This window comes from Sphingobacterium sp. UBA6317 (genome assembly GCF_002440385.1).
Classification (GTDB): Bacteria; Bacteroidota; Bacteroidia; order Sphingobacteriales; family Sphingobacteriaceae; genus Sphingobacterium; species Sphingobacterium multivorum.
In genome coordinates, this window is record NZ_DJTD01000054.1 from 64,729 (window position 1) to 111,725 (window position 46,997).

Below are 46,997 nucleotides of genomic sequence, written 5' to 3' on the forward strand. Positions count from 1 at the left end.
ATGATGACAGGAAGCAGCTGATTCATAATTGTAGAACCAACAATCTTTTTTTTTGTTTGGTTAAGCGTACGATACTTGTAATTTTGTAAGCTCATACTAAAATCATCTTTCATGGACAGTGACCCTTTCAACATACCCGAAATACATTTTGAGGTATCATTTTCAGAAGCACAAGCTCATTACATCGAAGTAAAAATGAGCATCACAAAGCTCAACCAGCCTTATGTCGATCTAAAAATGCCAGTTTGGTCTCCTGGATCTTATTTAATTCGTGAATATGCTAAAAATGTAGAACGATTTCGATCATTTGACAAAACAGGAAATACGATTTCCTATCAGAAAATTTCAAAAAATACCTGGCGAATACCCACAGAATCTTTGGATCAAATCGAAGTAATCTACGCTGTATACGGTTTTGAAGTTTCTGTGCGTACCAACTTTTTCGATAGTGATCATGCTTTTATTGTGCCTACGGCAACTTTCTTTCATATCGATGGCCGTATAGACAGTCCTTCAACAGTCAGCATAGCACTAAAAGATTCTTGGGCAAGTATATCAACAGGACTCGAACAAATTGAAGAACATAAGTTTTATGCACCAAATTTTGACGTATTATACGATACGCCCATAGAAGCGGGTAACCAAGATGTCTGGAAATTCCAAGCTGCCGGTGTCGAGCATGAATGCGCCATGGTCGGAGGTGGTAGTTATGATAAAGACCGTCTGACGAAAGATATCACACGTATCGTCGAAGAGGAAACCCGCATCTGGGGTTCGAACCCCAATGAGCGATATGTCATTATTACCCACAATTACCAATCTGGAGGTGGAGGCCTAGAACATCTCAATTCAACAGTATTGGGAGCGTCGAGGAATGCGTATTTAAATGAGACAAGCTACAAAAACTATTTGAGTCTCGTTGCGCATGAATATTTTCACTTATGGAATGTCAAGCGCTTACGTCCAAAAGCATTAGGACCGTTTAATTACGATGGCGAGAACTATACCACAGGCCTCTGGATCATGGAAGGATTCACTTCGTATTATGATAATTTAATTATTAAACGCTGTGGATTTTATCATGAAAAAGAGTACCTCGCTTTGCTAGCTAACGATTTCAATATTGTACTGAACCGACCGGGTCATGCGATACAGTCTGCCGCAGCCTCAAGTTTCGATACCTGGATTAAATATTATAGGCCTGATGAAAATTCGATGAATTCAGGAATTTCCTATTACAACAAGGGGGCAATGCTGACAGCATTGTTGGATATTAAAATTATCGCTGCTACAGAAGGTCGACTAAAATTGGATGATGTTATCCGTGAGGCTTATGAGGAGTTCTACCTAAAACTTGATCGCGGATTTGAAGAAAATGAATTGAGAAGCCTTGCTGAACGCATCGCAGGCACGTCGTTAGACGACATTTTCAATGCTGCCCATCAGGACGGAGAACTGGATTATAACGATTATTTTAATCTCGTTGGTTACGAAATTGTGGATACCAATATTGATAACAACACATTGACATTCGGCATTACGACCAACAAAGTGGATGGGTTAATTTCGGTAGCAACAGTGGAAAAAGGCTCTGGTGCGTATGACGCCGGATTGAATGTAAAAGACGAACTGATTGCAATTAATAATAACAGGCTCGACGTGAAAGACAAGGAAATTGATTTCATTGTTCAACATGCCAAAGAGGGGGAAACATTAAACTTCCTGGTGGCACGAGATGGTTTAGTGCGTGAAATCCCTGTTCAGATCAGAAAGAGCAATAAAAAGATCTATGAAATCCGTCCGCTCAAAGAACAAACCTTTTTACAGGAATTGCTGGGTAAAATCTGGATGGCATAACACGAAAGTACTAGTATTAAAATTAAAAAAGAATAGCGGGGTCTCCCGCTATTCTTTTTTAAAATTTATATCTTACCGAAAAACCGATCGGATCAAATAATTTGATACTGGATTCGTTTAGAAAATCGAAATAAGGTTTTACATCCAATGAGATCTGAAATGGAGCTTGGGGAATATTATATTCAATACCAACAATACCGTCGATACTTAAATTGAGTTGTGAGTCAAACGAATGACGTTGACCATCTATAATTTTATCTTTCTCTTTATAAGAGCCTACGCTACCACCGAAACCATAATACCAATTGAATCCTCCAGTCAATGGTTTATAGATTTCATATAAACCAACAACGCGGAAACGGCGGAAATCAGAATTGCTCTGAATGCTCATGATAGCCTCCAATGCATGGTCCGAGTTAAGCGTATGACGATATGTAATTCCCTGAGCAGACCCAAAACGTCCACCAATAGCACCCTTATTGTCCAACTGAGCCATAGCTCTATTGGATAATGCTCCAAACATCAGCATTCCACCGACAGCCAAAAATATTTTTCTCATAAAAATCGTACGCTTTTTTGCTTTACATTTTTTTCAAACATAGATAAATTGCTTTTTATATGCAATATATTGCAGTGCACATAAAAACTATTTACCAGAACTTCCCCTATGAAGGACCTTTTCAATAGGGTAAATATCCACTACAGCTATAACGAAACAATGTTTAATTTGTTATGACAATAATCCCGAATTATCCAACTTTATTTCTGTATATTTAGATCAATACAGCATGTAGTAGTAACCAAATAAACTCAAGTGATATGGGCAGAATTTTTGACTTTATAACCTTATATAAAGAAAAATACGCAAAGGACATCATGGTGGCAGGTCGAGATGGAAACGGCCAGTGGAAAACGTATTCTACCAAAGAGTACACCGACGCGATTGACACCTTAAGCAGGGCGTTACTTAAACTAGGCCTCAAAAAAGGTGATCGGGTCGGAATCATGTCCGGCAACCGTCCCGAATGGAATTTAGTTGATTTTGCCTGCAATCAAATCGGTCTCGCAACTGTTCCCCTCTATCCCACATTATCTGCACAGGATCTTTCATTTATCGTGAATGACTCGGATGTCAATGTACTCTTTGTCAGCAACAGCGAATTGACAGACCGTATTGAACAAGCGATCAGGGAGCACGGTATACACCCACAACTGTATACTTTTGATGCCATTGAAAATTATACCCAGCTAAAAACATTCATCGAAACAGCAAAAGATGACTCAACTGATCTAGCTCCGCTTCGTGATGCAGTCACAGAAGATGATCTGCTAACCTTAATTTACACTTCAGGTACCACAGGACGTCCTAAAGGCGTATACTTGTCCCACAAAAATGTATACAGCAACGTCTTGGCCTGCAATCATCTCATCCGATCAGATTTCAAAACGGCGCTAAGCTTTCTTCCGCTATGCCATATCTTTGAACGCATGGTAGTATATATGTACTATTCGAAAGGAATCCAGATCTATTTTTCGGAAACCTTAGACAATGTCGTTGCCGATATCAACGATGTCAAACCGGATGTCTTCACCACAGTACCGCGTGTACTGGAAAAAGTATACGATAAGATTATTGAAAAAGGGAAAGCCTTAACGGGATTAAAAAAGAAAATTTTCTTCTGGGCTGTTGATCTCGGACTGAAATTTCAAGAACCTGAACGAAATGGACCGCTTTACAATCTCAAACTTGCGATTGCTAGAAAACTCATATTTTCCAAATGGCAAGAAGCTCTTGGCGGAAATATTAAAATTATCGTGTCAGGTGGCGCTGCCCTTCAAGAACGTTTAGCGCGTGTATTCTGGGCTGCTGGACTTAAAGTGCTCGAAGGTTATGGGTTAACTGAAACCTCCCCCGTAATTGCGGTAAACTCGTACTTACCCAATGGATTGAAATTTGGGACGGTAGGGAAACCCCTCAAAAACTTAGAAGTTAAAATTGCTTCAGATGGCGAAATCCTTGTCAAAGGTCCTAGTATCACGACTGGCTATTATAAAAATGAAGAAGCCACGAAAGAGGCTTTTGACGATCATGGATTCTTCAAAACAGGCGACATCGGAGAAATAACATCCGATGGTTTCCTTAAAATCACCGATCGAAAAAAGGAAATGTTTAAGACGGCAGGTGGTAAATATATTGCCCCCCAATCCATTGAAAACAAACTCATGGAATCTACATTAATCGGACAAGTCATGGTTTTCGGAGAAAATAGAAAATTTCCTGGAGCCTTGATTGTTCCTGCATTTGATGTGCTGTCAAAATGGGCAAGCCAAAAAGGTATTTCCAGTGGTTCAAACGAAGAAATCATCAAAAATCCAGAAGTAATCCAAAAATATCAGGAAGAAATTAACCGATTATCTACTAACTTTGGGCATTGGGAAATTGTCAAGAAATTTATTCTTCTTCCAAAGGAATGGACAATCAACGACGGTCAATTGACGCCAAAATTGAGTTTAAAACGAAAAATTATTTTAAAAGAGAACGAAGCTGTAATCGACAAATTGTATCAGGAACAAAACCAAGAATAGCAATTTGCACGATTATTGGGGCTGATCATCTTATTATGAAGCACGTTACACTACGAGATTTATTTACACTCGCCTACTGGAAAAACATTTGGCATGTCTTAGTTGATGCCTTTAATGGATTCAATGATGACAAATGTATGAAGAAGAGTGCTTCATTGGCTTACTATACCGTCTTCTCCATCGGCCCACTTCTTATGATTGTGATCTGGTGTATCGGCTTCTTCTACGGAGAACATCTTCAGAGTGGATCTTCGGCGCAGGATCAGGTGTTGGAGGAAGTCATGGTTCTTTTTGGACAGGATGTAACAACGCAGATCCAGTCCTATCTTCAAAAGATAACTTTCGAGAATAAATCCAATATGGGGATCACGATAGGTATTGTTACATTGATTCTCTCCTCTACGACCTTATTCGTTGATATACAAGACTCCATAAACAATATCTGGAAAGTAAAACCGAAACCCAAAAAAGGCTGGTTAAAATTAATCATCAATAGATTGATTTCTTTTTCCATCGTGATCGCCTTGGGCTTTTTACTAATTGCTTCACTCATGATCAATGGAGTTATCGTTGCCGTGACCAATTTAGTTATGACCTATTTTCCCTTTATTCCCATTGCGCTTATCTCGTGGGTAAATACAGGCATCACTTTCTCGGTCATTGTCATTTTATTTGGCTTTATCTTTTCTTTCCTTCCCGATGCCAAAGTAAAATTCAGAGACATGCTCGGGGGAGCCATTTTTACAGGTTTACTTTTCATGTTAGGCCGGTACGGCATTTCAATCTATCTGAATCTCTCTTCCACAGCCAGCTTTTATGGAGCCGCAGGATCGATAATTGTCATGTTATTATGGATCTACTATTCGGCTGCGATATTGTATTTTGGGGCAGAATTCACCAAGTTTTATGCCATTAAATTTGGCGCGGGCATTGTGCCTTCCACATTTGCGGTAGCGGTTGAACAGACGGAAAAAGTTAAAAAAACAGGAAGCGACGCCGAAGCACATGTTGGAGACACCATTCAGGTCTTAAAACAATAAATTTATTTTTTGTCTTTTTTACCACTGATGGAACCGTCTATACCGATGACGTCAATGACTTTGTCTCCAATCTGCGTGATATCGGATTTTAACCCGATCATGACGGTAAAAATATTAACAGGCCTATCCTGTATCTTCCTAAAATTATGGAGATAACCAAGCTCGAGCCCTAAAAAGAAGCCATTAAATTTGTAATCTGCGCCAGCCCCCAATTTACTGGAAAAATTCAGATGATTTTTATTCTCCATCTTGACGAGCTTTTGATCTGCCAGCACACGCGCTCTCGGCTCACTCGCCAGACCAACGCCAGGCCCAGCAAAACCATAGATATTCAGTCTACGCATCTGTTTCCTAATCCCGCCCGAGAATGAAAAAGTATAGAAATTCGTATTGGCATCTTCTATGCGGTATTCGAAATCGGGATCAATTAAGGGTTGTTTGTACTTAAATGAAAGTGTATAAAGCGTGGGGGATACAAAAAACATAGAATTTTTCAGGGATATATCTAAACCAATACTACCCGAAAACTTTGGCGAAAGTATATCTTTGGTTTTCCCGATCGGAAAACCCATTCCGGTTGTACCCCAATAGTAAACTTTTCGATAATGTATCGTATCAACGCCGCCCTGAGCCCGTATAGAGCTCCAACACAAAGAAAGAAGGAGAAAAGTAAAAAAGAATTGTTTCATTTAAATGCGTTCAATATTGAATAACAACAATATTAAACGCATTTTGTTCAAAAAATCGTCCGACTATAGATAACTTTTTGATTGCGGCCCTTGGTTGAACAACAAATCGATAATACTCAAATCTGGGTAAAATCCATTTTTATCAGAGAAAACCTGATAATATTCTTTTGGATCAGGCCATATACTTTCTTTTTTGGGATGTATAAGGTTGCGGAAATCGATCGCTTCTAACGGCTCGGCCACATACGCTTCTGTAAACCCTATTGTTCGTTTAAGTTTGATTGATTTTAGAATAAGCTCCAGCTGGGCCACATTAAAATCGACGAGATAGTCATATTTACCTTCGTAAAACCGTATAAAATCATCCTCATAATACTCAAAATATGCAGAACTCCGGTAAGCGGTCTGTATACTTAACCAGTGTAAACGTTGCCAGTTAAATTCATAACTTATCCGAATATCTTTCATGGGAACTCGTTCTTTATTGCCATGTTGAATGGGTACGATCAAATCCTGCACACCATTTGCTGAAGCAATGCGTGCCCGCGTACGATAGCTCTGCTTTTGAAAATGCTCGTATTTCTCGATGAACAAAGGAAGATTATGCTCTTGTATTGTATGAAAATAAGATATTGGTGGAAGATAACATGCCGGAAGTAATAACTGCGATTCCATAAAAACTGATGATTTTTGTTATAAGTGACGCAAAAATAACTTAAATTAAGGATATTTGTAAAGAACACTGGGAATTTTAGCTATAGCATGAAACAAAAAGCGTTAAACGCATTAATCTATATCATCTCTCTTCTCCCCTATTGGTTTCTATATTTGATCTCCGATGGGCTTTATTACATACTCTACTATATGATTGGATATAGGAAGAATATTGTATTTCAAAACTTAAAGAATGCTTTTCCAGAAAAAACGGATAAAGAACGCCTGGTTATCGCCAAAAAGTTTTACCGTTTTTTCCCGGATCTCCTTGTCGAATCGATCAAATTGAAAACGATTACGGCTGAGGAAGTCAAGAAAAAGATGACTTTGGAAGATGTAGAAGAATTGACGAGACACCTCGAGGCAGGCAAAAACGTAATCGGGGTGACTTCACATTATGCCAATTGGGAGCTTGGTATTCACCGTTTGAGTTTAATCACAAACTTCCCTACACTGATAGTATACAAACCACTCAACAACAAAGACATTGACACGGTGTACAATGACATGCGGGGACGGTTTGGCGCCGAAATGGTACCAATGAAACAAATACTCCGTCATATCGTCAAGTTGAAGGGCCAGCCCAATATCAGTATACTCGTTGCGGATCAAACACCGCTGTATTCGGATTCCGATTATTTTATTAATTGGCTAAATCAGGAAACATTGGTCTATACAGGAGCCGAAAGACTTTCTAGAATAAGTAAAGCACCTGTGGTCTATTGTTATATCGGAAGAAAGCCCAAAAGAGGGCAGTATTTCTGTAAATTCGTTACTTTAATCGAAGATCCAAATGGCTTTGGCGAGCATGAAATTACCGATATACACAATCAATTTGCTGAACAGCTTATTCGTGAAAACCCAGAATATTGGTTATGGTCACATAATCGCTGGAAAAGAAAACGTAGAAAATGAGTAAATTACCCAAAGTAGCTGTCGTTATCCTCAATTGGAATGGTCGATTTTTCCTGGAAAAATTTTTGCCATCCGTATATAATAGTTCGTATCCGAATGTCGAATTTGTCATTGGAGACAATGCCTCCGATGATGATTCAATTTCATTTGTGAAACAGTACTATCCGACGATTACTATACTTGAAAATGATAAAAACTATGGCTTCGCAGGAGGTTATAACAAAATACTGCAGCGTGTAGATGCTGATTACTATGTACTCCTGAATTCGGATGTCGAAGTGAGCCAAAACTGGATTGAACCCGTGATTGAATACTTGGAAAGAAACCCTTCCCTGGCAGCAGCACAGCCCAAAATACGTTCATTTCATGACAAGCAGAATTTTGAACATGCCGGAGCCGCCGGTGGCTATCTGGATTACTTTGGCTTTCCATTCTGCAAAGGGAGAATCCTACATGAAGTAGAAGATGATGCGGGACAGTACGATAAGGAATCTGAGATCTTTTGGGCATCTGGAGCTGCGCTTTTTATTCGCTCAAAAGCCTGGAAGGAAGCAGATGGCCTTGATGAAGATTTCTTTGCTCATATGGAGGAAATCGACCTGTGTTGGCGATTAAAGAAAATGGGCTACGGCATAGGTTATTGCCCTAAATCTGTTGTTTATCATGTTGGTGGAGGAACCCTCAATGCAAGTAATCCCAAAAAGACTTACCTCAATTTTAGGAATAATATGGTCATGCTGCAAAAAAACCTTCCGTTAGGCAAAGCCATATGGATTATTTTCATCAGGCTTTGGTTTGACTTTGCTGCCCTTGCTAAGTTTCTGATCGACAGAAAACCTAAGGATGCTTGGGCAATCAGTCGTGCGCATCAGTATTTCTTCTTGAATATTTTCAAAAATGCTAAAAAACGAAAAAAATACAAGGCGAAAGAAAATACAAAAGGGCATTACAGAAAATCAATTATCATTGATTTCTACACAAATAACAAACATAAATTTTCACAGCTAAATCCAGAGGATTTTAAATAGCATATTATTTTCCCAAAACACAAAATGCAGAAAACCGCATTTTAAAAATAAAGCAGTCATTACAACAAGATTCTTTATTTATTTTATTTAAACGTACTTTTTATTTGTAATTTTGCAAAATGTTGGTGATGGATATTGAAAAAAAGATAAAAGACTTAACGGCAGAGCTCAACCATTATAACTATCAATACTATGTATTGGCGAACAGTGTTATTTCGGACTACGACTTCGACCTCAAATTAAAGGAACTCGAAGCGCTGGAAGCTCAATATCCCAACTTTGCCGACCCCAACTCCCCTACACAGCGTATTGGTGGAGACATTACCTCCCGATTTCAAACGGAAAAACACCGCTGGCCAATGCTTTCATTGGGCAACACATACAATCAGGAGGAATTACTTGACTTCGACCAGCGTATCCGCAAAATCATCGGCGATCAGTTCGAGTATGTTTGTGAATTAAAATTTGACGGTTTATCCATCAGCTTGACTTATGAAAATGGCTTACTAAGTAAAGCTGTTACACGCGGGGATGGTACACAAGGCGATGTTGTCACCAACAACGTTAAAACGATTCGTTCTATCCCGATCAAACTCAAAGAAGGAGATTATCCAGATCAATTCGAAATACGAGGTGAAATATTTATGCATAAATCAGCTTTTCTCCGCCTGAATAAGGAACGAGCCGATAATGAGGAGCAAACCTATGCCAACCCAAGAAATTTCGCTTCTGGAACCATCAAACTCCAAGATTCTGCTGAAGTTGCCAAGCGCCCATTGGACTGTTTCCTTTACTTTTTGTACTGCGACAACAGAACAAATCTATTTCACGATCATTGGAATAGCTTAAACCATGTCAAAGACTGGGGATTCCACGTCAGCGAGCATAGCAGAAAATGCAGCACATTAACCGATGTTTTTGCATTTATTGACTATTGGGATGTCGAACGTCACAACCTAGGATATGAAATTGATGGAATCGTTATTAAAGTAAATGATTACGCACAACAGGAAGAGCTTGGCTTTACGGCCAAAAATCCACGTTGGGCAATATCCTACAAATTCAAAGCCGAGCGTGTAGAAACCATTCTTAACTCGATTAGTTATCAAGTTGGACGTACCGGCGCTGTTACACCTGTTGCCAATCTTCAACCTGTACAGCTGGCAGGCACAACCGTAAAACGCGCTTCCTTACACAATGCAAATGAAATCGCACGTCTCGACCTACACGAAGATGACACTGTTTTTGTGGAAAAAGGGGGCGAAATTATCCCTAAAATAATTGGGGTAAACCTCGACAAAAGGTTATCGGGATCGACAAGTTTTGTCTACCCGACTTCCTGTCCGGAATGTGGCACAGTACTTATACGGCAAGAAGGGGAAGCAGTACACTACTGCCCGAATGAAACTGGATGTCCGCCGCAAATTGTTGGCAAAATGCAACATTTTATCGGACGAAAAATGATGGATATCGAAGGAATGGGAGATGAGACCGTGGATACTTTCTTCAAGAAAGGTTTGCTACACAACATCGTTGACATCTATGGCCTGAAAGACCATCAAGATGACCTACAACAACTGGAACGTTTCGGTCAAAAATCAATCGATAACATGCTCAATGGCATTGAAAAATCCAAAGAAAAACCCTTTGAAAAAGTTTTGTTTTCGCTTGGAATACGTCATGTCGGCGAGACAATTGCAAAAAAATTGGCGCAGCATTTCAAAAATATTGATGCGCTAGCCCAAGCCTCAACAGAAGAAATCGAAGGAGTACAAGATATTGGACGCCGTATCGCGGAGAGCGTCAAAGAATACTTAGACAATCCAATTCATCAACAACAGATTGTTGCACTGCGGAATTATGGCTTAAATTTCGAAATTGAGGAAAAGGAGATTATCCTGGCGAGCAATTCACTTGAAGGGAAAACTTTTCTGATTTCCGGTGTATTTGCAGAACATTCACGTGAAGAGCTGGCAGCTGTAATTGAAAGCAATGGCGGAAAGATGTTATCTTCCATTTCTGCCAAACTAAGCTATCTCGTGGCAGGAGATAAAATGGGACCGTCCAAACTAGCGAAGGCTGAAAAATTGGGTATCCCGATGATTAATGATCAAGAACTATTTGAACTCATTAATCCCAAGTAAGTTTTTTTAATTAAATTTATATAAATACAAAAACAAGATGAACGAGCTTCACGGCGCAGGAGTAGCATTAGTCACTCCTTTTAACTCAGATGAATCTGTTGATTTCGAAGCATTAGGTCAGCTAATTGACTTGCAAATCAACGAAGGTATGGATTATTTGGTTTCTTTAGGTACAACTGGAGAAGTTGCCACTTTAACCAATGATGAACGAAAGCGCATCTGGGATTTTACTGTCAAGCGCGTGAACGGTAGACTACCCTTGGTTGCTGGAATTGGTGGAAATAATACAGCCGAAATTGTGGAGCAAATTAAAAACTTTGATCCAACAGGTTTTTGCGCAATTCTATCGGTATCTCCTTACTACAATAAACCAACACAAGAAGGCATTTACCAGCATTATAAGGCTGTTGCAAGCGCCTCTCCACTTCCGGTTATTTTATACAATGTACCTGGACGTACGGGTAGCAATATAATAGCACAGACAACATTGCGACTGGCTAATGATTTTTCGAATATCGTAGCCATCAAAGAAGCTTCCGGCAATTTTGCACAATTCAGCGAAATTCTACGGGATAAACCAGCAGAATTTCTATTGATTTCCGGAGACGATCCGGTTACCTTGCCGATGATGTCGCTTGGCGCTGCTGGTATCATTTCAGTGATCGGAAATGCGTTACCGAAAAAGGTAGCCACATTAGCGAAGTTATGTGCTGAAGGCAATTATGCCGAAGCTAGATCAATCCACAATGAACTTCTTAACATCACAGATCTATGTTTTATTGAAGGAAACCCAGCTGGTGTAAAATACATTCTGCAGGAATTGGGGATTGGAAAAGATCAATTAAGGCTTCCTTTAGTGCCTGTTAGCGAAAAAATCCAGGCAGCTATCAAAGAAGAATTAAAGAAATTGAACTAAGATATAGTCGAATTCGTTTGAGAAAAAGTTTAGATTCCAGGAAAGGGTCTAAACTTTTTTATTTCAAAGCATTGCAACATAACAATATAATAACTACCTTTGCACTTCCACAAAAGTGGAATTTTAAATAACAAAATTAATTAACAAAATGCAACAGTACGAATCTGTAATCGTTCTTACCCCGTTGCTTTCTGATGATGCTGCGAAAGAAGTAATCGCAAAATTCAAAAACATCTTAACAGAAGGCGGAGCCGAGATTGTCGCTGAAGACAATTGGGGTTTGAAAAAATTAGCGTATCCAATCCAGAAAAAAACTACTGGATTTTATCACTTAACTGAATTCAAGGCTCCAGGTGAATTAATCAATAAATTAGAGGTTGAATACAAACGTGATGAGCGCATTATGCGTTTCTTGACTGTAAGCTTAGACAAACATGCCAAAGCATACAACGAGAAAAAACGTAGCGGTGCATTCAACAAAAAAGCTGAAACTAAAACTGAGGAGGGCGCAAACTAATGGCTAACGAAAATATCCAATACGTAACTGCTCCTAAAGTAGAGGACAACCGTAAAAAATACTGTCGTTTCAAAAAGAATGGTATCAAATATATCGATTATAAAGATGCTAACTTCTTGATGAAATTTGTAAATGATCAAGGTAAAATCTTACCTCGTCGTTTAACTGGTACATCTTTGAAATTTCAACGTAAAGTAGCTCAAGCTGTTAAACGTGCTCGTCACATCGGCTTATTACCTTACTTAGCTGATGCAATTAAATAAGGAGGACGATAGAGAATGGAAGTAATTTTAAAACAAGATATCAAAGGCTTAGGTGAGCAAAACGATATCGTTAATGTAAAACCAGGTTTCGGTCGTAACTACTTAATCCCGCAAGGATTTGCTATCCAAGCGACTGAATCTGCAAAGAAAGTTTTAGCTGAGAATATCAAACAAGCTCAGTTCAAACAAGAAAAAATCAAAAAAGACGCTACTGAATTAGCAGGTAAATTGGAAGCTATCAAACTTTCAATTGGTGCTAAAGCAGGTGAATCTGGTAAAATCTTTGGTAAAGTAAACAGCATCCAAATTGCTGATGCGTTGAAAGCAAAAGGTTTTGATGTAGATCGTCGTCGTATCACTTTCGAAGTTGAACCTAAAGAATTAGGTGAATACATCGCTAACTTAAACTTACACAAAGAAGTGAAAGTTCAAGTTCCTTTCGAAGTAATTGCTGAATAATTCAGTTTATTTAGTCAATAATATAAAGCGGCTATCCTTTCGGATAGCCGCTTTTGTTTTACCCCTACTTTACCCCCAAAAAAAACTCGCGTTACGGAGAGCAACGCGAGGCATAATCTAGGGTATTTGAAAGGGAAAATCTTTATCAATCTCTATTTTTTTCAAAAAAACAACTCTTAAACTATCGAATCATAAAAAAACTATCAAAATCAAGAAAATCGGAACAAATTATTTTCGAAACTCAATTTCAATACTCAAAAGAAGCAAAAAATATTCATTTTTACAAATTAAATTCATTTTTTTTCTAAAAAAAACACAAATAACTTAAAAAAACAAAAATATCAATAGAAAAATCAGTAAAACTCAAAAAAAACATGAAATAACAAATGTATAAAATCAAGAAAACACTATAAAAAAAATAAAATCAGTATAAAAACAAACAAAAAATTGTAAAAACAAGATAAAAACATTAAAAAATTAAAAAAAAATAGCCTGAAACACAATGTTTCAGGCTATTTTTTTTAATTTTTTCGCTAAATTATGCTAATTGTTTTTCCAATTTCTCGTTCAATACTGATTTTGGAACAGCCCCAATTTGTTTATCAACGATTTCTCCATTTTTAAAGAACAATAAAGCTGGAATATTACGAATGCCATAACGAACAGAAATCTCTGGATTTTCATCTACATTCACTTTTCCTACAACAGCTTTACCTTCATAATCCTTAGCCAATTCTTCAACCACAGGACCTACCATACGGCAAGGACCACACCACTCTGCCCAAAAATCGATTAATACTGGTTTGTCTGCTTTTAAGACAACTTCTTCAAAGTTGCTATCTGTAATTTCTAATGCCATAATCTTTTAATTTTATAAACCGAAGTTATATCTATAATACTATTTAATTGCTAAAATCAATAAAACAAAGATAGTAACTACTACCAATGTATTTGTAATCTTAATTACACAAATTCTAATCCAAACTAATTCAATCGGTAATTTATCCCTTCAAACTTATCTATACAGTCCAAAAATTCATTTGTTAGGTTTATTTTCAGACTTTTAGCTGGCATTTCGACAGATATTTCATCTTGGGGATCCCAGATTTTAAACTTTAATTGACAATTTGGCACAACTCCCTCGATCTCATTTTGCGCCAGTATATCCTTGATACCATCAAGAAATGCTTCGTTCAACTTAGGTAAAGGAATATTGATCGTAAAACTCTTCGCCATCTTCTCACGAAGATCCGAAAGCAACTGCACACTGCGTAGCTCAAAGCCCCAATTTCCAACCTGTCTGAAACGCTCCTGTACCAAACCCCGCAATTGCACAAAATATCCCTCTTGCAAATATCCCTTCAACTTGACATATTCTTCACCGAAAACTGCCATATCATAAGAATCACTATAATCCTCGATGATAAATGACGCAAAAGGCTTACCCGTCTTCGTCAATCGATGGTTTGCCGATGCGATAATACCACCAATCACCAATTCTTTGTTCTTGATCCGATTAAACTCAAGCAAAGTCTCTTCATCGACCTCTGCCGCCTTAACCTTATTGATCAAGGCCAAATCTGACACCGAATTCTGACAAAAATGTTCAATCTCAAACCGGTAGGTATCCAAGGGGTGACTGGTCAGATAAATACCGATAACATCTTTTTCATATTTAAGCTTTTCAATCAATCCCCATTGCGGACATGGCGCCAAAACCGGCTCAGGCAATTCTGCAGCCCCTCCTACACCAAACAAGCTCGCTTGGGCCGAACTTTCATTTTCCTTAAAGCGCTGGCCAAATCGGATCGCCTTTTCCATTCCTGTTGAATTTTCATCCGAATGAAAATATTGTGCACGGTGCGTATTCTCAAAACTATCAAAGCCTCCAGCATAAGCCAGACTCTCAAAAGCTTTCTTGTTGACCGCACGAAGATCGATTCGTTTAGCCATATCAAAAACAGATTTATACAATCCTGATTGCCGTGTTTGCACGATAGCGTCTACCGCTCCTGCCCCAACACCTTTCACCGCACCTATTCCAAAACGAATAGCTCCAGATTCATTTACCGTAAACTTATAATAGGATTCATTCACATCTGGCCCCAATACCTGCAAGCCCATTCGTTTACATTCCTCCATAAAGAATGTCACCTGCTTGATATCATTCATGTTATTGGAAAGTACCGCAGCCATGTATTCCGCAGGAAAATGCGCTTTTAAATAAGCGGTCTGATAAGCAACCCAAGCATAACAGGTCGAGTGGGATTTATTAAATGCATAACTCGCAAAAGCTTCCCAGTCGGTCCAAATCTTCTCCAGAACTTTTGCATTATGCCCTTTCTCCTCTGCCTGCGAAACAAACTTCGGCTTCATCTTATCGAGTACAGCCTTTTGCTTCTTACCCATAGCCTTACGCAAGACATCGGCATCACCTTTTGAAAATCCCGCAAGCTTCTGGGACAAGAGCATAACCTGCTCCTGGTAGACTGTAATACCGTAGGTTTCCTTGAGGTATTCCTCACAAGCATCCAAATCGTAAACAATGGGGTCTATACCGTGCTTACGCTTAATAAAACTTGGAATATATTCGATTGGTCCCGGACGATAGAGTGCATTCATCGCAATCAAATCGGCAAATACTGTCGGCTTAAGGTCGCGCATGTATTTCTGCATTCCAGGAGATTCATACTGGAACACCCCTATGGTTTCTCCACGCTGAAAGAGCTCATACGTAAGCTCATCGTCGATCGGAAACTGATCCGGATCCAGCACAATACCATGACTTAATTTGACATTTTCTACCGTATCTTTAATCAGTGTCAGTGTCTTTAAACCCAAAAAGTCCATTTTCAGCAAACCGGCACTTTCAACAACGTGGTTATCGAACTGCGTCACATAAAGATCAGAGTCTTTTGCCAAAGAAACAGGAACGAAATTAGTAATATCGTCTGGTGTAATAATAACACCACAGGCATGGATACCTGTATTTCGTACAGAACCCTCCAAAACCCGGGCCTGTCTGATCGTTTCCGCTTCCAATCCAGCACCATCCGCAATAGATTTCAATCTATTGACGGCTTCAATTTCCTCAGTCCTTAGCTTTTCCTTTAAACCGGCATCATCTAAAGTAAAAATCTTGGATAATTTAAGGTTCGGAATCAGCTTGGCAATTTCATTGGCATCACCCAAAGGTAAGTCCAATACACGCGCTGTATCTTTGATGGATGACTTTGCTGCCATTGTACCATAGGTAATAATCTGGGCAACTTGACTAGCACCATATTTATTGATTACATATTGCATGACACGTCCACGTCCCTCGTCATCAAAATCGATATCAATATCAGGCATGGACACACGGTCGGGATTTAAGAAACGCTCAAAAAGCAAGTCATATTTAATCGGATCGATATTGGTAATTCCCAAACAATAAGCTACTGCCGAACCAGCAGCAGATCCCCGTCCCGGCCCCACGGAAACTCCCATATCCCGGGCCGCCGCAATAAAATCCTGAACAATCAAAAAGTAACCTGGATACCCCGTTTTCTCAATGGTAGCCAACTCAAAGTCAAGACGTTCGCGAATATCATCTGTTATTTCCTCATAACGCTTCTCAGCCCCCACATAACAAAGATGCGCCAGGTATTTATTTTCACCACGTTTTCCCCCATCTTCCAGATCGGCTTCCACTTGAAATTCCTCAGGAATATCAAATTTAGGTAAGAGGACATCGCGGTTTAACTTAAATATCTCTACCTTATCGACAATCTCCTGAATATTTAGAATCGCTTCGGGCAAATCTTTAAAAAGGGCCTTCATTTCATCTGAAGATTTGAAATAATATTCCTGATTGGGTAAACCAAAACGGAATCCACGTCCCCTACCTTTTGGAGTCGATAGCTTTTCACCATCTTTCACACAGAGCAAAATATCATGCGCATGTGCATCGCCTTTCTTCTCGTAATATGTATTATTGGTCGCAACAACTTTGACCTGATATTTGCGGGAAAATTTAAGCAAGGTTTGATTCACACGATCCTCATCTTCCTGACCATGACGCATTAATTCCAGGTAAAAATCATCCCCAAATTGTTCTTTCCACCACAGCAAAGCCTCTTCGGCCTGACTCTCACCTATATTCAGTATTTTATTCGGCACCTCGCCTTGTAGGTTACCTGACAAAGCGATAACATCTTCCTTGTATTGAAGAATAAGATCTTTATCAATCCGCGGCACATAATAGAAGCCCGCGGTATAAGCAAAAGAAGCCAGTTTAGCCAAATTATGGTACCCCCGTTTATTTTTCGCCAATAACACAATCTGATAACCATTATCCTTCCTCGACTTATCTTTGTGGTTTTCACAAACAAAAAATTCACAACCAACAATTGGCTTTAAAAGCTGACCAGTAGGCTCCTCTCCATTCTCAACTGCCTCCGCATTTTGCGCTTCAACTTCTTTATTATGACTTATAACACGAGAGACAAACTCAAAAGCCCCCATCATATTTCCGTGGTCCGTTAATGCAACAGCAGGCATATTATCCTTCACCGCTGCCGAAACTAACTTATCGTACGACATCGTCGACTGCAGGATCGAAAACTGAGAGTGGTTATGTAAATGGGCAAATTTGGCATCCTTTAAAGCTGCTAACGCGTCCGCATCAACAACAACCTTGACTTCATCTGGCTGAGACCGTTTTCTAATTTCATCAGAAGCTGCTTTTAGGTTGATATGTTTCAGTCCAACAGTGGGTATAGGCCCCGGATTGTTGGCTTTAAAATCGACAAAGTAGCCCGTATCGACCTGAAGTTCTTCGGCAGTGAATACCTCTCTTCTTACAAGCTCCAGAAAACAACGTGTTGTCGCTTCAACGTCGGCTGTTGCATTATGTGCCTCAGCAAATGGCACTCCAAATAAATAGGAATGCAACTCAGTCAAATTGGGTAGTTTAAAGCGTCCACCACGACCGCCTGGAATTTTCAGAAGTTCAGCTGTTACTTCCGTACAGGTATCCAATACAGGCATATTAGCCATATTGGACGTAACACCATAACGGTAAAATTCACAGCCCATGATATTCAAATCAAAACCAATATTTTGTCCAACAACAAACTTGGCTTTATTCAATGCCACATTGAATTTCTCTAAGACCTCCTGGAGCGGCAATCCCTGCTCTTCTGCCAATGCAGTCGATATGCCGTGTATTTTTTCAGAGTCATAGGGTATATCAAATCCATCTGGCTTAATCAAGAAATCGTGATGTTCGACCAAATTTCCCATCTCATCATGAATCTGCCAAGCCAATTGAATACAGCGAGGCCAATTGTCCGTATCGGTAATTGGTGCGTCCCAACGCTTAGGCAAACCCGTCGTTTCCGTATCGAAAATAATATACATAAAATTCTAACCCTCTTTAATACAACACATTAAATGCAAGACAATTTACATTTTTTTGAACTTGAAATTTACGAAATTATTAGAGAAGATTATGTCAGATTTTTGCGAAAATCCACTAAAGAAAATCTAGCGCCACACGATACCGCCTACCGGTTCCGCTTCAACAAGAAATAACATCATAAACTCCTCAATCTTCTTTTTTTTATGTGTATCCCATGAGTAAATATCAAACCAAATCGTAAAGCCCCCGGCCTCTTTTTTTCGTATATATTGAAGGAGCCAAGTTTATATCAAATTAACAACACATTGAATACGTATCTAATAGGGACTTTATAGGGACCTCATAGGGACCTCATTCGGATGAAGCCCTATAATCTACCTATTAAGTCCCTTTTATTTCAGGTTTTATTTCCTTTTAATTACAAATTTGACATTCACCTTTCTTCCACCAATGTGGTAAAATTCTCATGGTCTGTAGGAGATAAAACGCCTCAGATTTAATATTGTAATAGTTACACTATCCTAAGTATTTAGTATATTTGGTTTTGACCCAAAAATCCATGATTAAAGCGATCTTTTTTGACATCGATGGAACTTTGCTAAGTTTCAAAACACATCAGGTTCCCGAATCTACTCTACAGGCATTTCAATTATTAAAAGAAAAAAACATCAAGGTATTTGTTTCAACAGGACGATCCTACAATCAGCTGGGACATATTCGTTACCTCGATTTTGATGGATATATCACCTTCAATGGCGGGTATTGCGTCACAAAGGAACAGGAAGTCATTTATAAAAATAACATCCCTCAAAAAGACATTCGCTCCTTATTGGATTATGCTAAAAAGCGTGAGGACCTGACTTTTTCATTTATGTCCGAAAAGGAAATTTCCTTAAACCAGGTTACACCTGAGGTACAACGAATGTACGAACAGGTCAATGTGCCGACACCACCTATTCGGGATTACGAAAAGGATTTTGATCTGGACTCCGTTATGCAGGTCAATGTTTTCATCAATCCTGAAGAAGAAGCTGAATTCATGGAAAATGTGATGCCAAATTCAGTTGCTTCGAGATGGACGCCCATTTTTGCGGATGTCAATCCGATGGGGCAAAGCAAAAAAATTGGAATAGATGTTTTTTTAGATCATTTCAACTTTACCTTGGAAGAAACTATGTCATTTGGCGATGGCGGAAATGATATTACCATGCTAGCGCACACCCATATTGGAATTGCTATGGGTAATGCAAATCCCGAGGTAAAGGAAATTGCAGATTATATAACAGACAGTGTTGATGAAAATGGTATCTGGAATGCATTAAAACACTTCAATATCATCTAAAGTTGGATAGTTAAAGTTATTCGAGAAGTATTGCTGTTGCTATTCATCAGCAAATTATGTTTTTCCGGAAAAAGATAGTCCAATCGCTGTCTAAAATCACGTATCAGTGTACTGCTAAATTGACTTTCCAGATAATGGTTCACACGATAGCTAACTTCAAGCATAATCAACTTGGATGAGCCCGATAATCGGATCCGTACAGGATGAGAAGACATCGTATTATAACCATTCTCAACAGCATGCTGTACCACAGGAAAAAGAATGAGCGGCGGCAAGATCATCTCCTCCTGAGACTGAAGCTTATTTTCCCATTTGACTGTAAAACCTGCCGGAAGAAAACGTTCAGCCAATTGCAAATATTGGTTCAACAAGCTAAGCTCCACCTGCATCGACTCCAATCGGTCAACATGAAGCTTAAGCAACTGCTCTTGGAAAGCAAAAAAGTCGGCTGGATCTATTTTGTTACTTTGTATTAGGTGATCGATCAAAAAACTGTCCAGCTGACTGTTCCTAAAAGACAACCTATCTGCCAGTGCCAAAAGCGCTTCATTTCTTACACTCTTTTTACCCAAAAACCGATTGATTATACTTGACATTTCTTAAATTGCTGTAGATTAGAAACACAAAAATAAGGAAACATTATGTCAAATATTGCAATAGTTATTGAAGAAAGAGCCGCTGACATAGGCAATTTCTTAGTTGGGCGACTTCTTCCTTTCAGGCAGAAACGTATGGTCGGCCCTTTTATCTTCATCGACCACATGGGACCTGATAACATTGCCGAACCGCACTTTATGGATATTGCACCACATCCGCATATCGGGTTATCCACATTGACTTATCTATTCGAAGGTAGCATTATGCACCGGGACAGCTTAGGAAATGCCGTTGAGATCAAACCTGGAGCAGTCAATTGGATGACGGCAGGTAAGGGTGTCACACACTCCGAAAGAACCCCCGAACAACTGCGATCGACGCCGCACGACCTCCATGGACTGCAGATTTGGGTGGCCCTACCAAAAGAACTCGAAAAAATGGAGCCTAATTTTGTTCACATAGAAGAACCGCAACTTCCACATTGGACCGAAGATGGCGTATCCTATCGCTTAATTGCAGGAGAAATTAAAGATCACCGTTCCGAGGTCCCCGTATACAGCCCATTATACCTTATTGAAATCAAAGCGGAAAAAGATGCAACTATTAAACTAGGTGATCATCTATATGGCGAAAGTGGATTATATATCCTGCATGGGACTGTTCATGCGGAAGGTCAGGAATTCGGTCCAAAGCAGATTTTAGTTGCCAAAGATGCGAAACTATGTGAATTCAAAATGGAGGCTGGAACCTCGGTCTACATTTTTGGTGGCGAACCTTTTCCTGAACAACGCTATATCGACTGGAACTTCGTCGCTTCGGACATTGAAACATTAAAAATAGCGCGCGAAAAATGGGAAAAACATGAATTTCCAAAGGTTCCTGGAGATGACGGCTATATTCCAATCCCGCCAGTAAATCCAACTTTAGGGCAGAAAAAAGCTTAGCAGCACTATTTCTTCATTTAAACTTGGCAATCGCAAACGTATCTGCCGTACGGGATTACAATTGGAAGGACAAAACAGACGAAAACAAAAAGGCTGGAAATTGTGGACAATTTCCAGCCTTTTTATTGAATAAATCTTAAAGTCAACTGTTGCAAAGAAGTACTAATGGGCTATCCCGCTCACACCACCGGATACAACCAATTTCATGGCATCTGTTGGCGACATATCTAATTTTTTCACCTTGTCTGCACTGATAATGACAACCTGTCCCGCAAAAGAATATGAATATGGAAAATACACCATAACCTCTTCTTCAAGCCCAATGCTTTTTAAATCATGTTGCGTTAAGAAACCTATCTTCTTCAGACCAAACTCATTCACCGTTACCAAGACAGGTTCATTAAATTTCTTTGCATCACCAACAAAGGCCTCTGTAAAATCTTTAATCGAAGAATATAATGTATTTAAAAGTGGAATCCGCTGGATCTGATGATTAATCCACACTTTAATTGGATCTGTAACAAAATTTGTAAAAATAAGCCCTGCCAAAACCAACACCAAAATAACGGTCAGAATACCTATTCCCGGAATATACAAGGGATGCCCTCTATCATCTTCCAAAAAATGTTCAGTTAGATTCAATGCCGAATCAACTGATGCAACAATCCAAACTATTAAAAAAATAGCACCAGCTAGAGGAACCACCACCAGGATACCTCTTATCAAATAATTAATAAAGCCTCTAATTAATTTGCTAAACATGAATTGAAAATCAAATATTATTCAAAAATGCAGAATATCCTTTATTATTCATAAAAATATACTCTTTTTACGCGTTGGGAAATACTGGTCAGCAGTTCATAAGGGATCGTTCCTATAGCCTTCGCTGCTGACTTTATATCAGGGTACACGATAACTTCATCTTCCTCTCCAACTTCCACATCCGTTACATCCAGCATACACATATCCATACAGATATCACCAATAGTAGAGACTAAAAAACCGTTAACCAACATTTTACCGACACCATTACCAAAACGCCTATCGTAACCGTCCGCATAACCAATTTTAATCGTGGCGATCTTACTATCTCTATACAGAACACCGTGCCTATTATAACCTACGGTCTCACTTGCCGGGAGGTATTTAATTTGCGTCACATTAGTTTTCAAGGTACTCGCCTCCCTAATGGGTAAATCATGCCGCTCAATATCGATACCATAGAGACCGATCCCCAATCGTACCATATCAAAATACGCATTCGGCCACAGTTCAATACCCGAGGTTGCTGCAATATGACGTAGAAAGGAATATCCTAGACCACTTTCTAGACGTTTCGTAAAGTCATCCAGCAGATCAATTTGTCGCTGTGTAAATTCCCGGTCCTTTTCATTTCCTGCAGACGCTAAATGGGAAAAGGCAGATTTAACCTCTAAAACCGCTTCCGTACGCAACACAGCTATTAAACGATTGACCTCGTCAGGCATAAAACCCAACCGATGCATGCCAGTATCTATCTTAATATGAATCGGAAAGGAAGTTATCTGTTTCGTTTTCAGAAAATTCAAGAAGGAAAACAATATTCTAAAGCTATAAATCTCCGGTTCAAGGTTGTACTGAACGATGGACTCAAAAGAACTTTCATCCGGACTCATTACCACAATAGGCAATGTGATTCCTGCACCGCGCAAATCCACCCCCTCATCCGCAAAAGCGACCGTCAGATAATCCACCCGATTAAATTGCAAAAGATTTGCTATCTCGAAACTTCCACTGCCGTAAGAGAAAGCTTTGACCATCGTCATCAGCTTAACATGCTTCGGTAACAACTGGCGGTATACATTTAGATTGTTTTCCAGTGCATTCAAATTGATTTCAAGCACTGTATCATGTGATTTTGCGACCAAAAGCTGACTGATACGTTCAAAATGAAACTCCCGTCCTCCTTTCAGTAATACCGTCGCATTTTCAAAAGAAAGCGACCTTATATCGGCCAAAAAAGCAGCAGTATCGCTATATGAAATGGAAGGCACATCAAATTGTGCAGCCAATTTAGGCAACACTTCACCTATCAATATCAATTTATCCAAACGATACTCACTAAGCAAACGTCTCAGCTTGGACAAGCTTTTTTCATCTTCGATAGTAACACCGGGAATATCCGATAATATCAACATCTTGAACGGATGCTGGCCCTGTTGATTTAAAAACTCCAGGGCTATTTGTAGTGCATCCAGATCATTACTATACGAGTCATCGATAATGGAGCTATTCTTTTTTCCTTTTTTTAACTCAAGACGCATCGCCACAGGCTGCAACTCTTTAATCCTCGATGCGATCACTTCATTTTCATAACCAAAACGTAGCATCACCGCTACACAATTTATGGCATTCTCAACATTTCCTTTATCCACAAACGGTACTTCAACAGCAAAGGTGCGCCCGGTATAATAGAAGGTTACCATAGTAAATCGGTCGTTGACCTGTTTGATGGAATACACCTCCAAAGAAAGCCCCTCATCAAGCCCCCAGGAAAATTTTCGTGGCCGATAAGGCAATTGAACATTTTCAAGGTAAGTATTCGGAAAAATCATGGTTTCAACATGTTTAAACAACTCGAGCTTTTCATAAATCTTTTCCTCCTTCGATTTAAAACCGGCTTTATGTGCCACACCAATGTTGGTCAATAGTCCTATGGTTGGTTTTATCATCTGCTCAAGGCGCTGCATTTCTCCTTTCTCTGAAATTCCTGCTTCGATCAGCGCAAGATTATACTGATCGGATAGTCCCCATAACGAAAGTGCCACACCGAGCTGAGAGTTATAACTCTTGGGACTTCTATAGATCTTATATTCAGGAGACATCAGCTGAAAAAGCCATTCTTTCACTATCGTTTTACCATTGCTACCAGTGATTCCAATGACCGGGTAATCGAATTTCTGCCGATGAAAAGTTGCCAGTTCCTGCATAGCGACCAAGCTATCCGCTACCCAAAGAATGTTAGCCTCCAAAAACTCCATTTCCTGTGCACTATCGATTTGAAGCACAAAATTACGAACTCCCTTATCATAAGCTTCTCTAATATAACGGTGGCCATCTCTATTCTTCTGAAGTGCAAAAAAAATCCCGTTGTCCGCTTGGACAATTTTACGGCTGTCGTAAAATAAATGCTGGACAAAAGAATTGGGATCCGTGATAAATGTGCGATTGGGATGTAAAATCTGGGCGATTTCCGATATTTTGTACATTCTCCTGATATTTTTGATTGTGTCAAAACTGAACATTTTTTTAGTTATTTCATATTATTTTTGAAATTTTGACAATATGTTTGACGAGGAAAAAAGAAATAAGAAGATATTAACGCAGCATCAGGCACAGTTGAAAGCGGAAAGCTATTGCGTCTATCAAGAACGCGCACAGCAAGAAGTACGCGATAAGCTCTACAGCTGGGGACTACACGAAGTAGAAGTCGAAAATATTTTGGCCAATTTGATCGCCGATAATTTTTTAAATGAAGAACGCTTTGCTATTGCCTACTGTAACGGAAAGCTCCGCATGAAAGGCTGGGGCAAAGTAAAAATCAAGCAGGCACTCAAGGCAAAACGGGTATCCGAGCAATTGATAAAAATTGCATTTAAGCAAATCGATCTCGATGAATATGAACAAATCTTAAATCACATCATTGACAAAAAACTCCGTGAAATTAGTGGCAAGGACCGCTATGCAGTTAAAAACAAAGTTTATCAGTTTGCACTATACCGCGGATTTGAGAGTGATTTAATTTTTTCTATACTGAATTCAAAGGAGTTATAAAAAACACAGAAAGAAAGTAAATAAATATTTTGCAATATTGAATTTTCGCTCTATATTTGCATCACCAAAAAGGAACGCAAGGTTCTTTTGAAAATTGAAATAAAATTCCAATGCGAAAATAGCTCAGCTGGTAGAGCACAACCTTGCCAAGGTTGGGGTCGCGAGTTCGAATCTCGTTTTTCGCTCACCTGCCTAGGTGGTGGAACTGGTAGACACGCAGGACTTAAAATCCTGTTCCCGTTAAGGGAGTGCGGGTTCGATTCCCGCCCTAGGTACAAGAAAGCTCATCTAACGATGGGCTTTTCTTGTTTATATGCGTCTGTAACCTAGAATAACCCTATCAAATTCACTCCCCCCTTCAATCTTTTATAAATTTGCTCGCGAAGCTCATCAGTCGATGGACATTTTTATTTTATCGCCATAAAAATAAGAGAAAGCCATAGGCCAAACTTAACAGTATAAGTTTCAACATGCCTATTTTATAGTTGAATAAAAGAAAAAGTGAAAATAGCACCCATACCAAAGCCATCGGCTCAATGGCATACCAAGAACTAACCCCACCTGGAAATAGAATTCCTAGTCCTAAATAACAGGCTAAATTAACGATTACACCAACGACCGATGCTGTTACTAAAGACAGAATAAATTGTATACATGCATTTTTTTGGGTCCGTTCGATCAGTGGTGCCCCAACAAAAATCAGGGCAAAGTTTGGCAAAAAGGTAAAATATGCTGTAGCGATCAAACCTAGTGCTGCCATAGAATAGGACTGATGGAAATGATTGAAGCCGGCCATGAAACCAACATAGGCCAAAACGACCACTAAAGGCCCCGGGGTTGTCTCTGCAAGCGCAAATCCATCTATCATCTGGCTTTTGGAAAGCCAAAACAATTTCTCTGTCACAAGGGCCGCAACATAGGGAATGATTGTATAAGAACCTCCAATCGTCAAATAAGCAGACTTTGTAAACAAAAAGGAAAGTGTCTTCCAAAATTCCGTATCGATAGTAAAAAATAGTAAAATGGACAGCGGAATCAACCATAGTAAGAAAAACAGCAGAACCTGAAGAGAAATACGACGGTAAGATATAGGGGGTAGTTTTTCGAGCGTATTGATATAATAAACTGATTCGAGCTGCTTATCTTCCTTTTCATGATGGGCATTTATTTTGGAAGTTTTTGACAAGATTGCATAGCATAGTACACCGAAAGCGATCACGCCCACAATAATCCAGGGCATTGGAACCCCAGCAAAATACGAGAGCAGAAAGGCAGCCAATGCGACCAAATAATGCCATATGCTGACAAGAGATTTCTGCCCCACTCGAAAGGTTGCAAATATAATGATCGCTAGAACGGCAGGTTTTAAAACCGAAAATAAAGCAATAAGCAATGCGGAGTTACCATAGTGCGCATATAGTGCACTGAGTCCAAATATAATGAGAAGTGAAGGAACAATAAAAAATAGTCCGGCCAACACACCTCCTTTTAAGCCGTGCAACTTCCATCCATCGTCAATTGGTGCGCCTCAGGTCCTGGCAATAACATACAGGCATTGAGTGCCTGAAAAAACTTCCTGTTGCTTACCCATCTTTTCTTTTCGACCAAAAAATCGTGCATAATGGTCACATGACCAGTTGTTCCACCAAAACTTATCCAACCTAACACAAACCAAAACCACATGGCTTCCCGAAAAATTGGCTTTTGTCTATGATCTTCTTCTTCTAAATTCATCTTTTTCAACGCTATTTCCCCTAGACTCGTACCTTATCGAAAACAATCTCCACAGCGCGAGCCTCCTACCGATATCTCCTATTTAAAATATCTCGTTTGGGGAGACGGTATACAACGATTTAAAACCGCGATATAACTGCATAAAAAAAGCGGGATATCTTAAATACCACGCTTTTTTATATTAAGAATTGGTCTGATAAACTATTTTTTATCTAAAATAGTAACTTCCACTCTTCTATTTTTTTGGCGTCCTTCCGGAGTTTTATTATCGCCAACTGGATTTGACTGACCGAAACCTTTTGCCGTGATGCGTGATTCAGCAACACCTGAATCTACTAAGAACTTCTTAACAGACGCTGCTCTTTTATCGGAAAGCCACTGATTATACTCAACAGTACCCGTAGCATCAGTATACCCATCAACTTTGATCTTATTATTACTTTCTTTCAAGATCAACGCCAATTTACTAACTTCAGTTTTTGCCTTCTCAGATAGATAAGAAGAGTTTGTTGGAAACAATAAATCAGACGATATACTAAACTTAATCCCTTCATCAGTTCTTTTCGCATCATTAAAATCCTTCTTCACATTTTTCAAACCATCATCAGTTCCATCTTTTGTTACAACAGCACCCGGATTGACTACAATAGCTTGTTGTTTACAGGAAAATAACGATAAACTTGCACATAAGGTTAAAATCCCCAAATTAATTTTTCTAAGCATGTCGTTTCTAACGTATTTAATATCGATTTAAGCAAGTAAATATAGCGAAAAAAGTCCAATATGACATCCCTTCTACGCCATAACTAACGTAACAAATCTATTTCTTGGTATATACTTTTTCTAAAGTCTTTTTTACCTCAGGAATATTCTCATACAATTTCCAGATCATGCCTGAATTTGCATTCTCGATCATTACGGCAATCGTTGCCTGATTCCTCGCACGATAGCTTTCAGAAACATCGTTGTTTTTAATATCAATCCAGCTTCTGAAACCATATTGCGTAAATAACACATCGGCGTATTCTTCGTAAAACTTACGTAATGCTTTTAGACCGATCTCCTTTTCAAATGGGTACGCTGCAATAGCTACCGCAGGATTCACCAAATATCCCTGATACGTGTCTTCCACATTTTCCACGCCCCAAATATCTGTAAATCGTGTCCCTATGCTCATTTCATTATCTCTACGTTTATAGGCCAAAATATAATTCGACAAATATTTCTTGTAATCGACAAAGTCATCCACTTTTCCTTTCGGATCCATAATCAAAAAGGGACGATAAACGGACATCAACGATTCATTTAAACTACCGCCGGCAATATTCTTGGCGAAAATAACTTTATCGTCGGAGTAGATCGAAACACCAGCATTTCCAGCATCGCCAATTAAAGGGTTTGCACTTATTGAACGCGCTAAAGAATCATCTAATTTCATTTTGAGTTCAGGAGCCAAATCATTGGTGTCATCCCCAAAATACAATTCGTGACCTTTATGTTTGGTTGCAAATCCATTGATATAAGCTGAAATCGCTAAAGGATGGGTAGGTGAAGACATCGCCAGCAAGTAGGTCCCCAGACTCTCGTTAAATCCCCCCAAAGGCCTCGATCTAGCTGTACTGTCTACTGGAGACCACTTATTCCAAAGTACATCAGGATGCTGTGCATCCGTAAAATAGTTCCAGTTTATGCGCTCCCAGAGCTTCGTAATAGTATTCCTCAAGGCCTGTTCCTCAGGATCCTCTTTAGAAAAATATTGTCGGGCGATCAAAAGCGATTCCATAATATGGGAGGTACCGCGCAAATCGTACGTTGGAACTGAATCGCGATAATAAGGTACCCCTGAGCGGCCATCGTAAAGCGCTGTAAAGACCCCTTGATGTTGTTGTGCACTGCTCAAAAATTTCACAATCCGTGTTAACCTGACCAAAAGAGCTTGTCGCGAGATCAAATTGTTCTCTCCTGCCACAAGCAAACCCAAGATCGCATAGCCGGTTTCATTTGTTGATACAATAGCTTGTCTATTACCTCGGTCAGGTAGAAACATACCACTATTCACATCATAGTTGTCTATAAAATAATTCACATGAGCATTTCGGATAAAATTCAACATCTCTTTATCCGTCCCTTTTTTTGTTTGTACCTCCCTAACCTCAGAAAATGGAGATTCAACATAATTATAATCTACCCAAGCGATTTTGTAATAATAAGATTTATTATATTCATTAACCCTATCCAGCGACTTCTGTACATAGATGGGTAAAATTGCTATCGGCTGAAAATTGAGTTTATCTTCCGAACGGTAGATTTTCACATAGCGGATACTTGGTGTCAGCGGCAATTGCCAAACCAGCTCAACTTGTTTATCTACGGAACTGATCTTCGATAAGATAGCTGCTGATGAAAGTCTTACCTTTGGATAGTTTTTGGGCAAAAACTCAATTTGATCGATAAATAATTGATTTGTCTGCAGGGCAGTTCCGTTTTGTTCCAGAATTAAAGCCGAAACAGACTTCCCTAGTGAAATTCCTCCAAATTTATTGACTGGAATGGACACATTAAGCCAGGTATCATAAGCAAAATCATCGATATAATTTGCGATATCCACAGCATTTGTCTTCGTGTCGTTTTGTTGTAAGGTAACTTTTGGCAATTGTCCCTTTTCAGTATTGCTTTGAATAAAGAGCTTAAAAGTTAGATGATCATCCTTGGCAATTAAATAGGGAAATTTCTGTTTGTCGTTTAAAATACTTGCCTCCCACTTACCATTAGGAGAAGAAACGTACCGCAAAGAAAGCGAATTGCCTGGCGTAAAAAACAAACTATCGGAAACCGGAAGGCTATAGCTCACATTTTGGATCCATGATTCACCGGTATAATGAGCGATACTCTTCGCATAACTCCCGTTGATTACACTATTGTCAAATAAAACCTCAGGATAACTTTCTGACCGAACAAGTGTAGGTAAGATCAGTAATAAAAGAAAGTAAAAATATTTTTTCAGCATAAGTCAACATTTTTCACAGACCTACAATCAAAAACTAAGCCACCAGTACGATTATAACGCAAATGTAACAAAGGAATTCCAATGATATTATCCTCCCTAATTTTAATTTCAGAAAAAATGCGCTAAATTAGCCCTCTGAATATTTTCATAAAATAGATATATGAAAACCACGTTTGATTTTGAAAAGCCAATTGCAGACTTGCAATTGCAAATTGAAAAGGTAACTCAAGTTGCCGAAAAAACTCAAGTTGACATGAGCGCAACCGTTCGTGAGCTTGAAGAAAAGCTTGCTTCTACTGAAAAAGAAATATACGGCAATTTAACAGGCTGGCAGAACGTTCAAATGTCGCGCCATCCGGATCGCCCTCAGACTTATGATTATATAGAAGCTATCTGCGACGAATTTATCGAGTTGCATGGTGATAGAACCGTTAAGGATGATAAAGCGATCGTCGGTGGTATGGCTTCTATTGATGGTAATGCCGTTATGATCATCGGTCATCAAAAAGGTAAAAACACCAAAGAGCGTCAATATCACAATTTTGGAATGGCCAATCCTGAAGGCTACCGAAAGGCATTACGTTTAATGAAAATGGCGGAAAAGTTCAATAAACCTGTGATCACTCTAATTGATACGATGGGTGCTTATCCAGGACTTGAAGCTGAGGAACGCGGACAGGGTGAAGCGATTGCGCGCAACCTCATGGAAATGGCTGTCTTGAAAGTTCCGATCATCTGCGTTGTTATTGGTGAAGGAGCTTCAGGTGGAGCTTTGGGTATTGGTGTTGGAAATAGAGTTTACATGATGGAACATACCTGGTATTCGGTCATATCACCTGAATCTTGTTCTTCCATCCTATGGAGAAGCTGGGATCACAAAGAAAAAGCCGCTGAGGCATTAAAATTGACTTCAGAAGACATGTTGGGCAACGGATTGATTGATGGTATTATCCCTGAACCGCTAGGTGGTGCTCACCAGGATCCTGCGGCAGCAGCGGCTAATCTAAAAAGCCAGTTGTTGAAAGATCTTGCCGAATTGACGGCTAAAGATAGCGATACATTAGTTACTGAAAGAATTGATAAGTTTAGCAAAATGGGTGTGGTAACTGAATAATGTTATCCATACAACCCCTACAGCATAAAAAAAGTCAGCAATTAGCTGACTTTTTTTATGACCATTCTAGCTTAAAAATACGCTTCCTTGCTCCAAAAAACCTCCGCTATACTAATCCTTCCTATCCCCAAGTGTTTTAAAAGGCCTTTTAAACAAAAAATAATTCAGTAATTTTTAAATAGTTACAATTTTTATCAACAAAAAAGATAAAAACATTTTGCACAAATAACTTATTTTTCTACCTTTGCATCACTTTCAAAAACAGAAAGGATTCCGTAGCTCAGCTGGTAGAGCAATACACTTTTAATGTATGGGTCCTGGGTTCGAATCCCAGCGGGATCACAGAAAACAATATCAAAAACTACTAAAACCCTGCAAATCAAATGATTTGCAGGGTTTTTGCTTTTTAGGGCTATCAGTATATTCACCATTTCGCATAAAACAAGTGCGTCATTAGGTGCGTCGTTCTTTATAGATTCCACAACTCCCCTAACAAACAATAACTATTTGAATATCAAAATATTCAAATTTTAAACATCTTGATTGAAACATACTGCAAGGCTATTTTTGTATCACTTAATGTTATCATTATGAAAACGAACCTTAGCTTACTCTTCTTCCTGAAAAAACCTAAAAACTACAAAGATGGTAGTCCCCGCTTCATTTATTTAAGGATTACTGTGGACGGCCAGCGTGCGGAATTATCAGCTGGACGGGAAATCGAACCTCACCGATGGAACGCAAAGGCCGCAAAGGCCATCGGAACGAAAGAAGAAACAAAGATCTTAAATACTTTCCTCGACAAATTTAAGTCCGAAGTCAGTGCCGTACATACTAAAATGGTTGCCCAAGGCGCAGAAATAACAGCCGAAAGAATAAAACTAAGGTATCTTGGGAAAGACGCCCCCTCTCCTACACATACAATTCTAGATGCCATCAAAGAGCACAACCTCAAGATGGAAGCTCTTATAGGTAACGATTATGCAACAGGCACTTTGAAAAGATTCCAAGTGCTTGAAAGACATCTCCGGGGATACATACAGCATCAGTACAAAAACAATGATCTTGACGTTAAGAAGATTGACAAAGCATTTATCGCCAATTTTGATTTTTACCTGCGCAATGAAAAGAAAAACGCGAACAATACCGCCGTTAAGTACTTAAAGAACTTTGGAAAGATCGTCAGGATATGTTTAGACAATAAATGGCTGGAAAGCGATCCGTTTGCGGGCCATAGATTCAAATCCAAGCCAGTGAAGAGAGATTACCTCACCGCCGAAGAATTACAGCGTATAGCGGACAGAGAATTCAAGACAGACCGCTTAATACAGGTTCGCGATTTCTTCCTTTTCAGCTGCTACACCGGACTGTCATACGTCGATGTAAAGAACCTCAGGCCATCCGATATCGTCATCGGTGTGGATGGTGGGCGATGGATCAACATCCATAGGCAAAAGACAGATATCAGGGTTCCTATTCCGCTGCTCCCCGTTGCAGAGACCATACTCGACAGGTACAAGGATCACCCTGTATACGCCGAAAAATGTTTATGCCTGCCCATAGCGAGCAACCAGAAGATGAACGAATACCTTGTCGAAGTCGCCGAGCTTTCGGGGGTAAAGAAAACATTGGGCAACAGGATCGCCAAACGCACTTTCGCAACCACGGTAACCCTTAGCAATGGCGTGCCGATCGAAAGTGTATCCAAGATGCTCGGCCACACCAACCTACGGACAACACAGCTTTACGCCCATTTACTCGACCAAAAGATCGCCCACGACATGGCGCCGTTAAAAGAACTGTTTGCAGGTGCTGGCGTCGCCGTGGATGCAATGACCGATAGGAACCTACAGGCTATCCTACAGCTCGTGCATTCCGAAGTTTCCGATCAGGAGATCCTGACCGTGATCAAGGTCTTAAGGGTAAAACTAAAGATAGCTATATAAAGCTGGCCATCCTTCTATTATTTTCAGACAAGATAGATACCAAGTCCAAAGGCCGTCTCCGGCCTTTGGCTTCTTTTAGTTAGATCGGAACCTAGTACCCCAAATGGAATCCATGCGGTCAATGATTATAGGAATTTACAGGAAAGCAGGGAACTGTACGAAAGACTAAATGAGATAAAAAACCGGCCCGATATAAGTCTGGGAAAGAAAACGGGGCGTGTGCTCCATTTATCGCTCTCATTGGTTCGTTGCCTTTAGTCAGCCCAACGTATAAGGACGGCCAAGGCTAAGGGCGGTGTATCTCCGTAAGCAAAAAAGAACTATAGAATCGGCCACAAAAGTGGGCCGATCTGAGAATAAATCGTATATTAGTTATTCATCATTTCAGAACTAGAGCAAATAGCACCAATTTCCTAATATCACTAGGCATGAAAAAATTAAGATCGTTATTACTTATCATTTTTATAGGGTTGGGGATCGCCAATGCCCAATCAAACAATAAAAATAAATACGTTATAGACCTCCCAACGACCAGCCGGGACACGACCTTTGAGAACCTATTGCATCTTCTTGTTGCAAGCGATTACTTTGTCGTCTCAGCGGATAAAAGCTCGGGGTTTATACAATGTAAGACCGTGAAGGACGACAGCAAAGTTTTTACAAGCCTAAAAGTAGATATTCTTGAGTACAATCTACTGATACGGGAAAACAAAGATAAAGGTACACGTATATATATCCAGGCCAACCTTAAGCAAAAAACTCGAACAGTTAGCGTGAATAACGACGGAGTTTACAATGATGATATCGGTGTCACTAAAAAGCCGAAACATTACGAACCTTTTATCGAATTCCTTGAATCCAATCTGAAATAAAATCCGATGGCTTTAAGTTCAAAATTTCCGCTGTAACCATTCCGAGCTCCGCAATTCAGACCTTTAAAGTTAATCTAACAGAACGGGAGACTGACTCATCCCTTAAACAGCCAAGAGCGGGAACGGCCACGTCCATGTGCGGTGGGGTTCCGCAGGCCACAAATGCGAGGGGGGCAAAACCAACGGGCTGCGAGGCACGAAGCTGCCTGTTGGACCATGGCGGGACGTTGTGGTGTCCGAGGATGGCGAGGTAAGCCTCTACGGCCGACTTCCATCAGTTTTCTAGTAGCCAAACCTCAGCATCAAACATATCCAAGAAACCTGTCTACCCTTTTCTTACCTGAGCCCCCCGATTTTGTCATCCGAAAACTTCATCGCAACTCTATCCCGTTTGTCCTCAGGGCAGAAGCTGATCATCCCTTTTTCTTCATGCAAGAGAACACCTGCCTGACGAATAGCACTGTACACTTCTTCACGACCACTCTGGTAACAGATAGACACCGAAATATGCCTATCCTTTGGGATACAGTCCCATTTTTTGATCGTAAATCCTTCCCAGCGGCTCATTTCACCTACAAAGACCACCAAAGGCACATCTTTATAGACGCGGATTTTACGGGTCCACATCTTAGCTTCTTTGAAATCCTGGTCTGCCACATACCCCATTGTATCACGGGGATGCTGATTGTAGCCTGCGTATCTGGTTCCTACATATACAAAGTCTCCGGGTGAGACCATAGACTTCACTTTGTGCAGGTCATGTGAATAGACCTCCATTCTTCCGGCATTGAGCATGGTCTTCATGTTACCCGTATCAGTCCGGATTAAAAAATCAGCTCGCGTGACCGTTACTTTGCCTTTTTCCGTACCGATAATCAAAGGTGTGCTTTTATACCGGTTATTAGCATCAACATAAGCCTCTCCTTTGATATGTACTACTGTTGAATCTCCTTTTCGGAGCGGATAGCTCAACTGCGACTGCGCATTCATCCGTATCCTGGTGCCGTCTTCCAGTTCAACGACGCATTGCTGCCGTGGAGCTGTATAAATATCCAGACTTTCTAGATTAGATATATGACTGTTTTGCACCTGTTCTCTTTGGATGCGCAGCAGCCCTTCCCGGGTGCGGCTGACGGCCAGATCGCCAAGCTGTACTATTGTACCAAAGGTATCCTGCCCGGCCCTTACCCATGTGGAGTCGGCAGCCAACATCAGGCAGGAGGACTCAATCAAGGGGATTTCGGCATCATCTGCGATGCCAAGACATGGGCTCTCCAGATGCAGCATAGCATCCTCTTTTTTATACGGGTAAAAGAAGTATAACAGCATACCTCCTATAAATAACAGTAGAGCCGCTGCATATCCAAATGTGCTGTGCCGCTTTATTTTTCCTTGTCTGCGGATAGCTTCGCCACGGTATTTTATTTCCTCATAATCAGGCATCCAATCGTCCAATGCATCTTGGGGCAATTGTCCTTCCAGCTCCCCTAATATCCTTACAACTATTCTATCATACTCTTCTTCGGAATAATTTGATTTCCGTTGCTCCAGATCTGCCATTTCACTGTTACTGATGCCCCCTAAAAATTGTTTCCTGATCAATTCTTCTATAGCTATTTTATCTTGGTCCATTATATTCCCATTAAGTTGTCAAACAAAAATTATTTCCAGTCCCTGAGCGCACGCCTGATTTTATTGATCGCAGTACTTGCGATATTCTTGACCCGCTGTAACGAAATACCATACATTGTTGAGATCTCTTTATTCTCAAAACCCTGCATTTTAGCATTCAGAAGTACATCTTTCTCCTTCGGCGTCAGCTGTTCGGTAGCCTTTAAGAATCGCTGATAGAGTTCCTCGTAGTCCAATGCGGTATCGGCATGCGTACTGTCCGTGAGTAGCAGCCCCTCTTCAAGAGGTGCTTTTACATCTTTATGCTCGGCACGGATGGCATTCAGGGATTGATATTTGGCAATGTTCATCATCCAGGCAAATGGTTCTTTCATCCTGGACACACGTATTCCATCCGCCCATATAGTAGCAATGGTCTCGGCAAAGACATCCTTCACCAGTTCATCGTCATCTTTGATAAATTGTCGGATACGTGTTTTGAGCTGAAGCCCATAACGTTTCATGATCTGGTTTATAGCCAAACCGGGCTCATCTGCCAGTCGCTTAAAACTATCTTCTTCCATATCTTAAATATTATATTCATCGCCATTTTTTTAAAATAACAAAAATTATCAACTGATTATCAGTCATATATAAAAAACATCAATTTTCAGGCGGTACGATTACCGCATTTATGTTAGATATAGTAAAAGGAGAAAGAATTTTTATAATCGGTAAAACTAAGATACGAAGACAAAATCAAATAAACAAATCAAATATCTAACAAACAGATAGTTACATTAAAAAGTAACCTAGCATTGTATTGATTAAATCAGGAAGTCATGAAAACAAAAGTATTCCATATCACTAGCTGCAGCACAGACATCTTTATGCTACTTTTTTGGCTGTATGCCGCTGTGGACACACTGTTGCACCTGCCCGAATTCCATGCTTCGCTTTTGGATCAGCCATTTCCCAGCTGGTGGGCGGATATGTTATTCTTGATGCTGCCGGTAGTAGAGCTGGGCATTGGGATACTATTTGCGATCAGGTTTTTCAAACGGTATAAACCGCTATTAATCAATCCTTACCTGTTGTCGATTATTTTATTAACCATCTTCACAGTCTATACTGATCTGGGTGCCAGCGGACTATATAAACAGAAGCCCTGTGGCTATGCATCCGTTTTCAGTGGGTTATCCTGGGGATGGCATCTCATCATCAATCTGGTATTGATCTTTGTGTCCATATTGGGGTGGTACTTGAATGGCCCAACTACCCCCATGGTCCGGTGTAAGCAATACGAAAAAAAGATGCTGTATGCTGTCAATTGGATCATAACAACGAAAGTTTCCACTTATTCCGTTCTGCTACGACGTGTGAAGAAAATTCGTATGCGGTTTGCACTCTTCCCGGCAGGGCCGGTGAAAGCATAAAATATGAAACGTGATGGCATCCCCGTAAAAAGAGTGCCCGAGGTATTAAAAGATTGGTGCACCTCGCTAAAGCAATGCATCGATCCTTATTAAAAAAACAGAGTTTTTTGAGGTAACCTTTTTTTGCTATTATAATAAAAGGCCACAACGATGAATATCGTAAAAAGTATCAAAAAAACAGCAATTGCCGGAGTATCGGCATTATCATTATTATTTGGAGTTGCATTAATGGTAAATGCAATGGATAAACCCGAAACTATAAAAACTGCAGATAGTTCTTGGTACGAAATTGATCCAAGTACAGGGGATATAGATCCAACTCCAATGGCAAGTTCCCCTTGTCCTTCAACGAATACGAAGGTCGATTGCGCCGTGGAGTTGTCAAATTCAACTCCGGTACCGGCTAACAGGGATGATCTTGATTACGGTGGTGGATCAACACCAACATTAAATCATACTTTTAGAAGTAATTAAAACTAAATGGGCTGCAAAAATGCAGCCCATTTTAGATTATCGAGGATTTTGAAGAAATTTATTAATGAAAATGATGTAATCAGGTATGGGAAGAACATATTTATTATCATTTGGCAGCAATGCAAAATGTTTTCCATCAATATTTCTATTTAAGGTCTGTTCAAAATCTTTTGTCAAGTTTAACCTTCTTAAATCCGACCATCTTATACCCCTAAATAAGAGCTCTTTCCTTCTTTCTTCCAGAATAATATTCAATAAATTACTATCAGCATCCAAAAACTCTTTTGCTTGTATTTCCGATTCAAATCGATGTGACAGAAGATAAAGCATAGATTGATAAGCTTTATCCTTTTGTCCTATCCTAGCTTCACATTCAGCTTTAATCAAATACATTTCATCTACAGCGATCCCTCCAAAAAACGTATTAGTTCCGTCATAAGAACCACGAAATTGAATTCTTCCAGATTTATTTGTAAAAAATAGATTTTTCCTTAAATCATTCTCGGAATAAGATGCCATCAAAGTGGTATCAATTTGATAAGATGTGTCAAATATCTCACTTCCGGATAGTGTATTATAAAATATTACTTCCGAATTATAGCGCGGGAATGGGAAATCTAAAGTTTGATCAATATTTTTAAAATCTATCAAATCACTATTTTTTTGCATACTCAGCTCAGCATATTCCAAGGCTTTCGAATATTTCCCTTGAATTAGATAAATTCTAGCTAACAATGCTTCATTAGCAGCCTTTGATGGCAATCTGCTTTGAGAATCACCTCTGGAAGGCAATAGTGGTTCTGCAGTCAGCAGATCATTAATCATTTGGTTATAGGTCTCCTCCAAATTTCCCCTTGTAAGTTTGGCATCAAGATCGGTATTAAGCCGTAATGGTAAACCATATTTAATACCGTTTTCGCCTTCCGCTTCAAAAGTACTACAAAATATTTGTGAAAGATGATATAGCCCGAATGACCGATGAAACAAAGCCATACCTTTTAGTTCATTCATTTTTTGATCTTCTTGCTGGTTGGCTGGTTTTAATTTTGGCACAGACTCCAGAATAGTATTTGCATAATAAATACGTTGGTAAGGCCAGCCCCAATCAGCAGGAACTCCACCTATCGAAGGGTCTTCATAAATCTTCTCATTCCAGCTGTATGCATTCTTTTCCCACGCATTTCTAAGAGATTTATAAATATCATTGTCAATAAAATAATCATCTGCTGAAATCTCTCCTAATATAGGCGCAGAAGTATTCATTATTACGAAATTATTGAGCAGTGCTTGGAGGTCTTCAATAGTAGAAGGTATTACTAATTGTTTATTCTGTTTAATATCAAGCCATTCCTTTCCACAGGAAAAAAGCAAAAACGATATTAAAACCAAAATAATTCTTCTATTTTTCATGTTTTTAAAAATTTACATTCACGCCTAAAGAATATACTCTAACTGGAGGAAAAAATGAAGAGGGGTAATCCGGATCGATCTTATACTTTGAAGATTTCCATAATATTCCCATATTATCAATATTTCCATAAATTTTCGCCTGCTTAATGTATTTTGAAATTAAAGGAAGGCGGTATGAAAAATTAATGTCACGTAACCTAATATGATCCCCTTTTTCAACGAAATAGCTTGAGAAACCTACAATTAGATCCCGGTTAGCATCAACACTTTTTGGAACCGATGGTATATTTGTTAACAATTCATCTCCGGGTTTAGTCCATCGCAACAGAAAATCCTGATGGCCACTCATGGAATTCAGAAAATTATAATAGTTCATAGTAGGCCTTCTAAAGTAATATCCTAATTTATATTGAACATTAAAACCTAATGTAAACTCTCTAAAAGTAAAAGTATTTCGAATAGAACCAAATATTGTGGGTGTACTTTGACCGTGGTATTTTAAATCGGACACAGTTAATTTATTTCTAAAATCAGCATAGTTTTTAGTATCATTACCATCAATGGTCACAATTGGATCTCCTGTCGTTGGATCCAATTTGTAATCAGGATAACTGAAAAGTATGTCTAATGGACGGTTTTCTATTGGTGCAGTAAAATTCCCACGAACATAGGCATCCGTTGAAACCCTACCATCCGGAAGATAATTTGTTACTTTATTTTTAACCTTACTGAATAAAAAATCCGTCTGCCAATTGAACACGGTTGAAATGATATTGGTGGACGTTACTTCAATATCAATTCCACTTGCTTTCATATCGGCATAATTTACCCTGTACATTCCTGTAACAGCCGAAGAAAAGTAAAGGGTCGGATCAATAGTTGTAAAACCAAAAAGATCCTTACAATACTTTGAATAATATTCCAAAGAACCAGTGATTCTATTTCCTTTTGTCTTAAAATCTATTCCAAAATTTGTAAGCGCTACTTTTTCCCATCGTAATAATGGATTTCCTGGGTTTGTAATTGTACCAAATGGAAACCCATTTTCAGAATCAGTACCAATGCGCATTGTAGGGAATGCAGTAACAGTTTTATCGATATTTCCATTTATACCATACGTAGTCCTCAACCGGAGATATGGCATCCCTTTGAAAGGATAAAACTTCTCATCTGATAACAGCCAACTTGCGCCGACTGACCATAGCGGTACTCCTCTTTGGTTCGTTAAAACACCAAATAAATTAGATGCATCCCATCTTGAGCTTAATGAGATTATATATTTATTATGATGATTATATGAAATATTGCCAAAATACGATAGATACCTGTCAATCGTCTCATGAATATAATTGTCCGGTGCAGGAATATACTGTGAGCCTCTAGGACGTATATTAAATCTGGAACTAAAATCCAAATTACTTTGCCCTATATTAATCTCTGGATCATATCCATAAAGGGTATTAGAACCTGACCGAGATTTTACCTGTCGAATTTCGGAACCCAACAATACGTTCAGTTGATCGTTTCCATTAATTTGCTTATTGATATTTAGTTGTGGTCGAATCGAATAAAATTGTTCTTTACTATTTGATCCGTAATTAATTCCTCCAATAGGTATAGGCCGCTCACCATTGGGCTGTGTATAGCGGTTTATCATATCTCTAGTATAATAGCTATCTTTTGAATAGTAGGTATGATCTTTTCCGTAAGTTTGTCCATACTGTCCTTTAATATCTAAATCAATTCCATGAATTATATGAAAAATTGTAGCTAGATTTAACTGATATTGGGTTAGGCTATTCGTTATATCTCTTAAACTTGGTTCATCCAACGGACGGAAACGCCAATCAAGTAAACCCAAACTTTCCTGTTGAATTTTATAGGAGGTTCGAAAATCGCGCTCAATATCCAGATTATTTCCCAACTCGTCTTTTAATCTTGCATAAGGATAAAGTTTCGTTCCAAGCCCAAGCATCCCCAAGCCATTATTTCTATTCTTAAGATCAGATATTAACAACTGTGCTGTAATATCAAGAATCCTACTGATCTTATATTGATTACGTAAATTCAACGTATATCTGTCGCTTCCATTCCCTTTTATGTCTTTGTTGTTTTTATCATACCCTAAGGATAAGTAGTAATTTCCTTCCGCATATCTTCCATCCAATGCTATGGCATATTGTTGAAAACTCCCCTTTTGATATAAATAATCATTAGCATCCTTTAATAAGTCATTTTGACTAAATTTTTCTCGAAATTTCTCTAAATCCTCCTTTGTTATCTTTCCATTTCTAAGGTCTATCCGATCCTGCACATATGGTGATAGTATATTCATATTAGCATTTTTCTCCACGGAATTATAAAACCCCCTGTCAAAAAAGGTATCTTCTAACTCTAGAAAATCTTTAGATGCAAGCCAGCTTTTTGAATAATGAAGGTCTGGCCGATCCTGTATAGAAAAAGCTGAGGTGAAGCTCACATTATTACTTGCTGTCCCATTCCTATTTCTTGTAGTAATGACGATTACACCATTGGCTGCACGGGCACCCCAAATCGAGGCGGCAGCAGCATCTTTTAAAATCGTTACGTTTTCTATATCATTCGGGTTAATTGACTGAATATCTCCTTCATAAGGGAAATTATCCAAAATGATCAAAGGCTGTGTATTTGCATACATGGTTGATAAACCTCTCACCCTTAAAGAAGGCGGATCATCGCTATTTCTGACAGATCTCCTGTCGAATGATAGACTATTGGTTACTCCCTCAAGCTTTGTTAAGATGTTACTGCTAATTTTACGACCCAACAGGTCTCTATTAATAAAAGTAAAGGAACCGGTTGCTCTTTCTTTAGGAACTTTCTGAAAACCTGTAGAAACTTCGACTTCTTGTAAGATATTCTCCGTAGGTATGAGAAAATAGACTGCATTATTTTTAACATCGGCAATCCTTAATGACTTAAATCCAACATGAGAAATCATTAGGCTGTCATTCTTAGAATTCACTTTAATTATAAAATGACCATTTTTATCAGTTTTAGTTTGTGATTTTAAACTCGATTGAGACACACTGGCATTTTCAATAGGAAGATTAGTAACATTGTTTCTTATTGTACCTGTAATCACCTGTTGTCCTTGCACTTGAATAATACTCAATAATAGGACTAATATCAACGTAATTTTCATATTCCCTCCCTATTCTTATCTTTAATAACCAGCACCTTGATCATTCTATTTTCTTTAGTAAAGAATAAGCCATATCTTTTCAAATGTTGTTCGATTGCAGGCATCCCTTTTAGAATTTTAGGCATTTGTAGCTCCACTCCTTTTTCCACTCCTGTTTCATCTAAAAAAGGAAATTGAATATCTCGATTTTGGCCTTGAATATATTTTAACATTTTAGAAATGCTTGTGAAGCTTACGATTGGTTCATTTAACTTATTTAGTTTGGGTAATTCAAATTTTCCCGTTATCCTTTTTAATACATAACAAGGTCTACTTCTAAGCTCTAATCCAGCTACTATGTTAAATTTTGCTCCAAAAAATATATTTACATCTTCTTTAATTGCCTTGAACTGTTCAGCTCTTGAAATAGGAACAGGGGTGATATTCACATAATTAAAGAGAGTCGTATCTAACGCCTTTTCAAGGGCTAAATCATGTTTATATTCTCCTGTCATTATTCCCGGATATTGTAGTTTTTCAAGTTTATCATCATCAATTTCCAGAATTGTCTTAAAATCACTTTCAACATTATATATTATTGAATCTGAATAGGCTAATTGAATTAATGCCAGAGGATCAATATTATAGATGGCAAACTCTTCCGGTTTTGTTGCAAATCCTCCTCCACCTTGTATATTGGCCTTGACCCTCGGAAAAACACCCCTAATCATAAAGTGGTTGCCTTCTTTTAATGCAGTTTCAAACCCTCGTTTTAAAAATTCATTGCGACTAATTTTATAATCTGCACCTCTATTAATGAATTTCACTTCTTCACCCTCTAAAAAATTTCGAATATTTTTCTGTGTACCATATTCTCCATTTGTAATGGAAATAATGGTATTATCTTTTATCCATATTTGATTCGGATAGGCAGCTGAGGGAAAATATTTGGATAATATCGAGTCAGAAACAACAGATGGTATAATCCATTTATTCTTTATTCTCGGAAATATTTCAAGATCTTTCTGTGGTGAAACGGGTAGCACAGCAAGATCATTTTCATTGCGTTGAATTGAATCAAGTCTGTTTAATGATCTGATACATGGGGCACAATAAGTTGTCCAGAAATCTATTACAATCAGTTTTTTCTTCCGATAATCTTTTAAAGTAAGCGTGTTTTTTGCTTGTGGATGGTTAACAACCTGTAAAGGTATATTCCATAATTCTTCCGGAATAGTATCACCGATTTGTAGTGGTGTAATCTCCTTTTGTACAGCTTCGGTTTTTTGTTTGGAGGACTGCGCGGAACATAAACTAAACATAGAAACGAAAATCGTTGTAAGGATCTTTAGGAGGTTATTCCCCTTATGGAACCTTGTTTTTAGGTCTTTTATGGTTAACAGTATAAGTGTGGGCATAATTTAGTCTTGTTTATGGTCGAAAAAATAACGGTACGACTGGACATATTTATCGCATTACGCCGGTGGCGTTTATTTTTTCGATGAAAATTGGTCTGTTTTCTAGGGTTATAAAAATAGTCGCCCCCAGCCCCTAGGAAAATTCATAATGGATTCTTGGGGACAAAGAGTGGGAATATAGGTATCTGTAGGGTTATTCAGGATGCTTAATCAGGTTTTTTAGAAAGACCTTTTTACCGGAATATTTTTTGTTCAACAGAAAAACATAAGGCTGGGGACTCCTAAACTCATTACTGAGGCTTGAGAAACAGCCCGGCCATGTATAAAAGGAGTCCCGCCCTATATGTTTTTCTTTATCGTATTTAATAAACATCGCTCTAGTTTTAGGTTTCTCAGGCCCAGCAGCGAGGATGTTTAATCAAATATAGTAAACAAATCATTAAATACAAAATATTAAGTATTTAATACTATATTTTTACGTATTCAAAAATTAAAGAATGCTATAAAACTTTAGGATTTTTGGATATGGGTGGTAAAGAAATCTTGGGGAAATATATTCAAAGAAAGTTAAGAGGGAAAGGAATCGAAGATAAAGATGTTGCAAGATCGCTAAACATCGCGCTTAGGTCTGTACCTTATATTTATAAACAGACTGAAATTTCCAGTGAGCGCTTGGCCAAAATTAGCATTTTACTAGATGAAAATATCTACTTGGATTACTATGGAGATGAAGAGCCCCTGAAATCTCTACTTAACCGAGAAACAAATAAATTAAAAGAGCTAAACGAAAAGGGCCTTGCCGTAATCGATGATAAAAATCTAATTATTGAACTTCAAAATAAACTTATCGTCGAATTAGAGGAAAAGCTAAAGAAATAGACTTAAAATTCATCATATCTAGATCCGTGTTAAAAAGATTCGATTTTCTCTTGGCAAAGTTGTTTGACCAATTCCTGCATTTTTTTCACTTTGCTTATTAATTCTTTTAAATCATCTTCTGATATCACGTAGTCCAGTTTATACCGCGCATCAATATACCCTTTTTTTAAGAGATCAAACAGATGCAGCTCGCGTTCGTTCAAAACTGGGGTACGGAACAATTGATATAAGTCGGTCGAAATGTGCTTAGCATAATTCCTCAGTTTTTGAAGATTATGTGTTTTAGGTTTATATCCTGTGTATACCAATAGTACTGCACTATAGAAACATTCAGTAGCTTGATGTAATGAGAATGCACACAATCTTAATTCTTTATCAGTCAGATAAAAATCGACTCCTTTTAAAAATCCTTGTGCTTGCGGAAACCAGATATCAAAATAGCCCTGAGCCTTTTTCTTTTCCTCTATAGGAGTTAATATTCTAGGTTCATCAAAGGTATAATTACCATCGTCAAACAGGAGAATGCCTTCGTTAATAATATCGGTAAAAAAGTATTGTCCAAAACGTAGCCCCTCGTTGATGTAATCAATATCATGTACGATAGGGCTAACTACGTTATTCACATGGTTAGATCGGTTTTCAATGTGGCTGATTATGGCATGTTCCTTCTCTTCTCCTTTTTTTATCACTACCAAAAAGTCATAGTCGCTGATATAACTGAAACGTACTCCATTTTCAACATATTCGTCCTCGACCCAATTACCATTTGCATGACTCCCGAATAAAATCACTTTAACGGGATTCGCTTCTTCCTTTATGATTTCAAGGATCTGTCTTATATCTTCTTGCTTGTTCTCCGGCAAGTGGTCGATGGTCATTTTCATAGTGTAAATATACTAAAAAGCCCTTAAACAGCATTATAGTTAGGAACTAGATGCACGGTAAACTTTACAAACATCTATTTCTATAGGCTGATGCTAAGGTTTTATAGGACTCGTTTAATATATACATAGCATCAAATCCTTTTTTTAGGGCAATTTCAAGTTTGCCGACTTTAATGGAATATTCAGTAGAGTACCTAACATCAACATAAGCGCTGTCAATCTGTTTGAGCACATCATGCTCCGGCTTGTTTTCAGCATCAAATAGGCACCCTAATCCGAAAGAACAACAATATATAGCGCTGGTGTGCAATAATTGAGTGCGATCGTAAATCACGCCCCATCAATAAGATTTCGGCGGCCATAAACGTCTGCTCTAGTTGCTGGTGGAGCATTAATGACGCTAAACTGAACTATTCTGAAGTAATGAACAGATACGGTGATGACCCGTTAAAGAATCCGGAATTTATATACCGATATATGTCAACATTGGGATAAAAATACAGCTCCCCATCTCCTTGCCAGTTTTTTTGTATATAAATGATATCCTAATTAAATAACCTTTCCGGATAAATCTCAAAAATATCAATATAGGTATATAATCAGCATGGATAAACAATCTATGGGATTCATGAATGTTACTGAATATGGATCAAGTTTTTACAGACATGCCCACCTTAAAAGAAGGCGGGCATGTTATACATCCCACATAACGGGCAATAATTCATCTATATAAAAGGGACGTATTCCCTCGATTTTCCCATTAAAAATTCTTATCCAAAAGCATATAGGAAAAGATTAAAAAGAGGATTACCGCCACACCAACTATCAATCTGGTCAATACTGCACTGACGTATTCAACACTCTTGGTCTGCTCTGGAAAAAGCGAAATCCTATATTCCTTTTTAAACGGCTTGGGCCATTCTTCCATACTATTACCGATAGTCATTAGACTATTTTTAAGAATTGATTCCAGCCGTGTCAGGTCCGGCTCAGGGGACTTTATCACTATTTCACCATATTTCTTTTCGAAATCTGTGAGCAAAGCCTGCGTCTGCGCTTCCTTGACCAATAATGCTTCATTTTTCTTGGATAGCTCTGTTTCGAGAAACTCCGTCTTTTTAATAAGGTTTTCGATTACTTCATCCATAACCGATCGTTCGGTTGCCTGTTGATTGTTCATTTTTTATCCTTTCTTTTATTTTCATCTTTTATTCTTACGTGCTTTATTTGTCCTCCTCCTATTCCGCCCATGGATTGCCTCATCATCCACATCATCGGACAAATGAGCTACCGGAGCGAAAAGGTCTCCTAATAGACCGCCGGAAAATCTCGTCGGGGACTCTGTTTTGATGGAGGCTGACATCTGTTCATCCGGAATGGACGATGAGTGTTGCGGACGGGCAAGTATTTCCCTGAGCTCATCGGCAAGGCTCCTTTTCTCTTCCTGTTTTTTCACAGGTAAGACGTCTTTTCCTTCTTTTCGGAAGATCTGTTCATTTTTGGCCAACTGCAAACTGATTTTCCCGTAACTATAATTCCTGTCAATCTCCGACCCTTTAAACTGGTATCCGCTTTTACTAAAACTGATTCCCTGCACTTCTTCTGTTCCGCTTCTGAATTTGTACAGAATGCCTATACCCTGCCCGGCAAGTAACTTCTCAAGCTCGCCCATGCTTGCTGCTTTGGGCAATAAGGCACGGATCTGATCGTGGATCTGGTACTTTGCCCTGTCAGCTCCTTTAAGGTTCTGGCGGTTCACCTTGTCTTTCCCTTTGGCGATATGGAAACCATGCTTTAGCGAAGCTGTCTCAAATTTATTGA

At 38.9% G+C, this 46,997-nt stretch carries 39 protein-coding genes, 3 tRNA genes and 1 pseudogene; 22 read left to right on the forward strand and 21 right to left on the reverse strand.

From position 1 onward, the window contains the following. Window positions 1–111: 111 nt before the first annotated feature. The gene (locus B3E92_RS18855) at window positions 112–1,857 is read left to right on the forward strand and encodes a M61 family metallopeptidase (RefSeq protein ID WP_070566040.1); all 1,746 of its coding nucleotides are present in this window, start codon (window positions 112–114) and stop codon (window positions 1,855–1,857) included. Window positions 1,858–1,915: 58 nt separating this feature from the next. On the opposite strand, the gene B3E92_RS18860 is transcribed toward B3E92_RS18855, so the two are convergent. Continuing rightward, on the reverse strand, window positions 1,916–2,416 hold the full coding sequence (locus B3E92_RS18860) for a hypothetical protein (RefSeq protein ID WP_070566042.1): 501 nt from the start codon (window positions 2,414–2,416) through the stop codon (window positions 1,916–1,918). A gap of 260 nt (window positions 2,417–2,676) precedes the next feature. Here B3E92_RS18860 and B3E92_RS18865 point away from each other — a divergent pair, with 260 nt between their 5' ends. Both B3E92_RS18865 and B3E92_RS18870 read left to right on the forward strand, forming a co-directional pair. Next, window positions 2,677–4,443, forward strand: a complete 1,767-nt coding sequence (locus B3E92_RS18865; protein ID WP_070566044.1) for an AMP-dependent synthetase/ligase — start codon at window positions 2,677–2,679, stop codon at window positions 4,441–4,443. Window positions 4,444–4,478: 35 nt separating this feature from the next. Further along, the gene (locus tag B3E92_RS18870; RefSeq protein WP_070566046.1) at window positions 4,479–5,483 is read left to right on the forward strand and encodes a YihY/virulence factor BrkB family protein; all 1,005 of its coding nucleotides are present in this window, start codon (window positions 4,479–4,481) and stop codon (window positions 5,481–5,483) included. Between the two features lie 2 nt (window positions 5,484–5,485). On the opposite strand, the gene B3E92_RS18875 is transcribed toward B3E92_RS18870, so the two are convergent. Further along, window positions 5,486–6,172 (reverse strand): hypothetical protein, encoded by a 687-nt coding sequence (locus tag B3E92_RS18875; RefSeq protein WP_070566050.1) that lies wholly within the window; start codon window positions 6,170–6,172, stop codon window positions 5,486–5,488. A gap of 63 nt (window positions 6,173–6,235) precedes the next feature. Beyond that, the gene (locus B3E92_RS18880; protein WP_070566052.1) at window positions 6,236–6,847 is read right to left on the reverse strand and encodes a WbqC family protein; all 612 of its coding nucleotides are present in this window, start codon (window positions 6,845–6,847) and stop codon (window positions 6,236–6,238) included. Window positions 6,848–6,934: 87 nt separating this feature from the next. Between B3E92_RS18880 and B3E92_RS18885 the strand changes: the two genes are divergently transcribed. The 7 genes from B3E92_RS18885 (at window position 6,935) to rplI (ending at window position 13,128) form a co-directional block, all read left to right on the forward strand. Then, window positions 6,935–7,801, forward strand: a complete 867-nt coding sequence (locus tag B3E92_RS18885; protein WP_286897895.1) for a lysophospholipid acyltransferase family protein — start codon at window positions 6,935–6,937, stop codon at window positions 7,799–7,801. After that, window positions 7,798–8,829 (forward strand): glycosyltransferase family 2 protein, encoded by a 1,032-nt coding sequence (locus B3E92_RS18890; protein ID WP_286897897.1) that lies wholly within the window; start codon window positions 7,798–7,800, stop codon window positions 8,827–8,829. Before B3E92_RS18885 ends, B3E92_RS18890 begins: the two co-directional genes overlap by 4 nt. Before the next feature lie 119 nt (window positions 8,830–8,948). After that, the gene (gene ligA / locus B3E92_RS18895; protein WP_070566058.1) at window positions 8,949–10,973 is read left to right on the forward strand and encodes an NAD-dependent DNA ligase LigA; all 2,025 of its coding nucleotides are present in this window, start codon (window positions 8,949–8,951) and stop codon (window positions 10,971–10,973) included. A gap of 37 nt (window positions 10,974–11,010) precedes the next feature. Beyond that, window positions 11,011–11,889: a 4-hydroxy-tetrahydrodipicolinate synthase gene (gene dapA, locus B3E92_RS18900; protein ID WP_286897900.1), complete on the forward strand. Its 879-nt coding sequence runs from the start codon at window positions 11,011–11,013 to the stop codon at window positions 11,887–11,889. A 148-nt stretch (window positions 11,890–12,037) separates the two neighbouring features. Then, the gene (gene rpsF, locus B3E92_RS18905) at window positions 12,038–12,406 is read left to right on the forward strand and encodes a 30S ribosomal protein S6 (RefSeq protein ID WP_046671750.1); all 369 of its coding nucleotides are present in this window, start codon (window positions 12,038–12,040) and stop codon (window positions 12,404–12,406) included. Continuing rightward, complete coding sequence (gene rpsR, locus B3E92_RS18910) at window positions 12,406–12,669, forward strand: 30S ribosomal protein S18 (protein ID WP_028071347.1); 264 nt, start codon at window positions 12,406–12,408, stop codon at window positions 12,667–12,669. Before rpsF ends, rpsR begins: the two co-directional genes overlap by 1 nt. Window positions 12,670–12,684: 15 nt before the next feature. Beyond that, the gene (rplI, locus tag B3E92_RS18915; protein ID WP_046671751.1) at window positions 12,685–13,128 is read left to right on the forward strand and encodes a 50S ribosomal protein L9; all 444 of its coding nucleotides are present in this window, start codon (window positions 12,685–12,687) and stop codon (window positions 13,126–13,128) included. 538 nt (window positions 13,129–13,666) lie between these two features. Here rplI and trxA read toward each other — a convergent pair. Together trxA and dnaE are read right to left on the reverse strand one after the other, a co-directional pair. After that, window positions 13,667–13,987, reverse strand: coding sequence for a thioredoxin (trxA, locus tag B3E92_RS18920; RefSeq protein WP_046671752.1), 321 nt, complete (start codon window positions 13,985–13,987; stop codon window positions 13,667–13,669). 125 nt (window positions 13,988–14,112) lie between these two features. Continuing rightward, the gene (gene dnaE / locus B3E92_RS18925) at window positions 14,113–18,531 is read right to left on the reverse strand and encodes a DNA polymerase III subunit alpha (protein WP_070566062.1); all 4,419 of its coding nucleotides are present in this window, start codon (window positions 18,529–18,531) and stop codon (window positions 14,113–14,115) included. A 560-nt stretch (window positions 18,532–19,091) separates the two neighbouring features. Here dnaE and B3E92_RS18930 point away from each other — a divergent pair. Next, window positions 19,092–19,874: a Cof-type HAD-IIB family hydrolase gene (locus tag B3E92_RS18930; protein ID WP_070566064.1), complete on the forward strand. Its 783-nt coding sequence runs from the start codon at window positions 19,092–19,094 to the stop codon at window positions 19,872–19,874. Here B3E92_RS18930 and B3E92_RS18935 read toward each other — a convergent pair. Then, complete coding sequence (locus tag B3E92_RS18935; protein WP_070566066.1) at window positions 19,871–20,470, reverse strand: hypothetical protein; 600 nt, start codon at window positions 20,468–20,470, stop codon at window positions 19,871–19,873. The genes B3E92_RS18930 and B3E92_RS18935 overlap by 4 nt on opposite strands. 45 nt (window positions 20,471–20,515) lie before the next feature. On the opposite strand from B3E92_RS18935, the gene B3E92_RS18940 reads away from it, so the two are divergent. After that, complete coding sequence (locus B3E92_RS18940; protein ID WP_046671756.1) at window positions 20,516–21,415, forward strand: pirin family protein; 900 nt, start codon at window positions 20,516–20,518, stop codon at window positions 21,413–21,415. Window positions 21,416–21,577: 162 nt separating this feature from the next. On the opposite strand, the gene B3E92_RS18945 is transcribed toward B3E92_RS18940, so the two are convergent. Together B3E92_RS18945 and B3E92_RS18950 are read right to left on the reverse strand one after the other, a co-directional pair. After that, on the reverse strand, window positions 21,578–22,177 hold the full coding sequence (locus B3E92_RS18945) for a DUF502 domain-containing protein (RefSeq protein WP_046671757.1): 600 nt from the start codon (window positions 22,175–22,177) through the stop codon (window positions 21,578–21,580). Between the two features lie 44 nt (window positions 22,178–22,221). Then, a complete protein-coding gene (locus B3E92_RS18950) occupies window positions 22,222–24,663 on the reverse strand; it encodes a bifunctional UDP-N-acetylmuramoyl-tripeptide:D-alanyl-D-alanine ligase/alanine racemase (RefSeq protein ID WP_070566187.1) in 2,442 nt (813 codons plus the stop codon). A gap of 76 nt (window positions 24,664–24,739) precedes the next feature. Between B3E92_RS18950 and B3E92_RS18955 the strand changes: the two genes are divergently transcribed. From B3E92_RS18955 to B3E92_RS18965, 3 genes are all read left to right on the forward strand, one after another. Continuing rightward, window positions 24,740–25,228: a regulatory protein RecX gene (locus B3E92_RS18955; protein ID WP_070566068.1), complete on the forward strand. Its 489-nt coding sequence runs from the start codon at window positions 24,740–24,742 to the stop codon at window positions 25,226–25,228. A gap of 112 nt (window positions 25,229–25,340) precedes the next feature. Further along, window positions 25,341–25,413: transfer RNA gene (locus B3E92_RS18960), tRNA-Gly, on the forward strand. Between the two features lie 5 nt (window positions 25,414–25,418). Then, window positions 25,419–25,503: transfer RNA gene (locus tag B3E92_RS18965), tRNA-Leu, on the forward strand. A gap of 137 nt (window positions 25,504–25,640) precedes the next feature. Here the strand turns inward: B3E92_RS18965 and B3E92_RS18970 are convergent. From B3E92_RS18970 to B3E92_RS18985, 4 genes are all read right to left on the reverse strand, one after another. Continuing rightward, window positions 25,641–26,705, reverse strand: a complete 1,065-nt coding sequence (locus B3E92_RS18970) for a chromate transporter (protein ID WP_254667708.1) — start codon at window positions 26,703–26,705, stop codon at window positions 25,641–25,643. Window positions 26,706–26,716: 11 nt separating this feature from the next. Continuing rightward, on the reverse strand, window positions 26,717–26,962 hold the full coding sequence (locus B3E92_RS18975) for a chromate transporter (protein ID WP_201638680.1): 246 nt from the start codon (window positions 26,960–26,962) through the stop codon (window positions 26,717–26,719). Between the two features lie 201 nt (window positions 26,963–27,163). Then, a complete protein-coding gene (locus B3E92_RS18980; protein ID WP_046671760.1) occupies window positions 27,164–27,685 on the reverse strand; it encodes an OmpA family protein in 522 nt (173 codons plus the stop codon). 97 nt (window positions 27,686–27,782) lie between these two features. Further along, window positions 27,783–29,969 carry a glucoamylase family protein gene (locus B3E92_RS18985; RefSeq protein WP_070566074.1) on the reverse strand — a complete coding sequence of 729 codons (2,187 nt, stop codon included), beginning with the start codon at window positions 29,967–29,969 and terminating at the stop codon, window positions 27,783–27,785. A 160-nt stretch (window positions 29,970–30,129) separates the two neighbouring features. On the opposite strand from B3E92_RS18985, the gene B3E92_RS18990 reads away from it, so the two are divergent. The 4 genes from B3E92_RS18990 to B3E92_RS19005 all read left to right on the forward strand — a co-directional run bounded on the left by B3E92_RS18990 (window position 30,130) and on the right by B3E92_RS19005 (window position 33,901). Next, window positions 30,130–31,083, forward strand: coding sequence for an acetyl-CoA carboxylase carboxyltransferase subunit alpha (locus B3E92_RS18990; RefSeq protein ID WP_046671762.1), 954 nt, complete (start codon window positions 30,130–30,132; stop codon window positions 31,081–31,083). Window positions 31,084–31,352: 269 nt separating this feature from the next. Then, window positions 31,353–31,425, forward strand: a tRNA-Lys gene (locus tag B3E92_RS18995). A 248-nt stretch (window positions 31,426–31,673) separates the two neighbouring features. After that, window positions 31,674–33,029, forward strand: a complete 1,356-nt coding sequence (locus B3E92_RS19000; protein ID WP_286897903.1) for a site-specific integrase — start codon at window positions 31,674–31,676, stop codon at window positions 33,027–33,029. Between the two features lie 428 nt (window positions 33,030–33,457). After that, complete coding sequence (locus tag B3E92_RS19005; protein WP_286897906.1) at window positions 33,458–33,901, forward strand: hypothetical protein; 444 nt, start codon at window positions 33,458–33,460, stop codon at window positions 33,899–33,901. Between the two features lie 95 nt (window positions 33,902–33,996). Here B3E92_RS19005 and B3E92_RS19010 read toward each other — a convergent pair whose 3' ends face one another. Genes B3E92_RS19010 through B3E92_RS19020 form a run of 3 tightly spaced genes read right to left on the reverse strand, consistent with a single transcriptional unit; the run spans window position 33,997 to window position 36,096 of the window. Further along, on the reverse strand, window positions 33,997–34,194 hold the full coding sequence (locus B3E92_RS19010; protein ID WP_286897908.1) for a hypothetical protein: 198 nt from the start codon (window positions 34,192–34,194) through the stop codon (window positions 33,997–33,999). 43 nt (window positions 34,195–34,237) lie between these two features. Next, a complete protein-coding gene (locus tag B3E92_RS19015; RefSeq protein ID WP_286897910.1) occupies window positions 34,238–35,533 on the reverse strand; it encodes a FecR domain-containing protein in 1,296 nt (431 codons plus the stop codon). A 29-nt stretch (window positions 35,534–35,562) separates the two neighbouring features. Continuing rightward, complete coding sequence (locus B3E92_RS19020) at window positions 35,563–36,096, reverse strand: RNA polymerase sigma factor (protein WP_286897912.1); 534 nt, start codon at window positions 36,094–36,096, stop codon at window positions 35,563–35,565. Between the two features lie 258 nt (window positions 36,097–36,354). Here B3E92_RS19020 and B3E92_RS19025 point away from each other — a divergent pair, with 258 nt between their 5' ends. After that, window positions 36,355–36,948: a MauE/DoxX family redox-associated membrane protein gene (locus B3E92_RS19025; RefSeq protein ID WP_286897914.1), complete on the forward strand. Its 594-nt coding sequence runs from the start codon at window positions 36,355–36,357 to the stop codon at window positions 36,946–36,948. A gap of 150 nt (window positions 36,949–37,098) precedes the next feature. Beyond that, entirely contained in the window at window positions 37,099–37,422 is a 324-nt protein-coding gene (locus B3E92_RS19030) for a hypothetical protein (protein ID WP_286897916.1), read from the forward strand. Window positions 37,423–37,458: 36 nt separating this feature from the next. On the opposite strand, the gene B3E92_RS19035 is transcribed toward B3E92_RS19030, so the two are convergent. From B3E92_RS19035 to B3E92_RS19045, 3 genes are read right to left on the reverse strand one after another with little or no spacing between them, the layout of a single operon-like run. Then, entirely contained in the window at window positions 37,459–38,832 is a 1,374-nt protein-coding gene (locus B3E92_RS19035; protein WP_286897918.1) for a RagB/SusD family nutrient uptake outer membrane protein, read from the reverse strand. Between the two features lie 4 nt (window positions 38,833–38,836). Next, the gene (locus tag B3E92_RS19040; RefSeq protein ID WP_286897920.1) at window positions 38,837–42,016 is read right to left on the reverse strand and encodes a SusC/RagA family TonB-linked outer membrane protein; all 3,180 of its coding nucleotides are present in this window, start codon (window positions 42,014–42,016) and stop codon (window positions 38,837–38,839) included. After that, window positions 42,013–43,413: a TlpA family protein disulfide reductase gene (locus B3E92_RS19045; RefSeq protein WP_286897921.1), complete on the reverse strand. Its 1,401-nt coding sequence runs from the start codon at window positions 43,411–43,413 to the stop codon at window positions 42,013–42,015. The genes B3E92_RS19040 and B3E92_RS19045 overlap by 4 nt, the downstream gene beginning before the upstream one ends. 525 nt (window positions 43,414–43,938) lie before the next feature. Here B3E92_RS19045 and B3E92_RS19050 point away from each other — a divergent pair. Further along, a complete protein-coding gene (locus B3E92_RS19050; protein WP_286897923.1) occupies window positions 43,939–44,292 on the forward strand; it encodes a hypothetical protein in 354 nt (117 codons plus the stop codon). 29 nt (window positions 44,293–44,321) lie between these two features. Here the strand turns inward: B3E92_RS19050 and B3E92_RS19055 are convergent, their stop codons facing one another. From B3E92_RS19055 to B3E92_RS19065, 3 genes and pseudogenes are all read right to left on the reverse strand, one after another. Next, window positions 44,322–45,176 carry a HEPN domain-containing protein gene (locus tag B3E92_RS19055; RefSeq protein ID WP_286897924.1) on the reverse strand — a complete coding sequence of 285 codons (855 nt, stop codon included), beginning with the start codon at window positions 45,174–45,176 and terminating at the stop codon, window positions 44,322–44,324. 760 nt (window positions 45,177–45,936) lie between these two features. After that, a complete protein-coding gene (locus B3E92_RS19060; RefSeq protein WP_286897926.1) occupies window positions 45,937–46,356 on the reverse strand; it encodes a hypothetical protein in 420 nt (139 codons plus the stop codon). Window positions 46,357–46,377: 21 nt separating this feature from the next. Next, window positions 46,378–46,997, reverse strand: a pseudogene (locus B3E92_RS19065) (hypothetical protein); the annotation flags it as partial.

Bases quoted from the DNA above. Each gene is read 5' to 3' on its own strand.
- B3E92_RS18855 (WP_070566040.1), top strand. From the start codon at position 112: ATGGACAGTGACCCTTTCAACATACCCGAAATACATTTTGAGGTATCA.
- B3E92_RS18860 (WP_070566042.1), bottom strand. From the start codon at position 2,416: ATGAGAAAAATATTTTTGGCTGTCGGTGGAATGCTGATGTTTGGAGCA.
- B3E92_RS18865 (WP_070566044.1), top strand. From the start codon at position 2,677: ATGGGCAGAATTTTTGACTTTATAACCTTATATAAAGAAAAATACGCA.
- B3E92_RS18870 (WP_070566046.1), top strand. From the start codon at position 4,479: ATGAAGCACGTTACACTACGAGATTTATTTACACTCGCCTACTGGAAA.
- B3E92_RS18875 (WP_070566050.1), bottom strand. From the start codon at position 6,172: ATGAAACAATTCTTTTTTACTTTTCTCCTTCTTTCTTTGTGTTGGAGC.
- B3E92_RS18880 (WP_070566052.1), bottom strand. From the start codon at position 6,847: ATGGAATCGCAGTTATTACTTCCGGCATGTTATCTTCCACCAATATCT.
- B3E92_RS18885 (WP_286897895.1), top strand. From the start codon at position 6,935: ATGAAACAAAAAGCGTTAAACGCATTAATCTATATCATCTCTCTTCTC.
- B3E92_RS18890 (WP_286897897.1), top strand. From the start codon at position 7,798: ATGAGTAAATTACCCAAAGTAGCTGTCGTTATCCTCAATTGGAATGGT.
- ligA (WP_070566058.1), top strand. From the start codon at position 8,949: ATGTTGGTGATGGATATTGAAAAAAAGATAAAAGACTTAACGGCAGAG.
- dapA (WP_286897900.1), top strand. From the start codon at position 11,011: ATGAACGAGCTTCACGGCGCAGGAGTAGCATTAGTCACTCCTTTTAAC.
- rpsF (WP_046671750.1), top strand. From the start codon at position 12,038: ATGCAACAGTACGAATCTGTAATCGTTCTTACCCCGTTGCTTTCTGAT.
- rpsR (WP_028071347.1), top strand. From the start codon at position 12,406: ATGGCTAACGAAAATATCCAATACGTAACTGCTCCTAAAGTAGAGGAC.
- rplI (WP_046671751.1), top strand. From the start codon at position 12,685: ATGGAAGTAATTTTAAAACAAGATATCAAAGGCTTAGGTGAGCAAAAC.
- trxA (WP_046671752.1), bottom strand. From the start codon at position 13,987: ATGGCATTAGAAATTACAGATAGCAACTTTGAAGAAGTTGTCTTAAAA.
- dnaE (WP_070566062.1), bottom strand. From the start codon at position 18,531: ATGTATATTATTTTCGATACGGAAACGACGGGTTTGCCTAAGCGTTGG.
- B3E92_RS18930 (WP_070566064.1), top strand. From the start codon at position 19,092: ATGATTAAAGCGATCTTTTTTGACATCGATGGAACTTTGCTAAGTTTC.
- B3E92_RS18935 (WP_070566066.1), bottom strand. From the start codon at position 20,470: ATGTCAAGTATAATCAATCGGTTTTTGGGTAAAAAGAGTGTAAGAAAT.
- B3E92_RS18940 (WP_046671756.1), top strand. From the start codon at position 20,516: ATGTCAAATATTGCAATAGTTATTGAAGAAAGAGCCGCTGACATAGGC.
- B3E92_RS18945 (WP_046671757.1), bottom strand. From the start codon at position 22,177: ATGTTTAGCAAATTAATTAGAGGCTTTATTAATTATTTGATAAGAGGT.
- B3E92_RS18950 (WP_070566187.1), bottom strand. From the start codon at position 24,663: ATGTACAAAATATCGGAAATCGCCCAGATTTTACATCCCAATCGCACA.
- B3E92_RS18955 (WP_070566068.1), top strand. From the start codon at position 24,740: ATGTTTGACGAGGAAAAAAGAAATAAGAAGATATTAACGCAGCATCAG.
- B3E92_RS18975 (WP_201638680.1), bottom strand. From the start codon at position 26,962: ATGAATTTAGAAGAAGAAGATCATAGACAAAAGCCAATTTTTCGGGAA.
- B3E92_RS18980 (WP_046671760.1), bottom strand. From the start codon at position 27,685: ATGCTTAGAAAAATTAATTTGGGGATTTTAACCTTATGTGCAAGTTTA.
- B3E92_RS18985 (WP_070566074.1), bottom strand. From the start codon at position 29,969: ATGCTGAAAAAATATTTTTACTTTCTTTTATTACTGATCTTACCTACA.
- B3E92_RS18990 (WP_046671762.1), top strand. From the start codon at position 30,130: ATGAAAACCACGTTTGATTTTGAAAAGCCAATTGCAGACTTGCAATTG.
- B3E92_RS19000 (WP_286897903.1), top strand. From the start codon at position 31,674: ATGAAAACGAACCTTAGCTTACTCTTCTTCCTGAAAAAACCTAAAAAC.
- B3E92_RS19005 (WP_286897906.1), top strand. From the start codon at position 33,458: ATGAAAAAATTAAGATCGTTATTACTTATCATTTTTATAGGGTTGGGG.
- B3E92_RS19015 (WP_286897910.1), bottom strand. From the start codon at position 35,533: ATGGACCAAGATAAAATAGCTATAGAAGAATTGATCAGGAAACAATTT.
- B3E92_RS19020 (WP_286897912.1), bottom strand. From the start codon at position 36,096: ATGGAAGAAGATAGTTTTAAGCGACTGGCAGATGAGCCCGGTTTGGCT.
- B3E92_RS19025 (WP_286897914.1), top strand. From the start codon at position 36,355: ATGAAAACAAAAGTATTCCATATCACTAGCTGCAGCACAGACATCTTT.
- B3E92_RS19030 (WP_286897916.1), top strand. From the start codon at position 37,099: ATGAATATCGTAAAAAGTATCAAAAAAACAGCAATTGCCGGAGTATCG.
- B3E92_RS19035 (WP_286897918.1), bottom strand. From the start codon at position 38,832: ATGAAAAATAGAAGAATTATTTTGGTTTTAATATCGTTTTTGCTTTTT.
- B3E92_RS19040 (WP_286897920.1), bottom strand. From the start codon at position 42,016: ATGAAAATTACGTTGATATTAGTCCTATTATTGAGTATTATTCAAGTG.
- B3E92_RS19045 (WP_286897921.1), bottom strand. From the start codon at position 43,413: ATGCCCACACTTATACTGTTAACCATAAAAGACCTAAAAACAAGGTTC.
- B3E92_RS19050 (WP_286897923.1), top strand. From the start codon at position 43,939: ATGGGTGGTAAAGAAATCTTGGGGAAATATATTCAAAGAAAGTTAAGA.
- B3E92_RS19055 (WP_286897924.1), bottom strand. From the start codon at position 45,176: ATGAAAATGACCATCGACCACTTGCCGGAGAACAAGCAAGAAGATATA.
- B3E92_RS19060 (WP_286897926.1), bottom strand. From the start codon at position 46,356: ATGAACAATCAACAGGCAACCGAACGATCGGTTATGGATGAAGTAATC.